Origin of the sequence: Streptococcus suis (genome assembly GCF_019794555.1) — a bacterium.
GTDB lineage: Bacteria > Bacillota > Bacilli > Lactobacillales > Streptococcaceae > Streptococcus > Streptococcus suis_AB.
On record NZ_JAIMEP010000002.1, the window covers coordinates 57,672 to 115,342 of the forward strand.

56 protein-coding genes, 4 pseudogenes and 1 riboswitch (2 of these 61 cut by a window edge) are annotated in these 57,671 nt (G+C 40.0%); of the genes and pseudogenes, 17 read left to right on the forward strand and 43 right to left on the reverse strand.

The features are described from left to right. From K6V48_RS01070 to K6V48_RS01095, 6 genes are all read right to left on the reverse strand, one after another. A protein-coding gene (locus tag K6V48_RS01070; protein WP_261311012.1) for an anti sigma factor C-terminal domain-containing protein crosses the window boundary here: on the reverse strand, window positions 1-780 show its 5' portion. 192 nt of this gene lie to the left of the window's left edge; the window shows 780 of its 972 coding nt (coding positions 1-780); the start codon lies at window positions 778-780; its stop codon lies beyond the left edge, outside the window. Then, on the reverse strand, window positions 761-1,264 hold the full coding sequence (locus K6V48_RS01075) for an RNA polymerase sigma factor (RefSeq protein ID WP_172016095.1): 504 nt from the start codon (window positions 1,262-1,264) through the stop codon (window positions 761-763). Before K6V48_RS01075 ends, K6V48_RS01070 begins: the two co-directional genes overlap by 20 nt. A gap of 122 nt (window positions 1,265-1,386) precedes the next feature. Next, the gene (ppc, locus tag K6V48_RS01080) at window positions 1,387-4,083 is read right to left on the reverse strand and encodes a phosphoenolpyruvate carboxylase (protein WP_222367354.1); all 2,697 of its coding nucleotides are present in this window, start codon (window positions 4,081-4,083) and stop codon (window positions 1,387-1,389) included. Between the two features lie 25 nt (window positions 4,084-4,108). Continuing rightward, complete coding sequence (gene ftsW / locus K6V48_RS01085; protein WP_105127485.1) at window positions 4,109-5,323, reverse strand: cell division peptidoglycan polymerase FtsW; 1,215 nt, start codon at window positions 5,321-5,323, stop codon at window positions 4,109-4,111. Between the two features lie 138 nt (window positions 5,324-5,461). Next, window positions 5,462-5,827, reverse strand: coding sequence for a DUF4430 domain-containing protein (locus K6V48_RS01090; RefSeq protein WP_105127486.1), 366 nt, complete (start codon window positions 5,825-5,827; stop codon window positions 5,462-5,464). After that, a complete protein-coding gene (locus K6V48_RS01095) occupies window positions 5,824-6,315 on the reverse strand; it encodes a hypothetical protein (RefSeq protein ID WP_238596943.1) in 492 nt (163 codons plus the stop codon). Before K6V48_RS01095 ends, K6V48_RS01090 begins: the two co-directional genes overlap by 4 nt. 138 nt (window positions 6,316-6,453) lie before the next feature. Here K6V48_RS01095 and K6V48_RS01100 point away from each other — a divergent pair, with 138 nt between their 5' ends. The 6 genes from K6V48_RS01100 to lysS all read left to right on the forward strand — a co-directional run bounded on the left by K6V48_RS01100 (window position 6,454) and on the right by lysS (window position 11,669). Further along, entirely contained in the window at window positions 6,454-7,299 is an 846-nt protein-coding gene (locus tag K6V48_RS01100) for a glycoside hydrolase family 25 protein (RefSeq protein ID WP_222367355.1), read from the forward strand. Between the two features lie 23 nt (window positions 7,300-7,322). Further along, a riboswitch (TPP riboswitch) is annotated at window positions 7,323-7,418 on the forward strand. Window positions 7,419-7,476: 58 nt separating this feature from the next. Next, on the forward strand, window positions 7,477-8,025 hold the full coding sequence (gene thiT, locus K6V48_RS01105) for an energy-coupled thiamine transporter ThiT (protein WP_172016091.1): 549 nt from the start codon (window positions 7,477-7,479) through the stop codon (window positions 8,023-8,025). Window positions 8,026-8,126: 101 nt separating this feature from the next. Next, window positions 8,127-8,969: a DUF368 domain-containing protein gene (locus K6V48_RS01110; RefSeq protein ID WP_172089422.1), complete on the forward strand. Its 843-nt coding sequence runs from the start codon at window positions 8,127-8,129 to the stop codon at window positions 8,967-8,969. After that, window positions 8,969-9,454 (forward strand): aminoacyl-tRNA deacylase, encoded by a 486-nt coding sequence (locus K6V48_RS01115; RefSeq protein WP_105127490.1) that lies wholly within the window; start codon window positions 8,969-8,971, stop codon window positions 9,452-9,454. The genes K6V48_RS01110 and K6V48_RS01115 overlap by 1 nt, the downstream gene beginning before the upstream one ends. Next, window positions 9,451-10,077 (forward strand): histidine phosphatase family protein, encoded by a 627-nt coding sequence (locus K6V48_RS01120; protein ID WP_222367358.1) that lies wholly within the window; start codon window positions 9,451-9,453, stop codon window positions 10,075-10,077. The genes K6V48_RS01115 and K6V48_RS01120 overlap by 4 nt, the downstream gene beginning before the upstream one ends. 101 nt (window positions 10,078-10,178) lie before the next feature. Beyond that, entirely contained in the window at window positions 10,179-11,669 is a 1,491-nt protein-coding gene (gene lysS / locus K6V48_RS01125; RefSeq protein ID WP_222367359.1) for a lysine--tRNA ligase, read from the forward strand. A 210-nt stretch (window positions 11,670-11,879) separates the two neighbouring features. Here the strand turns inward: lysS and K6V48_RS01130 are convergent. The 18 genes and pseudogenes from K6V48_RS01130 to K6V48_RS01215 form a co-directional block, all read right to left on the reverse strand. Further along, a pseudogene (locus K6V48_RS01130) lies at window positions 11,880-12,683 on the reverse strand (ISL3 family transposase); the annotation flags it as partial. Continuing rightward, complete coding sequence (locus tag K6V48_RS01135) at window positions 12,674-14,530, reverse strand: recombinase family protein (protein WP_001820670.1); 1,857 nt, start codon at window positions 14,528-14,530, stop codon at window positions 12,674-12,676. The gene K6V48_RS01135 and the pseudogene K6V48_RS01130, both read right to left, overlap by 10 nt. A gap of 54 nt (window positions 14,531-14,584) precedes the next feature. Continuing rightward, a complete protein-coding gene (locus tag K6V48_RS01140) occupies window positions 14,585-14,848 on the reverse strand; it encodes a hypothetical protein (RefSeq protein WP_000253176.1) in 264 nt (87 codons plus the stop codon). Continuing rightward, window positions 14,848-15,078, reverse strand: a complete 231-nt coding sequence (locus tag K6V48_RS01145) for a YdbC family protein (RefSeq protein ID WP_001206986.1) — start codon at window positions 15,076-15,078, stop codon at window positions 14,848-14,850. Before K6V48_RS01145 ends, K6V48_RS01140 begins: the two co-directional genes overlap by 1 nt. Before the next feature lie 45 nt (window positions 15,079-15,123). Beyond that, window positions 15,124-15,978, reverse strand: coding sequence for a ParB/RepB/Spo0J family partition protein (locus K6V48_RS01150; protein WP_118045773.1), 855 nt, complete (start codon window positions 15,976-15,978; stop codon window positions 15,124-15,126). A gap of 8 nt (window positions 15,979-15,986) precedes the next feature. Further along, entirely contained in the window at window positions 15,987-16,952 is a 966-nt protein-coding gene (gene mobV, locus K6V48_RS01155; RefSeq protein ID WP_001820668.1) for a MobV family relaxase, read from the reverse strand. Window positions 16,953-17,476: 524 nt separating this feature from the next. Continuing rightward, on the reverse strand, window positions 17,477-18,502 hold the full coding sequence (locus tag K6V48_RS01160; RefSeq protein WP_001170964.1) for an AAA family ATPase: 1,026 nt from the start codon (window positions 18,500-18,502) through the stop codon (window positions 17,477-17,479). Between the two features lie 154 nt (window positions 18,503-18,656). Further along, a pseudogene (locus K6V48_RS11990) lies at window positions 18,657-19,131 on the reverse strand (RNA polymerase sigma factor). A gap of 83 nt (window positions 19,132-19,214) precedes the next feature. Further along, window positions 19,215-19,640, reverse strand: coding sequence for an RNA polymerase sigma factor (locus K6V48_RS01170; protein ID WP_000323895.1), 426 nt, complete (start codon window positions 19,638-19,640; stop codon window positions 19,215-19,217). Between the two features lie 94 nt (window positions 19,641-19,734). Continuing rightward, window positions 19,735-20,247, reverse strand: coding sequence for a sigma-70 family RNA polymerase sigma factor (locus K6V48_RS01175; RefSeq protein ID WP_000241709.1), 513 nt, complete (start codon window positions 20,245-20,247; stop codon window positions 19,735-19,737). A 487-nt stretch (window positions 20,248-20,734) separates the two neighbouring features. Then, complete coding sequence (locus tag K6V48_RS01180; RefSeq protein ID WP_002779755.1) at window positions 20,735-20,908, reverse strand: cysteine-rich KTR domain-containing protein; 174 nt, start codon at window positions 20,906-20,908, stop codon at window positions 20,735-20,737. Between the two features lie 51 nt (window positions 20,909-20,959). After that, on the reverse strand, window positions 20,960-22,879 hold the full coding sequence (gene tet(O), locus K6V48_RS01185; RefSeq protein WP_014636291.1) for a tetracycline resistance ribosomal protection protein Tet(O): 1,920 nt from the start codon (window positions 22,877-22,879) through the stop codon (window positions 20,960-20,962). A gap of 366 nt (window positions 22,880-23,245) precedes the next feature. Then, a complete protein-coding gene (locus K6V48_RS01190; protein ID WP_001129922.1) occupies window positions 23,246-23,620 on the reverse strand; it encodes a TnpV protein in 375 nt (124 codons plus the stop codon). Window positions 23,621-23,677: 57 nt separating this feature from the next. Next, window positions 23,678-24,139: pseudogene (locus tag K6V48_RS01195) on the reverse strand (transposase family protein); the annotation flags it as partial. Window positions 24,140-24,682: 543 nt separating this feature from the next. Next, on the reverse strand, window positions 24,683-25,747 hold the full coding sequence (locus K6V48_RS01200) for an LLM class flavin-dependent oxidoreductase (protein ID WP_222367362.1): 1,065 nt from the start codon (window positions 25,745-25,747) through the stop codon (window positions 24,683-24,685). A gap of 127 nt (window positions 25,748-25,874) precedes the next feature. Next, the gene (locus K6V48_RS01205; protein WP_222367365.1) at window positions 25,875-27,125 is read right to left on the reverse strand and encodes an ABC transporter permease; all 1,251 of its coding nucleotides are present in this window, start codon (window positions 27,123-27,125) and stop codon (window positions 25,875-25,877) included. Next, window positions 27,126-27,821: an ABC transporter ATP-binding protein gene (locus K6V48_RS01210; RefSeq protein ID WP_024396781.1), complete on the reverse strand. Its 696-nt coding sequence runs from the start codon at window positions 27,819-27,821 to the stop codon at window positions 27,126-27,128. Continuing rightward, complete coding sequence (locus K6V48_RS01215; protein ID WP_105126157.1) at window positions 27,802-28,965, reverse strand: efflux RND transporter periplasmic adaptor subunit; 1,164 nt, start codon at window positions 28,963-28,965, stop codon at window positions 27,802-27,804. The genes K6V48_RS01210 and K6V48_RS01215 overlap by 20 nt, the downstream gene beginning before the upstream one ends. A gap of 219 nt (window positions 28,966-29,184) precedes the next feature. Here K6V48_RS01215 and gorA point away from each other — a divergent pair, with 219 nt between their 5' ends. Continuing rightward, window positions 29,185-30,534: a glutathione-disulfide reductase gene (gene gorA, locus K6V48_RS01220; protein WP_222367367.1), complete on the forward strand. Its 1,350-nt coding sequence runs from the start codon at window positions 29,185-29,187 to the stop codon at window positions 30,532-30,534. A gap of 48 nt (window positions 30,535-30,582) precedes the next feature. On the opposite strand, the gene K6V48_RS01225 is transcribed toward gorA, so the two are convergent. Next, on the reverse strand, window positions 30,583-31,320 hold the full coding sequence (locus tag K6V48_RS01225; protein ID WP_172071016.1) for a cyclase family protein: 738 nt from the start codon (window positions 31,318-31,320) through the stop codon (window positions 30,583-30,585). A 203-nt stretch (window positions 31,321-31,523) separates the two neighbouring features. On the opposite strand from K6V48_RS01225, the gene K6V48_RS01230 reads away from it, so the two are divergent. Next, a complete protein-coding gene (locus K6V48_RS01230; protein WP_172071017.1) occupies window positions 31,524-32,063 on the forward strand; it encodes a biotin transporter BioY in 540 nt (179 codons plus the stop codon). 76 nt (window positions 32,064-32,139) lie between these two features. On the opposite strand, the gene K6V48_RS01235 is transcribed toward K6V48_RS01230, so the two are convergent. From K6V48_RS01235 to K6V48_RS01250, 4 genes are read right to left on the reverse strand one after another with little or no spacing between them, the layout of a single operon-like run. Beyond that, window positions 32,140-32,967, reverse strand: a complete 828-nt coding sequence (locus tag K6V48_RS01235) for a sugar ABC transporter permease (RefSeq protein WP_172071018.1) — start codon at window positions 32,965-32,967, stop codon at window positions 32,140-32,142. Beyond that, window positions 32,964-34,274, reverse strand: a complete 1,311-nt coding sequence (locus K6V48_RS01240) for a carbohydrate ABC transporter permease (RefSeq protein ID WP_172039420.1) — start codon at window positions 34,272-34,274, stop codon at window positions 32,964-32,966. Before K6V48_RS01240 ends, K6V48_RS01235 begins: the two co-directional genes overlap by 4 nt. An 8-nt stretch (window positions 34,275-34,282) precedes the next feature. Further along, complete coding sequence (locus K6V48_RS01245; protein WP_172039421.1) at window positions 34,283-35,737, reverse strand: sugar ABC transporter substrate-binding protein; 1,455 nt, start codon at window positions 35,735-35,737, stop codon at window positions 34,283-34,285. 9 nt (window positions 35,738-35,746) lie between these two features. Further along, complete coding sequence (locus tag K6V48_RS01250) at window positions 35,747-37,447, reverse strand: glycoside hydrolase family 13 protein (protein ID WP_172071020.1); 1,701 nt, start codon at window positions 37,445-37,447, stop codon at window positions 35,747-35,749. 63 nt (window positions 37,448-37,510) lie between these two features. Between K6V48_RS01250 and K6V48_RS01255 the strand changes: the two genes are divergently transcribed. Next, on the forward strand, window positions 37,511-38,305 hold the full coding sequence (locus K6V48_RS01255) for a LacI family DNA-binding transcriptional regulator (RefSeq protein WP_172006553.1): 795 nt from the start codon (window positions 37,511-37,513) through the stop codon (window positions 38,303-38,305). 257 nt (window positions 38,306-38,562) lie between these two features. Here K6V48_RS01255 and K6V48_RS01260 read toward each other — a convergent pair whose 3' ends face one another. Continuing rightward, window positions 38,563-39,339 (reverse strand): InlB B-repeat-containing protein, encoded by a 777-nt coding sequence (locus K6V48_RS01260; RefSeq protein WP_172016078.1) that lies wholly within the window; start codon window positions 39,337-39,339, stop codon window positions 38,563-38,565. Window positions 39,340-39,599: 260 nt separating this feature from the next. Then, window positions 39,600-39,815, reverse strand: coding sequence for a YdbC family protein (locus K6V48_RS01265; protein WP_024391204.1), 216 nt, complete (start codon window positions 39,813-39,815; stop codon window positions 39,600-39,602). Between the two features lie 92 nt (window positions 39,816-39,907). Here K6V48_RS01265 and K6V48_RS01270 point away from each other — a divergent pair, with 92 nt between their 5' ends. After that, entirely contained in the window at window positions 39,908-40,264 is a 357-nt protein-coding gene (locus tag K6V48_RS01270; protein WP_172006555.1) for a hypothetical protein, read from the forward strand. Window positions 40,265-40,467: 203 nt separating this feature from the next. On the opposite strand, the gene K6V48_RS01275 is transcribed toward K6V48_RS01270, so the two are convergent. Both K6V48_RS01275 and K6V48_RS01280 read right to left on the reverse strand, forming a co-directional pair. Further along, window positions 40,468-41,754, reverse strand: coding sequence for a peptidase U32 family protein (locus K6V48_RS01275; protein ID WP_222367369.1), 1,287 nt, complete (start codon window positions 41,752-41,754; stop codon window positions 40,468-40,470). A gap of 111 nt (window positions 41,755-41,865) precedes the next feature. After that, window positions 41,866-42,795 (reverse strand): peptidase U32 family protein, encoded by a 930-nt coding sequence (locus K6V48_RS01280; RefSeq protein ID WP_222367371.1) that lies wholly within the window; start codon window positions 42,793-42,795, stop codon window positions 41,866-41,868. A 159-nt stretch (window positions 42,796-42,954) separates the two neighbouring features. On the opposite strand from K6V48_RS01280, the gene K6V48_RS01285 reads away from it, so the two are divergent. Then, window positions 42,955-43,272, forward strand: a complete 318-nt coding sequence (locus tag K6V48_RS01285; protein WP_172040910.1) for a DUF3270 domain-containing protein — start codon at window positions 42,955-42,957, stop codon at window positions 43,270-43,272. Between the two features lie 12 nt (window positions 43,273-43,284). Here the strand turns inward: K6V48_RS01285 and nmlR are convergent, their stop codons facing one another. The 3 genes and pseudogenes from nmlR to K6V48_RS01300 form a co-directional block, all read right to left on the reverse strand. After that, the gene (gene nmlR / locus K6V48_RS01290; RefSeq protein ID WP_222367373.1) at window positions 43,285-43,695 is read right to left on the reverse strand and encodes a stress response transcriptional regulator NmlR; all 411 of its coding nucleotides are present in this window, start codon (window positions 43,693-43,695) and stop codon (window positions 43,285-43,287) included. Window positions 43,696-43,783: 88 nt separating this feature from the next. After that, a pseudogene (locus K6V48_RS01295) lies at window positions 43,784-44,272 on the reverse strand (phage tail protein). A gap of 43 nt (window positions 44,273-44,315) precedes the next feature. Further along, a complete protein-coding gene (locus tag K6V48_RS01300) occupies window positions 44,316-45,251 on the reverse strand; it encodes a manganese-dependent inorganic pyrophosphatase (protein WP_222367375.1) in 936 nt (311 codons plus the stop codon). A 136-nt stretch (window positions 45,252-45,387) separates the two neighbouring features. On the opposite strand from K6V48_RS01300, the gene K6V48_RS01305 reads away from it, so the two are divergent. Further along, window positions 45,388-47,085, forward strand: coding sequence for a M3 family oligoendopeptidase (locus K6V48_RS01305; protein WP_222367376.1), 1,698 nt, complete (start codon window positions 45,388-45,390; stop codon window positions 47,083-47,085). A gap of 29 nt (window positions 47,086-47,114) precedes the next feature. On the opposite strand, the gene K6V48_RS01310 is transcribed toward K6V48_RS01305, so the two are convergent. Then, a complete protein-coding gene (locus tag K6V48_RS01310) occupies window positions 47,115-47,462 on the reverse strand; it encodes a winged helix-turn-helix transcriptional regulator (protein WP_024396792.1) in 348 nt (115 codons plus the stop codon). Window positions 47,463-47,617: 155 nt separating this feature from the next. Between K6V48_RS01310 and K6V48_RS01315 the strand changes: the two genes are divergently transcribed. The 4 genes from K6V48_RS01315 to K6V48_RS01330 all read left to right on the forward strand — a co-directional run bounded on the left by K6V48_RS01315 (window position 47,618) and on the right by K6V48_RS01330 (window position 50,304). Then, on the forward strand, window positions 47,618-48,157 hold the full coding sequence (locus K6V48_RS01315) for an NADPH-dependent FMN reductase (protein WP_222367377.1): 540 nt from the start codon (window positions 47,618-47,620) through the stop codon (window positions 48,155-48,157). Window positions 48,158-48,323: 166 nt separating this feature from the next. Then, a complete protein-coding gene (locus tag K6V48_RS01320) occupies window positions 48,324-48,944 on the forward strand; it encodes a thioredoxin domain-containing protein (RefSeq protein WP_222367379.1) in 621 nt (206 codons plus the stop codon). A 14-nt stretch (window positions 48,945-48,958) separates the two neighbouring features. Next, complete coding sequence (locus K6V48_RS01325) at window positions 48,959-49,360, forward strand: nuclear transport factor 2 family protein (RefSeq protein WP_015647222.1); 402 nt, start codon at window positions 48,959-48,961, stop codon at window positions 49,358-49,360. Between the two features lie 101 nt (window positions 49,361-49,461). Further along, a complete protein-coding gene (locus K6V48_RS01330; RefSeq protein WP_222367381.1) occupies window positions 49,462-50,304 on the forward strand; it encodes a VOC family protein in 843 nt (280 codons plus the stop codon). A gap of 38 nt (window positions 50,305-50,342) precedes the next feature. On the opposite strand, the gene K6V48_RS01335 is transcribed toward K6V48_RS01330, so the two are convergent. From K6V48_RS01335 to K6V48_RS01345, 3 genes are all read right to left on the reverse strand, one after another. Continuing rightward, window positions 50,343-51,485 (reverse strand): glycoside hydrolase family 3 protein, encoded by a 1,143-nt coding sequence (locus K6V48_RS01335; RefSeq protein ID WP_172088863.1) that lies wholly within the window; start codon window positions 51,483-51,485, stop codon window positions 50,343-50,345. Window positions 51,486-51,505: 20 nt separating this feature from the next. Then, a complete protein-coding gene (gene pflA, locus K6V48_RS01340; RefSeq protein ID WP_222367451.1) occupies window positions 51,506-52,297 on the reverse strand; it encodes a pyruvate formate-lyase-activating protein in 792 nt (263 codons plus the stop codon). 285 nt (window positions 52,298-52,582) lie between these two features. Then, a complete protein-coding gene (locus K6V48_RS01345; protein WP_024391192.1) occupies window positions 52,583-53,920 on the reverse strand; it encodes a hemolysin family protein in 1,338 nt (445 codons plus the stop codon). Window positions 53,921-54,054: 134 nt separating this feature from the next. Here K6V48_RS01345 and K6V48_RS01350 point away from each other — a divergent pair, with 134 nt between their 5' ends. Further along, the gene (locus K6V48_RS01350; RefSeq protein ID WP_105126781.1) at window positions 54,055-54,837 is read left to right on the forward strand and encodes an ABC transporter ATP-binding protein; all 783 of its coding nucleotides are present in this window, start codon (window positions 54,055-54,057) and stop codon (window positions 54,835-54,837) included. A gap of 129 nt (window positions 54,838-54,966) precedes the next feature. On the opposite strand, the gene K6V48_RS01355 is transcribed toward K6V48_RS01350, so the two are convergent. The 3 genes in view from K6V48_RS01355 to K6V48_RS01365 are tightly spaced (at most 12 nt apart) and all read right to left on the reverse strand, a layout consistent with a single transcriptional unit that may run on beyond the window. Then, complete coding sequence (locus K6V48_RS01355; protein WP_222367452.1) at window positions 54,967-56,988, reverse strand: cation:proton antiporter; 2,022 nt, start codon at window positions 56,986-56,988, stop codon at window positions 54,967-54,969. 12 nt (window positions 56,989-57,000) lie between these two features. Next, window positions 57,001-57,549, reverse strand: a complete 549-nt coding sequence (mnmM, locus tag K6V48_RS01360) for a tRNA 5-(aminomethyl)-2-thiouridylate-methyltransferase MnmM (RefSeq protein ID WP_171988885.1) — start codon at window positions 57,547-57,549, stop codon at window positions 57,001-57,003. Between the two features lie 9 nt (window positions 57,550-57,558). Further along, window positions 57,559-57,671: the 3' portion of a TetR/AcrR family transcriptional regulator gene (locus K6V48_RS01365; RefSeq protein WP_105126784.1), read on the reverse strand. Its footprint extends 406 nt past the window's final position; the window shows 113 of its 519 coding nt (coding positions 407-519); its start codon lies off the right edge, out of view; the stop codon is at window positions 57,559-57,561.

Here is a 57,671-nt window from a genome sequence, read left to right on the forward strand (position 1 = left end):
TAAGATTCCTCTTGCTGAAGGAGACAGGCTATAGTCACCATTATATTCCAGCAAAGTTTGCATAGCATCAATTGGACTTTTATATGGAAATTGCATATCTGAATATTCCTCTTGCGTTACTGCAACTACATCATCAGAGTCCATTCCAAATACGCTGACCAAAGGTAGGTCTTCCACTCTTGTTTGACTGCTATTTGTTCCTATCCAATACCAATTTTTTTTGAGATTGCTAGGAATCATATCTTTTATTTCCCTAAAAGTGTATTTCCTATCAAATGTAATAGCTATCTCGACCAATTGGCCCTGCATGTCTTTAACAAATGTTAATTCATTTCCTGCACGATTGTCAAGGCTTTCGGTATTATAGAAAACTGGAATTTTGGAATTACTATCTTGATGATACTGATAGTCACCAGATGTTAGCGGAAAGTATTGTCCAAAATTTGAAAAGATTCCATAAATACTATACTCTACCTCCAAATGCCCAAATGCAATTGGGACACCTGCAAGATTTTTCAATAATGAATAATCAATGTAGCCTGAGACAATACCTGTCTGGTTCACGAAGGTCATGTTTGGTTCTACATTGGGATAAGCCACTTGAAAAGTTGCATCAAATAATTCCTCTGCTTGCTTACTACGATAATCAGAAAAAATTCGTAATGCAAAAATTCCACTTACCAATAAAGTAAATACTAAGCAACTAGCGAGGAGAACTGTTTTCCACAGTTGTTTTCGTTTATTTTTCTTCGTTGCTATTTCAAAAGATATCATCTTCATACCCTCTCTCTTTTAATAATTTCGCCACTTGTTTTCTAGCTCTAAACAGATGAATTTTTACCCAACTCTGACTGTAACCTAAAATATGCCCAATCTCCTTGACACTCATATTTTGAAAATAGTAAAGGTCAATCACAACCTTGTCTTGACTAGGCAACTCATTCACTGCTTGATAGAGCTCCTCATAGTTTTCTTGATCATATAGAACAAGCATCTCTTGTCTGAAAAAATCTCTCTGAAGAATTTCATGATAGCGTTTGTCACGTCTGTACTTGTCAATATATGCACGGACTGCTGAACGATACAGCCAAGCTCGCATCTTTTCAAAAGGAAGGACAATATCTGATTCTAGAATTTTTACAAGCACATCTTGGGCAATATCCTGGCTGTCCGCACGTGTTGCCCCTGATTTTTGCAGATAAAAGGAAATCTCCTCTGCAATGGCAACAACTTCTTTTTCATATTCATCTAGTTTGATGATCATCTCCTCCTTTCACTTATATAACGAATATCATCCGAAATGGTTACACACTTCCATATTTTATTATACATTTTTAGATCAGTAAAAAACAACCTCCGAAGAAGTTGTTTTTCAATCAGTTAATATTAACCTGAATTACGAAGTCCTGTTGCGACACCGTTAATCGTAATATGGATGAGACTCTCTTGCTCCTTACTAAGTTCTCCACGACGGAGACGGTGAATCAATTCAATCTGAATATAATTCAACACATTGAAGTATGGCATACGATAGTCAAGACTGGCTTTAAGGAAAGGCAACTCTGCCAATAGTTCCTCATTTTGTTCAATAGATAGAATCATATTCTTGGTCAATTGCCATTCATCTAAAATAGTGTGGAAAATACTTCGCACTTCATCGCTTTCACACATTTTGGCATATTCAAAAGCAATATTCATATTAGATTTTGACAGTACCATATCAACATTCGATAAGAGCGAACGGAAGAAAGGCCATGTTTCATACATTTTTTGTAATTTTGCCAAATTATTTGGGTCTTTATCCACAAAGCGTTTGAAACTAGAACCAACACCATACCATCCTGGCAACATTACACGGTTTTGAGACCATGAGAATACCCAAGGAATCGCACGGAGACCACCTATTTCAGTAATTGTCTTACGCGCCGCTGGACGAGAACCAATATTTAAACTAGAGACTTCTCGAATCGGACTGGCCGCAAAGAAATAATCATAAAAATGCGGATTATTGAAAACAAGGTCACGATAGATTGTGTAACTTTCAGAAATAATTTCATCCATTGTTTCACGATAGTTACCAATCTCATTTGGATCAGTAATCATTTGTGTTACCATACGATCCAAGGTTGCTGATACCAACATTTCTAGGTTATAGTAAGCTGCATCCTTATTTCCGTACTTATTACCAATGACTTCCCCTTGTTCAGTCACACGAATCCGGTCTTTAATGGAACCGAATGGTTGAGAAGTAATCGCATCATATGATGGACCACCACCACGTCCAACTGTACCACCACGTCCATGGAAGAACGTAATCTTGATTCCATTTTCTTGACCAATTTTCGTCAGTTCATTTTGAGCCCTGTATAAGGTCCAACCAGAAGAAAGGTAACCTCCATCCTTATTTGAATCAGAATAACCCAACATAATTTCTTGATAGTGTTTATTGCCTGCAATCCAGCGTTTCGCCAAGTCCAATTGCAAGTACTGACGCATGGTATCTGACGCATTGTCTAAGTCTTCAATTGTTTCAAAAAGTGGAACAATCTGAACACGCGCCTTGTCTGAATCAACCAACCCAACTTCTTTCAATAAGACAGCTAATTCCAATAAATCAGACACGCTTTCTGAGTGTGAAATAATATGTTGTTTGATAACTTCTTCACCCAGCTTATCCTTTAACTCCCTAGCTGTAGAGAAAATAGCCAATTCTTTCTCTAATTGCTCGGATTTTGGAACATAGGTTGCCGAGAGAATACGTGGATCTGTTTCTAGTTGTTTTAATAGAACATGACATTTTGCCTCTTCAGATAAACTAGAATAATCTTCAACGATGCGAGCAGATGCAAGTAATTCAGCAACACAAGCTTCATGGATAGAAGAATCTTGGCGCATATCAATGGTAGCTAAATAGAATCCAAACGCCTCTATCGCCTCCAATAACTCAGCCAAGTCACCTTTTATTAATGCAGCAGACTTGTTGTCAATTAATGATTGTTTAATCGCTAGAACATCTGCTTTAAACTCTCCAACATTTGCGTAGCGCACATCTGAAGCCTTATTGTAAACTAAGTAATCTTTTGTATTTGCCAGTTTCATCTGAATGTAGTGGAAGGCCCGACGATAAGGTTCATTTTCCCGATAGACCGAAACATCCTCAGACAAATCAGCAAGATATTGCACAGCAGGACTAACCTTAGTGATGGTTGTAGAAAGTGAAAAATTACGATACAACTTTTCCAATTGCTGGTCATAGTAATTCATGATCACTTCGCACTGTGTTAAGGCTGATAGTCTCAAGGTTTCAGCCGTAACAAATGGATTTCCATCACGGTCACCACCAATCCACATTCCCATTGTAATGGGGCGAGGATTCATCAATTGAATTCCTTTTTCAGCGGCCAGACGTTTATATTCTCGTTGTAGTTTTGTAACTGCTTTGATGAATGAGGAATTGTAATACTCCATGACATTGGTAATTTCATTGGTTACCTTTAGTTTTTTCTCACGCGTCATTTCTGTCTGCATGATAATTTCAACATAGCATCGCAATTCATCTTCCCATTTTGTACGATTCAATAGTCCCATCTTAACATCGCGGTAGCGACGCAAGAGTTCATGAATGTGTTTAGTTAAATCTAACATAGACTGGCGTTGAACTTGTGTCGGATGGGCAGTTAATACAGGAACAACATTTAGTTTTTCTAAAATCTCCGCAGCATCTTCATGTTGAGATACCATATCAATGGTAGTCGAAATTTTTCCTAGGTAATCTTGTCCAAGATTGTTTTGGTGATTGATTTCAAAAGCTAAATCGACATCTTCTGAAATATTGATTAATAATGGTAGAACAGCAAAATACCTTGAAATATCTGTCAACTCATCATTTGTCAATTGTCCAATAATTTGAATCAACTTAGAGTAATCATCTTTGACAGATAATTCTTCTAGCTGGCAAATAGCTGCAAATGTATCCTCAGACATCATTTCACGAGCCACATCTTGTAAGATAGTCGTCAAAATCGTCACTTCTTCACGGATAGCTTCTTTATTGTTATAATTTTCTAGCTTTTGGATAGACATCTTTTCACCTCATATTTTTCATAAATTAGACTAAGGTTCTTTCAACTTCTTCTTCAATCAAACGACGTTTTTCTGTCGCATCAATATTTAAAACGAACCCAATTCCGATGGAAATAATCAAGAGACTAGAACCACCCTGCGACAAGAATGGGAAAGTTACACCAGTAGCGGGAATCAATCCAGAAATTCCTCCTATGTTGATAAATGTCTGAATTAAAAGCATCCCTGCTATACCAAGCGCCATCATCGAATTAAATGGACTTCGTGCACGAACACCAACAACAATGATTCTGACAATCAAAAAGAATAGTATAGCCAAAATGAGACTTGCTCCTACAAAACCAAGTTCTTCTATGACAATAGAAAACGCAAAGTCGGTATGGGCCTCAGGTAAGTAGCCTTTTTTTTCAATCGAATTTCCCAAGCCAAGACCAAGCCAACCACCATTACTCATTGCATAATAGGAATGTGTTAGTTGTAAGCCTGAATTGGTCGCATTCCCAAATGGATCAAAATAAGCTACAAAACGACGGGCAATATAACCAAATAGTGGGATTTTTTCAACTGTTTCGACACCTAGAATCTTTATAGTTCCAAGGACAATTGCTGAAACAGCAACAATTCCTATTAAAGCAGTAGAAAACCATCTATATGCGATACCACTCACACTAATCATGACTATAATTATCAAGGTAATTATGGTCGCATTCCCCAAATCTGGCAAAGTAGCAACCAATCCGAGAAGAAGAAGGCTAATAACACGCCAATCTGTAAACTCTCTCGGAATCCAGCTTCCTGTAATGAGTGACTGATAATCATATGTTCGAATATCCGCTTGCTTCTTTGAAAATTCATGCGCTAAATACCAAATAATGATTAATTTCAAATATTCAGCAGGTTGTAAGGTTCCTACAAATGGTAATGGAATCCAGCCATGAGCCCCATTTACAGGTGTAAACAATCGTGAGATAGCAAGAAGGACTATTTCAATAAAGATAACGGAATAAATGACAGCTTTCTTCCGTAAAAAACTAAGTTTCATACGATAAATCGTATAAATCGCAATAAGGCTCACTACCCAAAAGGCAGCTTGGTTAATCACAATTCTAAATGGATTTCCTCCATTAATAATCTGTGTGGCACTAGTTGTTGAATAGACCATAACCAACCCTATTATCGATAAAATAAAGTAGGGAATGAGTATGGAATAATTCAGCAAGTGCCGCTTATCAATTTTCATTTATATTCCAACCTTTTCTGGAGTATGCTTATTATTATAGCATACTTTGTATAAAAATACTTATCACTTTCTATAAGATAAACAGTAAACATTCGGAACCAGACTATTGAATAATAAAATGGCCGAAGCCATTATGAATTATTCAAACGTTTCAAGATAAAACTCAATCTCATCTCCGTCAGACACCTGTAGGTCATTTGCACCTTTTTCAGCTAACTTTCCGTTGACCCGATACATCCAATAGGTATTGGTACTAGTATCTTGACTCATACCATTAATTTTGGTGATTAAACCATTGTCTTCTTCGATGTCATGGTGAGCTTTTAAAATATCCATCACACTATCACCTTCATTTGCCGTAACTTCTTGACGATTCACCTGATCATTATTTGTAATTTGTAATGTGATATCAATTGTAGACCCGGATGTCTGAGACGATGTATTTGCACAAGCCCCCAACAAAAAGGTCAAGAAAAGAGTGAGTAAAATACTAATTTTTTTCATTTGTAAAATCTCCTAAAAATTTGATAGATGACGGGATAAAATAATACGGTAGATATCATGTGTAAAGTATCGAATGTCAGTCCATTCATCCAAAAGATAAATGGGTGAATACCAAACTGTGCAGCTGTGAGAAAACTAATGATGAGCCCATAGATATAGACCAGAAAGCCAGCTAGGAGACCCTGAAGCCCTAATGGTATTCTTTCGTTTAGAATAAATGGACGTATCATAACCCACCAAATCATCTGAACGAGACCAAAACTTAGAACCTGCCATAGAACGATGACACCGAAACCAAACAATAAACCACTACCAATCATTGTAAGGGCCATCAAAATCCAACCTTCAAATAATGACAGATAAGAAAGACTCACTAAAAAAATCGCTGTTATGGGTTTAATATTAGGAAATGCTCCAAATACTATTCTCAAAACAATTGCTACCGCTGATAAAACGACCAATCGGGTTAATTTGTTTGTCGAGTACACCTCTTCCACCTATCTCATTTTGTTCTAAATACTAGCCTATCGTTTTCCCGTCTATAAGTCAAGGAAATCCCATGAATTCTACTATTCCTCAAACTTATTTTTTTGATTTTTTATCTGTTTTGAGGTAAAATTGATGAGATGAGAAAGAAATTAAATCCAATTGTTGTCATTGGTTTTTTCCTGTCATTTTTTACCATCATATTCATAACCGGTTTGTATGGTAACAAAAAGGCTACAAGCGAAGAAGCTAAGGTTGCACAATCAATCAGCAGCACAACCACTAATGAGACAAATCCTAGTTCAAGCTACTATATTACCAACGCTCTTGAGATGAAACCTATTATTGATGTCTCGGCTTGGCAGAGACCGTCTGAAATTGACTACGATACCCTTAGCAAAAATATTTCGGGAGCAATCGTTCGAATTCAAAGTGGCTCACACACTAAAAACGAAAATACAGCGACTGATAAAAATGGGTTAGATAAAGCATTTGATACCCATATTAAAGAATTCCAAGCAAGAAATATTCCTGTTGCTGTTTATGCCTATGTAACTGGGAATAGCATCAATAGTATGAAAGAAGAAGCTCGTAGTTTTTACGAAGCAGCCAATAAATACAATCCAACCTTTTATTGGTTAGATGTTGAGGAATATACTATGGATGATATGAATGGTGGTGTCGAGGCCTTCAGACAAGAATTAGAGTCTCTCGGTGCTAAAAACATTGGTATTTATGTCGGCACCTATTTTATGGAAGATCACAGTATCAATGTTGATAAATTTGATGCTGTATGGATTCCCACTTATGGCGATGATTCTGGTTACTACAATGCTGCACCAAATACAGACTTGGACTACGACCTTCACCAATATACATCCCGTGGTTTTGTAAATGGATTTGATCACCACTTAGATTTAAATCTCATCACTACATTAAAAGATCCTAATGAAGTTTATCAGAAACTATTTACAACACCAGAATAAAATGGTACAATTTCACTAATTACATATACACAAAGGAGTGCTTCGGCTGAGATCGCAACTGCGAAATCCTCGAACCTGATCTAGTTAACACTAGCGTAGGAATTGTGTGATTTATAGAACGATATTCTACTTCGCTATAAATACTCCTTTGTTCACTGTCTACAAAGGAGTCTTTTTATGTCCAAATCCAAATTATCTATTTTAGCTGAAGTTGCTATCTTTTCTGCCATTGCCCTCGTCTTTGACAAAATCCCGCTCTTTACAATGCCCCAAGGTGGATCTGTATCTTTAGTCATGCTTCCAATCTTACTGCTTGCTCTGCGCCACGGACTAGGGGTGGGGGTTCTTACTGGTGGTATTGTAGGAACTATTCAACTTTTCTACGGTGGCTACTTCCTAAACGTTTTTCAAGTTTTTCTTGACTACGCACTTTCTTACGCCGGAATTGGTTTAGCAGGTTTAGTGGCTCCCGCCCTATCCAAACAAAAAGACCTTAAAAATACCACTCTCATCATTACTCTGGCTAGTTTTCTAGGAGGAAGCATCCGATTGTTAGCCACCTTCTTATCAGGAATTATTTTCTACGCAGACTACACTCCAGATGGTATGCCTGTCTGGTTCTATTCCTTTACCTACAATGTCAGCTATATTCTTCCTTCAACAGCAATTGCTTGTATTTTATTGATTCTACTTTATAAAGCAAGACCAAATGTCTTTCGTGGTTAATAGATAATGCCTGTTAGATTCCTCTATCAGGCATTATTTTAAATGATTTTCACTAATTTTATGCTATAATGGGAACATTATTAGACAATTTGGAGGACACAATGACTTCTTGGATTTCAAGAATAATTAAAGGTATGATTATTGCCCTTGGCTTTATCTTACCAGGTGTTTCTGGAGGCGTACTAGCTGCGATTCTCGGGATTTACGAACGATTAATAGGCTTTTTAGCAAATATTCGAAAAGATTTCAAAGAAAACTTTCTCTACTTTGTTCCTGTAGGGATCGGTGGAATCTTGGGAATTGCCCTCTTCTCTTTCCCTGTTGAATACCTCTTACAACATTTCCAAGTACCTGTTTTATGGGCATTTGCAGGTGCAATTGTTGGTACGATTCCTAGCTTACTAAAAGAATCCACTCAGAAAAGCAAACGGGATCATATTGATTTGGCTTGGTTGATTGGTACCTTCATCATTTCTGGACTCTTACTCTACAACTTGAGTGATCTTGTCGGAACACTTCCAGCAACCTTCGCAAGTTTTGTATTGGCAGGCGCCTTGATTGCATTAGGCGTACTTGTTCCTGGACTCAGTCCTTCAAACTTGCTATTGATTTTAGGAATTTATACACCAATGCTCAACGGTTTCAAATCACTTGATCTATTTGGAACTTTCCTACCTATCGCAATTGGTGGAGTCCTTGCAATGGTTGCCTTCTCAAAAGCAATGGATCATGCCCTTAAAGTCTACCACTCACGAGTTTATCACTTTATAATTGGAATCGTCTCATCATCTACTCTCTTAATTTTGATTCCACAGGCTAGCAACAAAGAATCCATCTCCTATGATGGAGCTAACTTTGTTACATGGATTGCAGCCCTTGTTCTATTTGTCCTAGGAGTATGGTTGGGACTTTGGATGAGCAAATTAGAGGAAAAATATAAATAATGGCAAAAAAGGTCAAAATAAAGAAAACCTTGGTTGACCAAATTTTAGACAAGGCTAAGATCGATCATGATAGCCTTGTTTTAAATGCTCTTGAAGGTCAACTTCCACAAGGTATTGAAGAAAACGATATTTATAAAACCCTGGCACTGACTGGAGATAAAACAGGACCGGTTATTGGAATTGTCCCAATCACTGAGCACCTATCTGAAAAGAAACTGGCTAAAATTTCTGGCAATAAAAAAGTCAGTATGATCCCTCAAAAAGATTTGGAAAAAACAACAGGCTACATACATGGCGCCAACAACCCCGTGGGCATTCGTCAAAAACACAATTTTCCAATCTATATCGATCAATCCGCACTTGAAAAAGGCAAGATGATTGTTTCAGCTGGTGAAATTGGTCGGTCGATTCGAATTGACAGTCAGGTATTAGCTGATTTCGTGAAAGCTAATTTTGCAGATATTATTGAAGGGAAGAACGAGTGAAAATCTATTTTGTCCGTCACGGTAAAACCGAGTGGAATCTTGAGGGACGCTTTCAAGGCTACTCTGGAGATTCCAAACTCTTGGAGGAATCTTTCCTTGATTTAGAATCACTTGGGGAATATTTAGCTACCGTTCCTTTTGACAAGATTTACTCCAGCGATTTACAAAGAGCCCATATCACAGCCGAGCGAATTGCTGACCTGAACCATTACTGTAAATCAGTAGAAACAAAAGCAGGTTTTCGAGAATGGAATTTCGGTCGATTGGAAGGAACAAAAATTGGACTTTTCCGCGATATCTATCCCAAGCAGTACCATGCATTTAAACAGAATGTGGCCATCTTCCGAGCAGATATGTTCGAAGGGGAGACTGTTTCACAAGCTACTTCACGCTTCATCACTACTTTGAAAGAATCTATTCACGAGACAGATCAAACGATACTTGTCGTAAGCCACGGAGCTATTCTAACAGCTTCAATCCGAACCCTGTTAGGCTATCCACCAGCGCTCTTACGCCATCGAGGAGGTTTAGACAATGCATCTGTAACTATTTTAGAGACAGATGATTTTGAAAACTTTGCCGAACTGACTTGGAATGACACTAGTTATCAAGAAAAACAGTAGATTTTTCTGCTGTTTTTCCCATTCTACTCGTAATTTATGCTGATTTTTTACCTCTTCTATGATAAAATAGAAGGAACAGACTTTGGAGGAATGAATTTTTTATGTCAACTGAACATTTTGAAGAACTAAATGACCAACAGATTGTACGTCGTGAAAAAATGACGGCATTGGCTGAACAGGGTATTGACCCATTCGGTAAACGTTTTGATCGTTCTACTAACTCTGCTGAATTGAAAGCACAATATGAAGATAAAGAAAAAGAGGAGTTGGAAGAATTGGCTCAAACGGCAACCATTGCAGGTCGTATTATGACCAAACGCGGTAAGGGTAAAGCAGGTTTTGCTCATATCCAAGACCGCGAAGGACAAATTCAAATTTACGTTCGTAAGGATGACGTTGGCGAAGAAAACTATGAAATCTTCAAAAAAGCAGACCTTGGGGACTTTGTTGGTGTCGAAGGTGATGTCATGAAGACCAATGTTGGTGAATTGACCATTCATGCTCGTAAATTAACTCACTTGTCTAAAGCGCTCCGCCCGTTGCCAGAAAAATTCCATGGTTTGACTGACGTTGAAACTCGCTATCGAAAACGGTATTTAGACTTAATTACCAATCGCGAAAGTTTTGAACGCTTTGTAACACGTTCAAAAATCATTTCAGAAATCCGTCGTTACCTTGATGGACTTGGTTTCTTGGAAGTTGAAACACCTGTCCTTCATAATGAAGCTGGTGGTGCCGCTGCTCGTCCATTCATCACCCACCACAATGCCCAAAACATTGATATGGTACTTCGTATCGCAACGGAACTTCACCTCAAGCGCTTGATTGTCGGTGGTATGGAACGTGTTTATGAAATTGGCCGTATCTTCCGTAATGAGGGAATGGATGCTACCCACAACCCTGAATTCACTTCTATCGAAGTTTACCAAGCCTACGCTGACTACCAAGACATTATGGACTTGACCGAGGGCATTATCCAACATACTGCAAAGGCAGTTGTCGGTGACGGCCCTGTAACCTATCAAGGAACTGAAATTGCTATCCACGAGCCATTCAAGCGTATCCACATGGTTGATGCTATTAAGGAACAAACTGGTGTGGACTTCTGGCAGGAAATGAGCTTAGAAGAAGCTATCGCCTTGGCAAATGAACACATGGTTCCTGTAGAAAAACACCACACAGAGGTAGGACAAATTATCAACAGCTTCTTTGAAGAATTCGTAGAAGAAACATTAATCCAACCAACCTTTGTCTACGGCCATCCAGTAGCTGTTTCCCCATTGGCTAAGAAAAACGATGAAGATCCACGCTTTACGGATCGCTTCGAGCTCTTCATCATGACCAAAGAATACGGAAACGCCTTTACCGAATTGAACGACCCAATTGACCAATTGGAACGCTTTGAAACCCAAGCTAAGGCTAAGGAACTCGGTGATGACGAAGCGACAGGCGTTGACTACGACTACATCGAAGCCCTAGAGTACGGTATGCCACCAACAGGTGGACTCGGAATCGGCATCGACCGCCTCTGCATGCTCTTGACAGATACTACTACTATTCGAGATGTGTTGTTGTTCCCTACAATGAAGTAAGCAAGAGTAGATAGCTAGTATTGTTTTCACTAGAATGTACCAATCGCTCTCCAGTTTCTTAGCGATTGGCTGAAAAGGTCTACTAGACCTTTTCACTCTCGACCATGAAATAAAAATTACAAACTGTTTAACACAGTTAAGTAAAACACTCTTGGCAATTCCGAGAGTGTTTTTGCGGCTCTTTGTCAACTGTAGTGGGTAGATGAAAAGCTAACACCTAGAGAGGACGAACTTCGTTCTCTCTTTCTTTATGTTCAAAGCAATCAAAATGCGTTTTTTAAAGTTCTCAAAGTTCCTGAAACCAAAGGCATTTCTCTTAATGACTTTGATGAGATTATTAGTAGCTTCCAGTTTGGCGTTGGAATAAGGTAATTCTAGGGCATTCAAAACCTTGTCTTTATCCTTTAGCAATGTCTTAAATACCGTCTGGAAAATAGGATTAACAGTGGCTATTTCCTGTTCGACGAGGTCAAAGAAATGGTCTGAGTTCTTCTCTTGGAAATGGAATAAGAGCAATTGATAGAGTTCATAGTGCTGTCGTAGTTCCTCGGAGAAAGACAAGAGTTTTTCCAGTATTTCCTTGTTAGTCAAATGCATTCGAAACATAGGGCGATAAAATCGTTTATCATTGATTTTACGGCTATCTTGTTGTATCAATTTCCAGTAGCGTTTCAAAGCACGGTATTCCTGCGATTTTCTGTCGAATTGATTCATGATTTGAATACGGACACGGTTCATAGCACGGCTAAGGTGTTGCACAATATGAAAGCGGTCGAGTACGATTTTTGCATTCGGAAAAAGCTGTTTAGCAAGTTGATAATAGGGACTAAACATATCCATGGTAATCACTTTGACCTGATTTCTAACCTTTCTAGGATAGCGTAGAAAGTGGTTTCGGATGGTTGCTTGAGTTCTTCCGTCGAGAATGGCGATGACGTTTAGGGAGTCGAAATCTTGAGCGATGAAGCTCATTTTCCCCTTCTTGAAGGCATACTCGTCCCAACTCAGTCGGTCATTTTTTGCGGACAGTTCATACATGCTATCCTTTTCTGTTCTCTGCTCCTGCGTTTGCTCTCGTTTGATTTCTCCCTCCGTATCTTCTTGGCACAAGCAGGACAATACCTTGATGCACCAGAGCCCGGGACATATTCAACGCCGCACACCGTACAATTTTTAGCGGGCATTGCTGCCCACCGTTTTGTAGGTATGATATGTAATTCATCGACAAAGCCGATGAATTTATAGTAAATCTTGATTTCCTGCTTCACTGTTCCGTCTGCCATCTTCTCACGCTCCGAAACAAGTATCTTGTCTATGAGTGCGTTTATAACTGTTGCATCCAGTTCTTTTAAGCCTTGATAATTTCGGATAAGGGCGAGGAAGTCACGGATTCCCCGTGATTTCTCGTAGCTTTCATTAAGAGTTTCCGTCACCTCTTTCAGCCTTGCTTCAATTTCAAGCTGCTCTTTCTGGTATTTCCCCGACATCATCTCAAAATTCCGCTCGGTAATACGCTCCATGACCTTATCCTCGTAGAGAGAGGAAAACAGCCTGTCCAGTTCCGCAAGGCGTTTGTTCAGCTTCTTACGTTCTTTCTCTAATGCTTTCGCCCTGCTCTGGTCTGTTTCCGTGAGCCGCTTTTCTATGGCCCTGACCGCCTTTTCATCATTCACTGCCATATCCGCAAAACAGTTGATGTCGGCAAGAACGGCATTGAATAAATCCCTTGCTTCTATATTGTGGGCACTACACTCGCTTCTTCCGTTTCTTGCATAATTATTACATGAATACTGTACACAGTCGATAATCTCTGGGCGTTTCCTCCTGTGTACGTTCATTGCCCGCAGAGCACATCCGCAGTCCACACACTTGATAACGCCTGCAAAAATATTTACAAATCCTCCCTTGTTCTGTGGAAGCCTACGACTTGTAATAAGCTGTTGGACAATATCAAATTCCTCCTGCGTGACTATTCCCTCATGGGTATTGGGTATCACTTCCCATTCTTCGGGCAGCTTAGAGGGGCGTTTCTTGCTTTTCATATTGGCGGCAATCCGTTTGTAGCCTACAAGATTTCCCGCATATATCGGGCTTCTTAAAATGCTCCTCACGCTGTTCCCACTCCAAATATAGCGTTTGTCCTCGTTCCCCTCAAAATGACGTTCAAAGCCTGTTTCGCCACGCTCCGCCGCATAAGCGGCAGGGCGTAGGATATGCTGTTTATTAAGATGTCTGCAAATTTTGGCAACTCCATTCCCTTTTAATGCAAGGTCGAATATCTCTTTTACAACATGTGCCACTTTATCATCTATCAGCAGATGGTTGTGGTCGGCAGGGTCTTTGATATAGCCATAAGGGGCGGTAGTTCCCATGAATTTCCCCTGTTGAAACCTCGCCCGATATGCCGATTTTATCTTAACAGATATGTCAGCGGCATACATTTCGTTTAAAATGTTGCGGAAAGGCGTGATGTCCATAGCAGATTTATTCAAGGTATCTACGCCGTCATTGACCGCTATATACCTCACGTTATGCTCTGGGAAGAAAACTTCCAGATATAACCCACAATCAAGATAGTTTCTCCCCAGACGGGATAAATCTTTCGTAATCACGCAGTTTATCAGACCGCTTTCAATGTCTTTTATCATATTCTGGAAACTTGGTCTTTGGAAATTTGTACCAGAATAACCATCGTCCACATACGTTTTTGCTATGTGCCATCCCTGCTTTTTCACATAATCCGTGAGGATGGATTTCTGTGTCGCAATGCTCGCACTCTCGTTATCCGTACCATCGTCTTTAGATAAGCGGCAATAAATGCCGACTAAATAGATTTTCTTTTCTTCTTTGATTCCTGCCATACTGTAAAACCTCCGTATCTGTCCTATCTGTTTTCATGTCCCATTGCGTACATTCTAAGCGGACAGCCCCTCATTGTCGAAGGTGTCGCCCTCGGCAATCTTCTTCCGAATATCCTCGGAGATAATCGGGACAAACGCTTCTGTAACGGTCTGTGTGCCGACATATTCACGGCTGATTATCATCTGCACTGGTGCTTTTGGCACGATACGCTTTCTCTTTTTATCTGCTTTCTTATCCTCGCCCATACTTAAATCTTCCTTTCCAGACAGGGCAGGGAAGAGTTTGGAAATGTCCCCGCCCTGCCAATCAGATACCATTAATCCTCGCTGTTTAATTCTTTCTGTAATGCTTTAAGGAGTGCCGCCGCTTCATCAGCGTTCAGCGTGATTCCCTTGCCGCACTTTTCACGGTTCGGGGAAAAGCTGCGGATGTCATACTTCGGCTCTTTCCCATTCCATGAAATGAGATTGATTTCCTTTGTGTAGCCACTGTCGCCCGTAGACAATACTGCGATTTCCTTTACGATTTCATACTGGATTTCTCTCATTCTCCATACCTCAACTCTCTGTATTTACTTCCCGAAAAAAGAAGATTAGCGGCTGTCACGGTTGCGTTTCCTCTGCAACTCACGCTCCAAAAGTTTGATGATGGTTTCCTCCATCTGCTTCGGCGTTGTGTTCTTCGGAAAGTATTTTTTCAGCTTGCTTGTGTTGATTTTCAAGGTTTCTTTCTGGTTGCCCTTTTCCTCCGTCATAATCGCAAATATCGTATCCATGTCAAGCCGCCCGCTCTGGCTTAACTGTTTCATCTGCTGTGCCTGTGAGAGTGAGGGCGTTGCTTCTTCGCTCTCCATCGTGGCAAAGAGGTTTTCCTGCTCGTCTTTCTTCAAGAAGGACAGTTCCACCGCAGGCGTGAGGGCGATTTTCCCCTCGTCCACCATCTGCAAAATCGGCGGTATCAGTTCCGTCAGGCGGATAAAACGCTGCACGGTCATCCTGCCCACGCCGAAGCCCTGTGCCACCTTGTCGTCCGTCCGCAACTTCGTCACAACTTGTGACGAGGTTAAGTCTGTGCGGAAACCCTGCCGCTTCATGGCTTCGGATTTCATCTTGTAAGCAAACGCCCGCTCCGATGGCAGGATATTCTCACGCTGCAAATTGCTGTCTACAAGGGTGATGATGGCTCGGTCACGGTCTAAGGGCAGGACAAACGCAGGCACGGTATTTATCCCTGCAAGTTCAGAAGCACGGACACGCCGCTGTCCTGCAATCACTTCATAACCGTCCCCGTCCTCTTTCGGGCGTGTGATTATCGGCGTGACAATGCCAAATTCCTTGATGCTTTCCGCTAACTCTGACAGTGTTTCATCTTCTGCCACATGAAACGGATTGTCGGGGAACGGGTACAAGTCTTTGGTCTTTAACACCTTAAAATCCTGTTTCTTCATTCACATATCTACCTTTCTTTCGCTCTGCTTCTATGATTTTTCTGCAATTCTTCCAACACTTCGGGCGGTATTTTTGACAGCAGCCGCCCCATCTGCTCGTTGGTTCTCTGCAATTCAAATATCTTCTGATTCGCTTTCTGCACCTTTAGTTCCTGCTCGTACTTTTCATCACGCATACGCCCCGCATAGTCTGATTCCTGCCCAATTCTCTCTTTCAAACTGTCGATATACGCCTGCTGTTTCCCGATTTCCTTAGAGAATTTCTCCACGTCTGGCAGCCATGCAGAGAGTAAATCTAACGCTTTATCCCTTTTCTTCCCTGCGTTAAAGGCGTTGATGTCGGATAGGGCAGACACGATTTCTTCATACTGTTTATCAAGCCTGCCGCCTAATTTATAGAGCCATGTGGGGACGTGTTTCCGCTTGGTTTCCATTGAGGACTGCCCCCGTTCAAGCTGATTCCACCGTGAGGACATCCGCTCATGGTAGGCGGTCTGCCACTCGGATAATGATTTCTGGTTGCCTAAGATAGCTTTCGCTGACAGCTTATTGTCTGGCGTAATCGGCACAAAGCAGAGGTGCATATGGGGCGTTCTCTCGTCCATATGGACGACAGCGGAGAGGATATTCTGCTTTCCAACACGCTCCGAAATGAAGTCAAGAGCCGTCTGGAAATACGCTTTTTGTTCTTCGGGCGGTAACTGGTTCATAAATTCTGGTGAAGCTGTGATGAGCGTTTCCACCATCATCACGCTGTCTTTCCTTGTCCTGCACCCCGCTTCGGCTACCATGCGGTTAATCTCTTTCTTGTAGGTGTACTTTGGTGGTGCTATGAGATGGTAATTGTTTTTAGAGCGTTCCATATCTATATCTGGGTTGCTTTTGTAGGCTTCTTTCTTCCGCTCGTTGTGGCGTTCACAAGCCGCAACGCCGCCCGCTTTTCGTTTCTGGAAACGCAGGATTGCATAAGGCATAGGCGGATTCCTCCTTTCTTTCGGCGGGTGACCGTCCTTTGGGGTGACAGCGGTGACGGTGGTGACAGCAGTTTTGGGATACCCCCTGCCGACTGCCGCAACTGTCACCCTCACCCCCTGCATGACGGTCATGTCGATGATGACGGTGTTTTTGGGATACCCCCCTCGCAAGAGCCGTCACCGTCATGCCGCCATTCTTTTATCCGAAGCCGTAAGGCGTAGGATAGCAGGGCACAGCCCTGCCTTAAGGGAGTCCAGAGGGAACGTCTGGCACACGACTTTGCAGGGCAAAGTGTAGTGTGTTACACCCTGTAAACGCAGTCGGAAAAATCGGAATGATTTTTCTGACCGCAGGGGTGGTTTTACACGACCGAAAAGGGCGAGTAAATCTCACGCCTGCATTTTGCGTTTACGGGGTGTTCTCCCGTAGGGATGACAGCGGCAGGGTATCCTAAAATCACTGTCACCACCGTCACTGCTGTCACCCGCAGGGCAGAGCCGCCAGCTTTACATGGCTTTAAGCGTCAATGACAGTAACAGGGGGGTATCCTAATATCGCTGTCACCACCATCACCGCTGTCACCCGCCCTCCTTGCAAGGGCAATCCGCCTGCCGTCTTTCCTGCGGCTGTACTGGTAGCAGATACGGTTCTCGCTTAAAAATGTGGTGCGGTATTCATTCAGCCATTTCGTAATCACCGTGGGTATGGTTTCCGTTTCCCCCATAGCGGCTAACAGTTCCGTTGCCGTGCCTATCCATTCTTCCTTATCCCTCATAAAATCCACCAACCGAAAAAGGACATCTGGTATCGTTTCTTTCGCAAGCTGCTCCTGCGTTTTCCGCTCCACAAGCTCCCAACGGCAATCACGGAAACGCAGCGTGTATTCCTGATAAGGCGTGTCCCTGCCCGTCACATACAGCTTGGCGGTGTCAGACGCACGTTTCTCCTTTTCCAGAACAAAGGTAGCGTCCGCACTCCCCGTTAATCCTGTCGTCCCAGACACCTTGTTGAACACGTCGCTGTCATTCTGCTTTCGGATGTGGTGTACGACAATGACCGCCAGAGAGTGCCTGTCGGCAAAGTCTTTGATGAGGGAGATGTCCCCATAGTCGCTTGCATAGGCATTGTCTTTTGAAGCTGTACGGACTTTCTGCAAGGTATCAATGACAATGAGCCTGCTGTCTGGGTAATCTTTCAGATAATCTTCAAGCTGCACGATAAGACCGTCTGACAGCTTGCAGCTTGCCACGGCAAAGTGGAGCCGCCCGCTTGCTTCGTCCGTCAAACGAAATAACCTGTCCTGTATGCGGCAGAACGTGTCCTCAAGGCAGAGGTAAAGCACATCGCCCTCCATTGTCGGCATATCCCATAAAGGGATTCCCTGCGACACGCATAAGCATAGCTTCAGCATGAGCCAGCTTTTGCCTATCTTCTGTGAGCCGCAGAACAGCGATAAGCCTGTCGGGATAAGGCTGTCCACCACAAAGGATGGTTTCTCAAGCGGTTCATAAAGGAGCGTTTCGGCGTTGACTGTCTGTAACTTCTGCATGGCTTTCCTCCTTTCGGGCGGTGTCTTTGTTTTCGTTGCACATAGGCGTTGACCTCCTTAAAAATAGATTTACTCCCACGGAAAAAAGTGAGAGTATGTAATGCCGCCAATCCCACACAAATAAAAAACAGATTTCTTTTTCGGGCGGTGTCGGTCACGGTTGGAGATATTTCTTCAATTTCCGCCTTTACTTTCTCCTTTGCAATCGCAACAGATTTCTGTATTGCCGAAGCGGTGCAATGCTCCATAGCGGCGATTTGGTAAAAATTGAACTCATACTCGTAGTAGAGCAGGAAACGCCGCCTTTGTATCTCTGGAAGGCTCCCAACCGCCTTATAGAGCGTTTCATTCCGTTCTTCCTCAACCATGCGTTCATCAAGGCTCTTAGGCACACGCAACGCCCGTCTGTAAAGGGTTTCGTCCCATACCTCGTTAAACTCCCTGTGCCGCTCGTCCCATTAGAAAAGATTCCTGTTCCTGCGCTCCATCTGCCGAAACTCCATAAAGAACTGTTCCGACACTTCCAACTCGTGGGATTTGCCCTGCCCGTCCTTAAAGCTGATAAAATACCTTGTGCCGCTTTCCGTGGATTCCTCCCGAAGCGTGTATGCCTTAACCCTGTATGCCATCCTGTTGTCCTCCTGCAAAAAATGAGTGAGGGGATTTCCATCCCTCACCCAGTAGCCCGCAGGATGGCAGGCTGTTTTAGAAGCTATAAAATTTTCCGCAGCTTCTTCCGCAGATGGTCTAACCTCGCATAGATGGCACCAGTCGTCAAATGCACAAGCGGGGCAATCTCCTTTGTGGAATACCCCTGCATTTTCAGCAGGACGATTTTCAAGGTACGCCCGTCCACCGTGACTAATACTTGATAGAGATTTTCGCTCTCAATCTCTTCCAGTAACTCCGCAACCGTACCCACTTCCGCCTGCCGCTCCCTGCCTGCCATGTCCTCAAGATATTCCGCAACGTCATTCGTCCATCGGTAAAACCGCCTGTTGGAATTGAAGTCTGCCCTGTCCGCCATGCGTATCTGCTCAATGGTCGCTTCATCAACGCCGCACTCACGCAGCAGCTTTTCCTCCGCTTCTTTCCAGATACGCCATTTCCTGTCCTCCCGTCCGTGGTTGTATGCCATTCTTACTTCCTCCAATCAGAATTGATTGAGAGGGCAGAGAAAAGCCCCCTCATCTTCCCAAAGGAAAAAACAAGGGGGCTGAACGCCTTAAATTTTAATTTTCTATTATCTTTCTTAGTTTTATTAGGATTCTGGCTTTGCGTTTGTTTACTACGCTCTGGGTTATGCCCAACCTCGCCCCGACTTCACGCTCGGAAAGTCCGTCAAAAAAGATTGCCTGTATCAGCTCCTGTTCACTATCCGACAGCAAAGGCAGGGCGGCTTTCAGCCTGTCCACCATGACCGCATTGACAACGGTTTCTGCAATGTCCACCGCTTCATCAGTGATAAAGTCCAGAGGATTCCCCTCGCTGTCCGTAAATCCGTCGAGAGATAGCAGTCTATTCTTTGTATCTAATTTTTGCAGATAACGCCACCGTTCCTTGTCACGGTAGAAGTCTGTGTATTGCTCCCTCACGACTTCAAGCAGACAGCCTTGAATGGGGATAAACAGCTTGTCCATATAGGTCTGGTCGGATTCCCTGCAACGGCAGAACTCCGTGTAGGATAATTCCACATAGCCGCCACTTTCTCTGATATATACCTTTCTTGGTGCATATTTCACCATAAATACCTCCCATCTGAATTTTTGAAATGTAAAAAATCCAGATGGAGAGGCGGAGAACGACACCGCATATCAGAAACAGCCCTACGGCACTTTCCAACAAAAATCGACAAAAGAAAAACCGCAAAGGCTCTGTGACCTTTACGGTTATAGGAAATAGTAATTCTATTGTATGGAGATTGTACTTCTACTTTCAAGGTGAGAAGTACCGTTGCACTGGCAGAAATTTTTTTAACTGGTTTCCTGCCGTTCTCTGATATGCTATGTATTGATAAATTTTGCTTCGTATGAGCAGATAGATAACTGCCCGAAAAAAGGACATAAAAAAATCCCTCCAAATTTAAAAACAAATTCAGAGGGTAATTTAGGGTATAACAAAATAACCCACCCGAATATCGTTTTTTTTATTTGGTGAGTTTGTTCTTTCAAATACGAAACAAAAAGAGCCGATGATTCGTGAATTGTTCCACAATTTCATCGGCTCTGCGTCTTAAGCGTCTGGCTCTTTGATGACAGTTATCTTCAAGTTGTCAACTTTAATCAATCTTTCTTGTCTGCATTTTGGACAATAAAGGGGATAATTCTCCAAAACAGTGTCCTTCCTAATTTTATTACGGGTTTTGCTCCCACAAACAGGACACAATATCCATTCGCATTTCATCATAATTAGTCTCTAATCCTTTCAAATCTCATTTTATATGACTTTTGCAAGCTGTTAAGCTAACTTGTGGAACATATGCCGAACCTTATCTATACGGCTATTCGGGCGGCGGGGTTGGCAAATAAATTTACCAATAGCTGGCTGGTATCCTTTTAACTCTGTCAAGCAGACTCCCTGCCCATTTGTGAAATAAGTTAAATCGTTCCTGTATTCTTGAATACATCTAGCAGGGATTTCTCCTTTCAGAATGACCTCGTCATTCTTTATCTGAGTACTTACAATATCTGCACAATACCTTGGAGCATCATGATACGCCCGTGAGAGATATTCCTGCGGTGCATAAATTTCAAAGTGGAGATATGGCTCTAATAGTTCTGTCCCTGCTTTTTTTAAAGCCTGCTCCAATACGATAGGGGAAAGCAGCCGAAAGTCTGCGGGGGTACTTACAGGACTATAATACAATCCATATTCAAAACAGATTTTACAGTCTGTCACTTTCCATCCATACAGCCCCTGCTCGCAGCCATAAAGAACCCCCTCCATAACCGCATTTTGGAACGATTGATTTAAATATCCAAGTGAAACTCTGCTTTCATACTGCACTCCGCTTCCAATAGGGAGCGGCTCTATGGACAACCCGACAGAAGCCCAGAAAGGATTTGGCGGGACTTCTATGTGGATGGTATATTCTGCTTTTCTAAGCGGTCTTTCCATATATATAACAGTAGGCTCTTTTATTTCTGCCTCCACATGATATTTTTCCTCAAGGATGGCACAAATGACTTCCATCTGCACATTCCCCAAAAAAGAAAGTATAATCTCATGCGTTGTAGTATCCACATAATATTTTAAAAGAGGGTCGCCATCTGAAATTTCTGTAAGTGCCCCAAGCAATATTTCCCGCTGTTCAGATTTCTTTACTGCAATCGTTGTTTGGAGCATAGGGAGAGGATTTTCAATAAATTTTCTCTGCGGCAACAGCATTTCGTTCCCCAAAATACTGTTTAGCTGCAAAACATCATTTGGTAAAATTACAATATCACCAGAGCAGGCTGTATCGGATGAATATAATTCACCGTTTGTCGGAACACACATCTCTGTGATTTTTATTTTCTCTTTTTCAGATATTTTAATAACATCCCTCAAATGCAATGTTCCGCTATATATACGCACATAAACAAAACGCCGCCTTTTCTCTGAATATTCAATCTTAAAAACCTGCCCGCATAGTTCAGATTGACCTTCAGGCGTTGATGAATAAAACTTACTGGCAATCACTTCTATAAGCTGCCGAATCCCCAGATTGTTTTTAGCACTTCCGTGATAAACGGGAAATAACGTTCCGTTTTGGAATCTCCTGTTTTCTTCCTGTTCCAGTTCTGACATTTTAAACGGTTTCCCTGACATATATTTCTCTAATAGTTCATCGTTTCCCATAATTACCGCATCCCACTGTTCCATATCGTCATTGTCCGTTACATTTATATGGGGATGCTGCCCAACCTTTTGCTTCACTATAATTTCCGAAGAAAGCTTTGCTTTCATTTCTTGATATACCATTGGCAAATCAATCCCCTCTTGGTCAATTTTATTGATGAAAAAAATTGTCGGAATCTTCATTGTCTGTAGTGCATGAAACAGTATACGGGTCTGTGCCTGTATGCCATCCTTTGCAGAAACTAATAATACTGCTCCGTCTAATACGGATAAAGAACGGTATACTTCCGCCAAAAAATCCATATGGCCTGGCGTATCTATAATGTTGACTTTTACATCCTCCCACTGAAAAGATGTCACTGCTGTCTGGATAGTGATTCCCCTTTGACGCTCCAAATTCATTGTATCTGTCCTTGTTGTGCCTTTATCTACGCTCCCTGGTTCTGCAATTGCACCACTGGTATACAATAAACTCTCCGTTAATGTTGTCTTTCCTGCGTCAACGTGAGCCAGAATGCCTAAGTTAATTATTTTCATGTGATTTTCCTCCTATCAACACCCAAAAAAGGGCATAAAAATACCCAGTGATAAATACTCCTATCACTGGGTAAATAACTCCAATAGCCCCAAAACACTTATATGTTTTCGGGCATATAAAATTACATGATAAAAGTATTATTAAACTGGGTACAAAAAACTAAGCCCCATATTAAAAGTGAAACGGGACTGCTACTTTTTGTTCCCACTATCAAATTGACAGTTTATTTAAGAATACCTTGCCGCATATTTATTAACTCCTTGTATAATACTGAATCTAATTATATTCCTTAACCCTTTATTTGTCAAGCTGACAAACTAAAGCAGAAAAAGCGGCAGGATTTCCCCCTGCCACTAATCATCTGTTTATGCAAAAATAATTTCCTTTTCCACAATCTCCCTCGCACAAGCCCTTATGTTATTGAGGCATCCTGTCCATTCTAAGGCGTTTTCTGCCTTTAGCTGTTCCGTTATGCCCTGTGCCTGTTTCATACCCTCTATGAGCCTTTCAAAGCGTTCCTGTGCCTGTCTGTTGATGTCGGCAAGGTAGGCGTTTAGCCTGCCGCTTGTAAGAAGATTGGTGTATGTAACTTTACGGTACTGTTTTAGATAATCTAAATGCCGTTGCCCCCAGATGCCTATTGCCTGTTCTTCTTCGGCGGGTACAGTTAAGCACGGTATCAAATAATCCCCTTGCCTTTCGTATTTGCCGCCCAGTTCCTCAAATAATGATTTTGCCATTGTCTGTTACCTCCACATTCTTTTTTATTTTGAATGTCCGCAAAATCCGTCCTACATCATCACCTCAGGTAGGGTATTCCAATCCGTTTCAAACTTGAACTCATTAAGCTTTCTCATAACTGATGATGTTGAGATAGATAGCCTGTGTGCAATATGTGTCATTGCTTGATTTTCGATGAGTAATTGTGCGATTTTCTGGTTAACAGCGACAGATATTTGATGGTTTTTCTTAACAAGAGGAGTTTCAGCGACCGCCAATTTCCCACATTCTTTACACTTGAAACGACGCTTTTTAAGGCGGATAAGGAGTGGATAACCAGCAGTTTCTAGGTAGGGAATTTTTGATGCTTTCTGGTAGTCGTACTTAGCCATTTGTCCCTTGCATTCTGGACATTTAGGAGCCATGTAATCCAAGTAACCGTGGAGTTCTAAGTGAGTTCCCATATCATATTCATCAGTGATAGTGATATTTTTGTCTTTAATTCTGAGAAAATTTGTGATAAGATTTAGTTGTTCCATATGAGTCTTTCTAAAATGATAGTTTGAGCACTTTTCATTATAGGTCATATGGGACTTTTTTTCTATACTCAAAAAGGCTCCATAATCTCCACGGTGGTTTTACCCACTACAGAAATTATAGAGCCGTTTTTGCATGCAAAAAAAGCCCGGCCAACTGACCAAGCTTTTCAGGAGATTATGAAAAATATTTAGGATTGGGAGTGGGACAGAACTCAAATAATCATAGAGAGTTCGTCAACAAGTTCATATTTCCAGTTGTTGAGCTGAAACAGTATGGGGATAGACTGTTTCACTCCCACCCCCGCACAGCTCAAACTGTCTGGGAGACAGTTTGAGGTTGGAGATGAAGCGAACTCTGTTCGCATCAGTCGTAGAGGTCAGATGTGGAGTGTAAAACACGAATTGCTGAGATTTGCTTCGCAAATCTTATCTCCAACCTTTAACAGTCCACTGGACTGTTAAACACAATCAACCACTGCGCTGAGATGTTGACTCCACTTTAGAGAAGTGAGGCTATTATAACGTCCCCTCCTTTTTATCTCATCAGTCTTGGGACTGATTCTCTTCTTTTTTTGCAAAATAATCTCGGACAATTGGCGCGACTTCTTTTCCGTAGAGTTCGATAGCACGGAGGACATCTTCATGTGGCATAGATCCGATTGGGAGATGGAGGAAGAAACGGTCCAAGTCAAGTGTTTCAATAGTCTTGATAATTTTTTCAGCGACTCGTTTTGGATCTCCGACGATGGTTGCACCTTCGTCTGTCAGAGAGTAGAGATATTGCGCCTTTGTCATTTCGCTCCAATGTGGACGGTCTTTTGCAATATTATTGGTCACAACTTTAGTAGGATGGAAATAATCTTCTACTGCTTTGTCATGGTCGTCTGCAATCCAACCCCAAGAATGGGCTGCAACTTTCGTTTTCTTTGGATCATGACCTGAGTTGCGGGCTACCTTACGATAGGCATCCGCCAAAGGTTTAAAGCGATGGGCACCTGCACCAATGACTGCATACACAATAGGCAGGCCTTTCTTAGCAATCTTGATGGTGGATTCTACATTGCCCCCAGTTGCCACCCAAATGGGAAAATCTTCCTGAACAGGACGTGGATAGACTGGCTTGTTATCGACTGACTGTGTAAAATGCCCATCCCACTTGAGATTGGTTTCCTTGTCGATTTCCAGAAGCATATCCAGCTTTTCATCGAAGAGTTCTTCATAGTCGTGGAGATCATAGCCAAACAAGGGGAATGACTCCGTAAAGGAACCTCGACCCGCCATGATTTCCGCTCTGCCATTTGACAAAGCATCAATGGTGGTATACTGCTGATAGAGCCTTACAGGGTCCATGGAGGAAAGGATTGAAACTGCTGATGTTAGTTTGATATGCTTGGTATTGACGGCACCAGCTGCCAGCACAATCTCAGGTGCAGAAACCGCAAAATCTTCGCGGTGATGCTCTCCAATTCCATAAACATCAAGCCCCACCGCATCGGCTAGCTCTATTTCTTTGACTAGTTGGCGAATCCGCTCGTCGTGGCTGTAAGTTTCCCCAGTTTTTTCTAGTGGAGTTGTTTCGCCAAATGTTGAAATGCCTAATTCTACCATGATGTGTTCTCCTTTGAAATCACTATTTCTTAATTGATGCGTTTATTTTATCTCTAATTAGTGATAAAGTCAATTGATTTGCTCAAAAAAGAAAAACGACTAGGGTAACCTAATCGTTCCTGTTGTATTACTCATAACGCAGAGCTTCAATCGGATCAAGTTTCGAAGCTTTATTGGCTGGTAATACCCCGAATACTATACCAACAATTGCAGAAAAGGCCAGGCTACCAAGTACAACTGGTATGGAGATTTCTGCCGTCATATTTTCCCCCATCACCTTTGTAGCGTTGAGAATAAACACGATAGTTTGGGCAATAGCTAAACCGATCGCTCCCCCCAGAGTAGTCAGCACCATCGCTTCAATCAAGAATTGCAAGAGAATATTTCCTCGGGTTGCTCCCAGTGCTTTTCGGAGACCAATTTCACGAGTTCGCTCAGTGACAGAAACCAACATAATATTCATGACACCAATACCACCAACAAGCAAAGAGATCCCTGCAACTGCTCCTATAAACATTGTGACACCAGCCATCTCACTTCTAAAGGAATCCAGCATAGCTGACATATCATAAATGTCATATCTTGCTTCTTTCAAGCCAGTAACTTTCGTTAAATAATCTGCTGCTGCTTGACCAACTTCCCCTGCACGACTAACATCATCTACGTGAACATAGAGACCGCTATTCTCATTTACTCCCATTTCCGTAGCCAATTGAGTGTTGGTCATAATGGCATTCCCACCAGAGTTCATTCCGTAAAGGGCTGAGCCAGCTTGTGGATCTTTATAGACACCAACGACAAGGTAAACGTTTTGATTCACACTAACTGTTTGGTTAAGGGCCGCATCCATACTACCAAAAAGTTTTTCAGCTAAATTGACATCTAACATCATAATGCGCGAATATCGAGAATAATCATTTGGCATAAACTTTCTACCAGCCAATATCTCTAACTCTTTCACATCAAAATAGGATTGACTAACACCATTTATAAAGACATTATCAGCTTTCTTACTCCCTACAGATACTTCAGCAGTATTTGAAAAACTAATATAGTAATTACTAATCCCATCAATTTCTAATAAGCCCTGAAGTATCGCATCTGTCAAATCAGGTTCTTCTTCCATTGACATTTCACCACCAGTTGTATAGAAAAAGCCACCACTATTGACTTCCTCTTCTCCAAAAATTGGGGAAAAGTAGACCTGTACATTGTTTTGGTCTCCAGCAAGAGCTTTTTCAATACTCTTACTCATACCAGATCCCAAGGCAACGATGATAACCACGGCCGCCACACCAATAATAATCCCCAACATGGTCAGTAAAGAACGCATTTTATGTGCGAGGATTGATTTTAAGGCAAATTTCCAATTTTCCATTTAAATCTCCTCTCTACGTCTATCTTCAGTAATGACACCGTCTCGTAAAACAATCGTCCGTTTCGCATATGCAGCGATTTCAGGTTCATGAGTTACCATAATGATTGTCTTACCTTCATTATTGAGTTCTATTAATAATTCCATAATCTGCTGACCGGTCTTCGTATCCAAAGCACCTGTTGGTTCATCAGCAAGAATAATCGCAGGAGTATTTACTAAGGCACGCGCAATAGCTACCCGCTGTTTTTGACCACCTGATAATTCAGACGGTAAATGGGTCATACGCTCTGCCAATTCGACCTTCTCTAGGTATTGCTTGGCCAATTTTTTTCGTTTTGCTGAAGGAACACCCGCATATATCAACGGCAATTCAACATTTTGTAATGCATTTAATTTAGACAACAAGAAGAATTGTTGAAAGACAAAGCCGATTTGATCATTTCGAACTGAAGCTAATTTTTTCTCAGATAACTGACTAACTTCCTCCCCCTCCAACCAATAATTGCCTGAACTAGAGCGATCTAATAAACCTATTATGTTCATTAAAGTGGATTTACCAGAGCCGGATGGCCCCATAATCGCTAGAAATTCACCTTCTTCTACTTCTAAGTCAATATCTTTAAGGACTCGAAGTTCTTGATCACCATTTCTATAGGACTTATTGATATTGGTCAGCTTAATTAGCTGGTTCTTCATAGGCTTCTACCTCTTTTCCATCTTCTAAGTCCAATGTTGGGTATGAAATGACATGATCTCCAACTGCCAATCCTGTTTGCACTTCCTGATTTATCGCGTCAGCATTTCCTAAAGTAACTTCTACTTTTTTAGCCTTCCCATCTACAATTGTCCAAACAAATGTCTTATCTTCCTCATAAACAACCGCTGTCACAGGAACCAATATATTTTTGCTTGTATTCACTACTTCAATATTCACAGTGAACCCTTGTTTCAAATCCCCAACTTCACTAGTTAGAGCAACCTTGAAAGGATATTTTGCACCACTTCCGCTTGTTGCACCGGGAACTGCACTAGCTTCTTGGTCTGTCGCAGGATAATTTGAAATATAGGAAATTTTCCCATCCCAAGTTTGGTCTGGATATACTTTTGTAGTCAATTTGACTGCTTGATCAGTAGCGATATTTGCCAAATCATACTCAGTTAAGTTGCCTTTTACTTGTAGACTTGCTTGATTCACGATGTGAATGACTGTTTGACTACCTGTTGCATTTTTAGAAACAGACTTATTCACTTCCACAACGGTTCCTGAAACTGTACTGGTTACTGTCGCCTCTAAAACTGCTGTGTAAGCTTTATCCACAGCCGCCTGTGCATCGGCATAGGCATCGTTAAGATCAGCTAGCTGTGAATCATATGATTGTTGGGAAGTTGACTGAGTGTCTTCGCCTGTTGTAGCATCAGCTGGAACGGTGACAGTCTGATAATTCAGTTGCAACTCATCAATTTGACGCCCAACCTTATCTCGTGCACGAACAGCTGAATCAAGAGCAGATTGTAGTTCTGTACTGTCGTAACGAAGTAGAGCTGTTCCTGCTTCAACTTGGCTACCTGGCTCAACTAGAATCTCACTAATGTCGCCCTTAGAAGGGTCGTAATAAACATATTGTTCCTCAGCAGCTGAAACCACACCAGTCAATAGGGTAGATGAAGCAATTGAACCCTCTTGAACGACTTGATAACTCAAACTTGTAGGCATCGTTTCATCACTAACAGTCGACCCACCCATGACACCTGAGTACAATAATGCTCCTCCAACGAGTGCAACAGCTGCAACACCCAATCCAGAAAACAAAGCAATTTTAGCCTTTTTTGACTTTAACATAGATCTCTCCTTTTAGTTTGTGAAAAACATACTTATTTTGTGTTAAATATATAATACACCAATACATCGATTTATGCAAGTGTTTTCCTAATTATTTTACAAAAAAAATGAGGATAAGCCCACTTACACTTTTGTAAGAAATCCGTAGCGGATTTTTGATTGACACTCACAAAAACGTTACAATGAATGTAGTAAAACTATTGAGTTGGGAGGATATTCATGAAAGAATTCGATATTATTTCTATTGGTGGAGGTAGCGGAGGTATTGCAACAATGAACCGTGCTGCAATGTATGGTGCCAAGGCTGCAGTCATTGAGGCTGGTTACCTAGGAGGTACCTGTGTCAATCTTGGCTGTGTCCCTAAAAAGATTATGTGGTACGGATCTCAAATAGCAGAGGCCATTCAAGACTATGGCCCAGAATATGGCTTTACTAGTCAAGAAGTCACCTTTGATTTTTCTACCTTACGAAAAAATCGTGAGGCCTATATTGAACGTTCACGCGCTTCCTATAGAAACACCTTTAACAATAACGGAGTCGAAGTCATCCAAGGCTTTGCCCATTTCATTGACCATCAAACCGTAGAAGTAAACGGTGAACTAATTCGTGCCAAACACATTGTCATTGCTACTGGTGCTAAACCTGCAGTGCCATCTATCCCTGGTAGTGAGCTAGGAATCGTATCCGATGATGTCTTTGCTTGGGAAGAATTACCATCTTCAGTAGCGGTATTAGGAGCTGGTTACATTGCGGTTGAAATGGCTGGACTCCTTCATGGACTAGGTGTTCAAACAGAACTCTTTGTTCGAGGAAACCGTCCGCTTCGGAGTTTTGATACCTATATTGTCGAGGCATTGATGGAAGAAATGAATCGGACCAATCTCCCCCTCCATACAGGAAAAACACCGATTAGCCTTGAAAAAACACAGGATGGTCACATCCAAATTCATTTTGAAGACGGTAGTAGCCATGTTGCTCAGCAAGTTCTATGGGCTATCGGTCGTAAACCAAATGTAGATAAGCTCAATCTTGAAGCAACCGGTGTTCAACTCACTCCATCTGGGCATATTGCAGTCAATGATTTTCAGGAGACTGGTATTTCCGGCATCTATGCCCTCGGTGATGTAACTGGTGAAAAAGAATTGACACCTGTAGCCATCAAGGCCGGTCGCCTTCTGGCAGAACGTCTGTTTAATAATAAACCAACTGCTAAGATGGATTACAATACTATTCCAACCGTTGTCTTTTCTCATCCAGCAATCGGAACTGTCGGTCTAACTGAAGACGAAGCCATTTCCAAATACGGAAAAGATAATGTAAAAGTTTATACATCAGCCTTTACCTCTATGTACACTGCCCTAGAAAATCATCGTCAAATGGCGAAATTCAAATTAGTAACCGCTGGAGAAAACGAGCAGGTTGTTGGTTTACATGGTATCGGATATGGTGTTGATGAAATGATTCAAGGGTTTGCAGTGGCTATCAAAATGGGGGCTACAAAAGAAGATTTCGATGCTGTTGTTGCAATTCACCCGACAGGATCAGAAGAATTTGTTACCATGCGTTAATGCAAAAAATCCAGACATGGAAGATTTGATCCGCGTCTGGATTTTTTCTTAAGGTAAAATAGCTACAGCACGCACTGGTGAACCAGATGCTTTCTCCCAATGCGGAAAGGCAATTGAAATCAAGGCACCTGAGGCCGGCACCTGATCAAGGTTAGTCAGTACTTCCAATTGGTAAATATCTTTGGACAAGAGGTAGTATTCCTCCACTAGATTTCCATTATTTTTAGCAGCTAAAGCACCTGAGTCCGTATCTAAGGTTTCATGCCCCACTGCTTTCACATGACGCTCCTCAATCAGATATTCCAAAGCTTCATGACTCCAACCTGGTGTGTGTTGAATACCCTGTTCATCCAAGTTTCGAATTGCATCTTGGCTAGGCCAACGTTTTGACCAGTCAGAACGAAAAGCAACAAATGAATCTGGTGCAATAGCGCCATGGACAGCCTCAAAGTCTAAAATATCTTGTTTCGTAATCTCATAATCATGATTAACTGCCACCGCATCCGACTTATCAATGACATAAAGAGGGAGTAGCAAATCTTTCAAATCAATTTCATCAAGATAACGGGCACCTTCAACAAAATGAACTGGAGCATCAATGTGCGTTCCATATTGTCCGACTACTGTAAATTGCTGAACAAAGAATCCATCTTTATGTGAAAAAATTGGTCTTTTTTCTAAAGCTGGTAGAGCTGGAAAATGTGGACTTGCTTCATCAATCTGATGAGTAAGATCAACCCACTTTTTTGACTTTAGGGTACGATAAATATCAAGTAATTCGGTCATAAGGAATCTCGCTTTCTTTTTTAGAATTGTAACACAACAAAAAGTAAAATAGTATCAATAAATATGTTTTTACTTATATTAATTTTGTATACTTAGATATAAAAAAAAACTATATTGCTGTTACAGCCGATGAAATTCCATTGACTTTCTTTTAGATTCTCACTATAATTTTGTTAACCATAAAAAATAAAAGGGATAACAAAATGACCAAAACATCAACGAAATCACTTGTTTATATCGCTATCGGAACAGCTTTGATTGCTGCACTTTCGCAAATCAGTTTATCTATTGGACCAGTTCCATTTACTCTCCAAACATTAGCTGTTGGCTTGGTTGCTTGTCTTTACAAACCTAAAGATGCCCTTGCTAGCGTTGGATTATATCTAGCACTCGGCGCTATAGGTTTGCCTGTTTTTGCTGGTTTTTCTGGTGGATTTGCTGCACTGGTGGGTCCAACAGCTGGTTTCCTCTGGGGCTTCCTACTTTATGCAGGATTAACCTCAATGGCTACCAAGGCAAATTCATCCTCTGTAAATGTATTCCTAGCTTGTTTACTTGGTTCTCTAGCATGCTTTTTACCTGGAGTACTTATTTTTAAAATAGTATCTGGTGCTACTTGGTCTGACACCATTGCTTGGACTGTTCTTCCATTTATTCTTCCTGATTTAGCAAAAATTGCACTGGTAACCATCTGCCACCGCTTATTACAACCGATCACAAAAAATGAAGCCTTCTTTGCGTAGGCTTCATTCATTTATTTATTGATGAAACACACAATAATCAATCTATTATTTTTAAAATTTCTTCATTATTCACCTCTTATTTTACTGCTCCAGCGGTCAAACCATTGACCATATTTTTTATTAGCAAGAAATACAACACTACAATTGGAACCGCAATAAATATACTTCCTGCTGCAAAACGTGCAAACTCTGTCTCATCTAAATTCATCAAGCCAACAGCAACGGTATAAAGATTTTTTTCCTTCAATAATAATTTTGGTAATATGAAGTCACTCCATGGCCATGCAAAATTGGTTAACGCTGTATATGTAATAATCGGCCTAGACAACGGCAAGTGGATATGCCAAAAAATTTGAAAACTCGTAGCTCCATCCATTCGGGCTGCTTCATCAATGCTATAAGAAATGGTATCAAAAAAACCTTTTTGGGTTAAATAACCCATTGGAGCTGCTGCACTATATATTAATACCAATCCCCACAATTGATTAATTAGGTTAAATTGAGTCATCAGCAAATAAACAGCAATCATCCCCATAAATGACGGAAACATACCTAGTACCATTGTTGTCTTCATTAATGCATTCTTTCCATTAAAATAAAAACGAGACATTGCGTATGCTGTTAATATGACTAAAAATGTTCCCAGTATACAGCTCATACTTGCAATAAACAACGTATTTAAGAACCATCTCGGGTAGTTATATAGATCTGTATCAGTAAACAAAGTTATAAAACTTTTTAAACTATAAGATGTTGGAAAAAAGCCATCAAATGAATAAATAGTGCCTGATTGAGAAAATGAGGCTAATACCAACCAAATACAGGGAAAGAGAAAGATAAAACTTACCAAAATAAGTATGCAATATATCCCTGTGCTTTGTAAAAAGTGAGGCCATTTTCTCATAAAAATCTTCCTCCTTCCTTATAAGAAGATGTTCGAACGTAGACAGAAAGTGAAATAACAGAAGTTAATAAGAAGATTATTAGACTAATAGTAGCCCCTATACTATAATAATTATTATCAATTGAAAGATTGTATAACCAATTAATTAGTAAATCTGTATCACTTGCTAGAAAATAATCATCTAAATATAACCCACCTCTTAGGAAATAAAAGATCCCAAAGTTATTGAAATTACCGACAAACTGACCGATAAGGACTGGCGTTGTCGCTGTCAATATATAGGGAAAAGTAATTTTTGTAAATTGTGCCCACTTACTTGCACCATCAATTTCTGCTGCTTCATAAAGTGATGCGTCCCGATTGGATAACAAACCAGTTGCTAATAGCATAATTGATGGTACTCCAATCCAAGCATTTACCATAAGGCCAATGATACGAGCTGACCACTTGGCATCAACATCAAGAAACCCTATTGCTTGAAACCCCTGGTTTTGCAAAAGTTGATTAATTGGACCACCATAAGAAAACATGAATTTAAATGCCAATAAGCTAATAAAACCAGGTATAGCATAAGCCAAAATAGGAAAAGCTCTCCAAACCGCTTTCCATTTGACACGTTTATTTGAAAAAAGTAATGCTAAGGATAAACCACCAAAATAGTTTAAACCTGTAGACATAACTGCCCACAAAATATTCCAGCTTAAGATTTTAAAAAAAGTTGGAGCAAATTGAGTCAAAGAGACTATTTTTACAAAATTTTTAAGTCCAATCCAGCTTACTAATTCTGGAGGTACAATTTTTCCACCATAATTCGTAAAAGCAATTAATATCATAAAAATAATTGGAAGGACACTAAACACCATAATTCCTAAAACTGGAACAAATAAGACAAAAGCTGGAAAGTTTCTATCAATTGAAATTTTTATCTCCTCACGGAACGATGGAATCTTTTTTCCTTCACGTATTAATTGATCAACATATAATGCATCTTTGATATTTATAACATACAAATATATAGCTAGTGAAAATATTATGAAACCCAAAATTCCCATGAGTAACATGATAATCGAATTGTCACCTTCTATTCCAAACCAGGTGTCTGCTTTTTGTGTTCCAAGTGTAAAGAATCCTACTATATCTCTGAAACCTCTAAAGAATAAATAACTCAAGAAAAATAATTCAATTCCAAAAAATAGTATTCCTTTAATTTTTTGACCGAGAAGAAATTGGCCAAAACCCATGCAAAATAAAGATGTTTTAGCTTCGACAGATGCTTTTCTCAAATCTATTTTTCCATGCTTAAACATATTTTCTCCTATTCTAGTGTATGAATGGCATCACTAATTTGCTGAGTCACTTTTTCAAGTCCTTGTTTAAGATCTTGATTAGTTTTAAATTTTTTCTCTGATTCTGCGCGAAAAACATCTTTAGTAATATCAGCAAAAAATGTTTGAGTAGGGGTCCAAATTTGTGATACAGCCGAATTTGATGGCATTAATACAATATTATTATTTTCGAGCTCTCCATACACTGCTTCTGAAATTCCGCCAATTTCCTTTATTACATCTGATCTGGTAGGCACAATACCCAACATTTCATATCGTTTCAAAATATTTTCATAATTTGTAGCAAAATTTACAAAGGCAAGACTTGCATTTGGACAAGGAGTATAAGCACTAATTGCATAACCATTCACTCCTCCCATTGTTTTTGTATCAATCAACTCCGAATTAACATCCATTAAATCACCACTTTTAGGTAATTGAGGTAAATTAACCATTACCAGATTCTCACTTGCTAAAGTCTCTGCCTCAATTGTAGATATCCCTTGGTGTTCATAATATTGAATCAATTCATCTAAAAAGGTTGAATAAACATCTGGTGTAGACATTGTTGCAAAAAAAGTCCCATCTGCAAGTTTACTATATGCACTTGTAGTTATGGTATCATCAATACTTTCTTCATTCATAGCAGAAGCCAATTGCTGAATAACTTTTGCACCTTTTTCCGCATCCCCTGATGCAAATCCAATATCATTTGTATCTAAATTATCATTTCCAAAAATATATGCACCATAAGAAAACAAGAAACCGCTTGAAAAATATGAATCATACAAGGATTTCATATAGCCATATTTAGAAGAATCGGTAGCATGACGTTCTTGTGAAAATCTCAGTAAACTTGACCAAGTTTCAACCATGTCTGGGATTTGATTTTTATTGTCATCCCACTTACTTTCCCAATCAACTGGTAGTAAATCTTTGCGATAATACAGCATAGGTGTCTGAACATTCACAGGGACACCTAGAGTATATGTTGTTCCATCTAGATGATATTCAAATGCTTTCCATGCCATTGAAGAAGTTGTTTCATATGCGTCCAAATCTTTTATTGGGAGGGGATAAATGTGTTTATCTTCTGCATATTTCATAATGACATCATTAGCCTGATACAGAACATCCGGTCCATAACCATAAGGACCATCATTAGCCAAATCAACATACTGATCTATATTTGCATCTACTGCTATAATATTTTTATCAGCATACATTTCATTAAACGCTGCAATAAGTTCAGCAAAATATCCCTTTGAAATTGCTGTATTGTTTTCAAGAACTTTAATAGTAGCCCCATTTTCAACTTTTCCAGTAAATATCATACTGTCATTCGTTGATTGATTCTTGTTAGGAATAATCGGTGGACTAACACTAGCTAAAAACAAGCTTGTAATTGCAGTTACAGATATAGCATAAAGTGTTTTGAGTTTCATTTTTTTCACCTAAAATTCATAAAAAATATACCCATATCGTGACAAGAATCCATCACTATCTAATCCCCTAGATACAAGAGGAGTACCTTCAAAGCAAATCTTCTGTTTTTTTTCATCCAAATTTAAGAGGAAATGCACACTCTTTTCTCGCCACTTACGCTCCACATGAACCAATTCTCCTTTATTCAGAATCGAAATGTCACCATTCTGGATTGAGGTATTTTTTCTTGTAGATATGATTGCTTTAATGTTGTTTAAAAATTCATTATCCCATTCCTCAGTGTTCCAATTAAAGGTCCTACGTGAATCGGGATCATATCCTCCTTCCAAACATATTTCTGTTCCATAATAGATACATGGAACACCAGGAAAAATAAACATTAAAGCCAAAGCAGCTAATACTTTATCTTTTGAATTTCCAACCTGTGTAAAGATTCGATGTGTATCATGGGAATCCAATAGATTTAAATTCATTTGGTTCACCTGTGTTTGATTCCTCATCAAAATATGATTCAGTCGTTCTACTAAATCTTTAGCCTTAAATCGGTCAAATGCGAAACAATCTAAACTTGCTTTTGTAAAAGCGTAGTTCATTATACTATCATATTGATCTCCCATTAAATACGGATATGCATCATGCCAATTTTCACCAATTAAAACACAATCTTGCTTCACATCTTTGATTGCCAATCTAAATTGTCTCCAAAATTGATGAGAAACCTCATCAGATACATCCAAACGCCATCCATCAATATTTGCTTCTTTAATCCAGTACAGTCCAATATCTATCAAATGTTTTCTAACTTCTGCATTCGAGGTGTTCCATTTTGGCATATAGTAGCACGAAGCAAAGCATTCATAATTAACCTTTTCAATATCAGGGAAATCACCATCAATCATAAACCAATCATAATACGGAGAATCCTTCCCTTGGTTGATTACATCAATAAATTCTTTTGAATTCATACTGCAATGATTAAAAACAGCATCCAGAACAACTCTTATCCCTCGCTGATGACACTTACTAACAAGTTCTTTTAAATCTGCAAAAGTCCCAAATTGTTCATCAATCTCATAATAATTTTCAATATCATACTTATGATTGGTGGGGGATTTAAAAATAGGAGTTAAATACAAAGCATTAATTCCCAAATCTAAAAGATAATCCAATTGATTAATAATTCCTCTCAAATCTCCACCAGCAAAACTTTTAGGTGTTGGCAGATCCCCCCAAGACATATCAATGTAGGACTGGTTTTTTAAGTTATCACCTTTAGCAAATCGATCAATAAAAATTTGATAGAAAGTACTTTCCTTCAACCAGTCAACTGTAGGAAAAATATCAATTTGATTAATGTATGGCATTTGAAAAAAATTATAAAAACCAGTCTCAAAATGATAATGCTCAGTTAACCCATCTTCACTGAAAAAATAGCTTTGTGTATTTTTTTCTAGTCTAAAGATATATGCTAATCTTGTATCCGTAACTTTTAAATTAATTTCAAAATATGCAAATGTATTATCCTCGTAACGAAGTGGAACTCTTAACTCCTTCCTGTCGAAATGATAATCATATTTTTTTCCATATACAAGATAGATATGTGTATCTCTATCCTCTTTGGCCGTTCGTATCCTAATTACAACTTCATTTTGATTTATTGCAAAACAATATCTTGAATCTGGAATATGCAAAATTCCTGCTTCATTCATCACATACATCTCCTACATTATTTTTAAGTTGACTTTTTGTTTTTTTTTTTATATAACAATCCTATGAAAAAGATTACCATGAAAGACGTTGCACGTGAGGCCGGGGTCTCCGTTGCTACTGTTTCCTACATTATCAACAATCGTGAAGACCAAAAAATTAGTCCTGAAACGCGTAATAAAGTTCTACAAATTATTAATTTATTGGACTATACTCCTAACAAAGCCGCAAAGTCACTTGTAACTCAAAAATCGCAAATTGTTGCCCTTCACTACAAGGAGGCCGAGTCCTATTTGCAAAAAGCCGAGCAACTTCATTTCATCAATAAATTAACGAACTTTCTACATAATAAAAATTACCATTTAATGTGTCTTAGTGAACATTACATTGAAAAAATAGATTTAGCTGATGTAATATTAACTCTTGACGTGGCTAAGGAAGATTTCTATAAAATCGGGAATGCCAATTTCTCGCCTCTAATTGCCCTTGATAGTTTTATTGATGATCCTGTGTTTTTTCAAATAAATTCAGATTTTCAAAAATTAAAAAAACAGGCTATACAATATTTTGGAGAGACTACTTTTACTTTTGTATCTCTGCCAATAAATGATGGAAAAAGAAAAGAATTAATCCAAAATACATTTTCTTCAATTAAATACGTTAAATCAGTGGAAGAACTAGATAACTTTGATTACAAAAATGTTTTAATTATTGATTCAATCTTGGAACAATTAATCTCGAACTATTACAACAAATTGTATATCTCAGGTTTCTCAGATGAAAAATTTGAAAAAATTTTTCAAGCTATCGAGTGGGCTTCACAGCGTATTGAAATAAATAATCATAACATTGTTGTTTAGAAAGTTAGAGTAGCTATTTCTCGAGATTACACGCTAATACTTACTCATTTTCAAGTCCCTCCTCAGACATATGAAACACCACCATTTTGTTTTTTTATTGTACTAACTCTAACTATTTATGAAACAATTTTCTCCCTTAAAAATTCCTTCACTCCTGTGTCAGCGAGTTTTTCAACAAATTTTTTATCTTGTTGAAAAAACTCGCTTTTTTTAAATTTCACAAACGGTTAGATAATCTAATTTATTTTTTAAACTTACTAGTTTTCATACGTCCAAGCAATCGTATCAAAATTATTTATATTAAAGGATTCTTTCTTTGCTTCTGTATATTCGGAATTTTCAGTGTCATAAGTATCTTCAGCAGGATGTGTAATTAAAGTAAATGTATATGTTCCTGATTTTGCAATCTTAATATTCGACCGTTTGCTTGAAGTTTCACCAAGACCCCCAGAATTTTCAAAATAAGTTACACCATCTTTCTCAATTGTCTCCAAATATCCAAACCCTCTTTGATTTTCCCAACTACTATTTATTGCAAATTGAAATTCGTCGCCTTCTTCTAAATTCATTGTAATCGAATAAATATTGCTTTCGTTACTTTCCTCTTTTACGAGTTTATGCTTATCACTTACGTTTGCCCCCCAATTTGATTCTTTAAGAATCTCACTACTTCCATTTCCTACAACAATAAAACTCCGAGTATCTTCTTTATAAGCTGAGAAACCAGCGTATAAGGATAAATCACTAGTAAGATTACTACTCTCAGTAAATTTTCGTGAAAAATCTGGTTTTACATACCATCCAACAAAGGTTTTTCCCTCCTTTGTAGGAGTGTATTTTAGTATATCTCCTGTTGATTTTACTTGCTCAGTTTTTAAAACTGTTGTGCCATCACTGTCATAGTAAGTAACTTTGTAGGTTGAAACTTCAGAAACAACTGAATTAGTCGAATTTGCTTCTTGGGAAGCTTGTGTGCAGGCAACCAAATTTAAAGAAAGTGCTGCAATAGTCAAAAAATATAGACATTTTTTCATGATACCACCTCGGATATAAATATTTTTCTAACTTAACTTAAACGTTTAAGTTAAGTTAATTTTATTGCAATCGCTTACAAATGTCAATACTTTTTTTCCTAATTTTTATAAATTTTATTGAATATCGAAAAAATATTAAATTAGTTATGTTTATCCGAATTTCAAATAAAAAAACATTATGGATACATAATTTAATCCATAATGTTCTCATCATTATTCACTTTGTAGAATTACTCCTTCTTCGCGTAGGCTTCATTCGTTTATTTATTGGCAAATGCATCTAGAAGAACCTGGAATTCTTCATTGCTTAGAGTAATCCCTTTTCCCATCTTGCTATGGTCCGGACTCCAAGTCCGAATATCGTATTTTGCAGGTGCACCATTAAAAGATACACGATTCAACTCTTTGGTCCATCCCTTCTCGTTTTCAGATAGGACCAATAATTTTTCTTCAATTTCAAAAGTAAATGTTGCCATTTGTGACCTCCTTCAATCATCTATTCGAAAAAACTTGTCATTTTTTAAAAAATTGGATAATATGATTATATCAAGTTTGAAAGGATTATGCCATGAAGAGATTTATCGAAGTCATTTTGGAACATGCCTCTATCTTTTTAGGCAATAGCAGAGCTTCAAAGGCTATTGAACCAGATAGCAAGGAAGAAATAAAAAATAATATAGAACTTGCCTTGTACAAGAATGCTTCTATCCATGTCATCTACGGGAACCGCAGTTTTACTGGAGACATCGTCAAATACGATAGGGAACGCCAACGGATTATTATGAAAAATTTCAAGCGCCAGGTGACCAGCATTATAAATCTAGAAGACATCCAGAAAATTACCCTTGTTCCAGAAAGTGTAAAAACATCCCAACAACAAGAGAAAAAAACTGAGCAACATACCGGAAATAGAAAAAACGCATAAAATCAAGCAGGAAAACGTTGATGATATGCGTTTTTTTGTTGATATATCTCATACTCAATGAATATCAAAAGTAGAGAATAGGTCATTTTGATGAACACTCCCATTCCCACTAGTCAATGATTCTGACGGGAATCCACAACGATGCTCGACGGACACATCCTAGATATCGAAACTGGAATGGTTGCGGATCTTTTTTGAATGTTTTATGCTCTAATAGTTATTGACTGTCCATCTTCTTGATAAAGATTGATCAAACCTGATTTGCAAGCACGAATCATGTCACCAGGATAGATTTCACGGTCTAGTTTAATGGTCAATAATTCCATTGGTTTATTGGCACGGTCGATTTTATCACCATTTGAATCATGCAGATCTTGAATCGTTGATTCAAAATGTCTGAAGCCAGGTCCATAAAATTCTACCTGATCACCTTCATTGATCACATTACGTTGACGAATAGTTGCAGTCATCGTATCCTTATCAAATGCAACGACTTCACCAATAAACTTATACTCTGGAATTTTACGACGAGCTCCAAAGAGTTGCTCATTTTCACTTGGTGGACTGTAGTAAAATCCAGTCGCCAATTCACGCTGTGCAACCTTCCACATCTCATCAATCAAGTCTTGTTTGATGGCTTCGAATTTCTCTGGACTTTCTAGGTAAGCATCAACGGCTGCTTTATAGCAGTTTGTAACAGTTGATACATAATGAACTGATTTCATTCGGCCTTCAATCTTCAAGCTATCGACACCATTTTCAATCATATCTGGGATATGGTCTATCATACACATATCCACCGCAGACATGGAGAACTCCTCTGGTATTTCGCCCTTAATCGAACGACGTTCCTCACCAAATGGTAAGTCGTAGAGATTGTATTTCCAACGGCATGACTGAGAACACCCACCACGGTTTGCATCTCGCTTGCTCATGTGGTTAGATAGGACACAACGTCCTGAATAAGAAATACACATGGCACCATGGACAAAGGCTTCGATTTCAACATCTGTACGTTTGCGAATTTCCGCTACTTCTTCCATTGTTACCTCGCGAGCCAAAACAACGCGGGTCAAGCCCAACTCTTTCCAGAATTCAAAGGTTTCGTAGTTGGTCGACGAAGCTTGTGTAGACAAGTGAATTTCAAGACCCGGTGCCTCTGTTGCACAGATCACGATGAGGGCGGGGTCAGATACAATGACAGCATCCAAGCCCATATCCCGCAATTCACGGAACCAAGCTCCTGCACCTGCTTCATTTCCTTCATGAGTTACCATGTTGGCAGCCACATAAACCTTGGCTCCACGAGCATGGGCATATTCAATCCCTTCCCGCATCTGTTCCATACTAAAGTTTCCAGCGCGGCTCCTCAAACCGTAAGCTTGACCGCCAACGAAAACAGCATCAGCACCATAATCAATGGCTACCTTCAATTTTTCCAAAGTCCCAGCAGGTGACAAGACCTCAGGACGTTTCAGTGTTTTTGACATAATTAACTTCTTTCTATTAACGATGGTTTATGATTGAAAACCTGTGCAGAGATTAGATCTTCGCTTATTAGATCTATCAGCTCTGTTAGGATAGGAAATCAAATCTTAAATTTATTTGACTTTATTGCGATCAAATTCATAGAAACCAGTATCCAAACCACGTTCAGCTGGATGGAGTTTACGAACTTGTTCATCCAAAAGAAAGGCCTGATCGTAAGTAAAAGTTCCTTGCTCTAGCAACTCTTTCGCTTGAACAAATAATTTCGCGATTTCAACAAAGTTTTGACCCGGGCAAAAAATACCATCTAATTTCCAATTGCAATAACCATGTGAATAAAGTTCTGCCAACTTAGTCATCATATCAATATCATTGTTAATAAAAATATGAGTACCGTGTTTGTCCTCAAAAATAGAATAATGACTCTCTGGATCAGCAGGTTCTGCTAAAAACAAACCGCGTTGACGCGATAAATCAGTCTCATCAGCCTTTGTAAAATTATAATAATTTCGTAACAGAGTTCGTTTAGAATGGTGGATGACTGACGCACCATAAACCAATACCTCCGCTGGAATTTCCAAATTTTTAGAAATATCAAAAAGCTCTTCAGATGGAATTTCACGTGCCAGAACGGCTTCTACAGCTCCGTGATCTTTCCAAAAATTAATTTGACGACTAGAGGTAACGAAAACTGATGTATCATAGATTAGTTTAAAATTGTAGCCATCGCGCTTGTTGATATAAAATAAACCCGCATCACCAACTACTAAGTAATCAACCTTTATCTCACGCATGAGCTCCATAAAAGGCTTGATATGATCCATCATATCCTGGTGCATCAATGCATTGGCGGCGACTGTTAATTCTTTACCCGCTCCATGTACAAGCTCTGCAATTTCCCTCAGTTCATCATATGAAAAATTTGTTGGAATACGAAGAGCGTTATTCTCTTCACCTACATAAATACGATCAACGCCTGCTACTAACAGTTTTTTGACCTGTTCAATACTTTCAGCTGTTGCTGTAATGGTAATTTTCTTCATAAAGATAATTATATCAAAAATGAAAATTTCTGATAACCAACTAGTTGATTTTAATATTCAGACTTTTCTAATTTGTTCCTTGTAATATTTTTGTAACATAAATGTCATAAAAACACAGTAATGTTATGGTATGCTTGATGGAGCAGTAAAGGAGACGATATGGCACAAAGACACTATCAGTCCCATGAATACCAGTACGAAGAGTATATCCCGAAAGAGAAACAAGCTACTTACCAAACTTATCAAGCAAGAAATACTAAGAATTATCGCGTTAAAGAGTTAGTATTTTTTGTCAATATTGTTTTGTTTAGCTTACTAACAGTGATTTCAAGCTATATTTACCTGTCTTTAGGTATGCCGGTTTTTGTCGCACTTACCTTAGCAAGTGTAACAGGCTTTATCGGGCTTCGTTTAATTCAGATTGGACTTAAAAAGAAATTTAGACCGAAACAGACACGTAAACAGAACAAAAAATAGTAGAGCGGAGGATTATTCCCCGCTCTTTTTGCTTGCCCTTCTTCCCTCATCAAACAATTCACTTTCTTTTCCTCTTAAAATGGTTTGATAATTTTCAATTTTATAATCCAAACGGTCTAAAGCTTCCTGAATTTCCACCAATCGTGACCGCAATTCTTCCTGCTCTTCTTTTAGTAAATCGATCCGAGCTTCCACTGTACTATCTCCAGCCTGCACCAAGCCCATGTACTCAATCAACCGCTCAATCGACATACCCGCAGTCCTAAAACAGCGAACAAATTCCAAGATGGCTATATCATTTTCCGCAAAGTCCCTCACTCCAGAAGATTTTTGTGCAATTTTGGGAACAAGCCCTATCCGCTCATAATAACGAATGGTATCAGCTGATAGACCAGTCACTTCACAAACTTCTTTAATGTTCATATTCACCCTCCCTTAGTTTTGTATATCTATTATATACCTTTAAGTCAAGTATATGAGAAAAAATCTGGGTTTCCCCAGATTTACTACCCTATAAATAATCACCCTTGACAACAAAAAAGTGCCACGAATTTCGCCTGCCAGTTTAGAGCGTTGGCGGGCAAACTTGAATTTTCCTTCAAATTCTTCTGGTATTTCAATGCCGTCTGACAATTTGAAACCGACCGCTCGTTTGCCACCTTCTTCAAGCGTATAGAGGACATTGACAGCCAGGCCATTGTCATAAATGACAATTGACCAGAGAATGCCATCCACCTCAAGCTGAGCGACATTGAGTGGAGTATAGGGGAGTTTGATAGTCAGGGGAGTGACTATCAAAGCAAAAGGAGTCTGCCAATACTTTCTCGATAAAGGGCAGGATTTCAGGCTTCTCTTCTGGTGTATAGACCACGAACTCCTGCTTGTATTTGTTCCAGAAATAGCGGGCTTCATTGGCACGCAGACCTGCCAAGACTTCTGCGACTGGACTTGCCTCTAAGCCTGTCGTCTCTACTTCTTTAAAATTTACTGTATATGACATGAGTTTCCTTTCAATAAAGAAAGCACCCGAAGGTGCTAGGTATTTACGCGTTAAACGCTTCTGTTAATTGCGGCACCACTTGTTTCTTACGTGAGACGGCACCCGCAAGGAAAGCGTGGTTGTTTTCCAACTTGAAGTTGAAGGCTGCTTCTACCTTGTCCATGTTGCTACCGAGCGCAAGGATTTCAGAGTTTGAGTTAACGATGTCTGTAATCATCAAAACAAAGTCAGAGTAGCCATTTACTGCTGATGCTGCTGTCATAGCTGCTTCGATTTCTGCTTGGCGTTCCAAGACTTCTGCAATATCAACGGTATTGACTTGGGCTACACGCACGTCATTTCCGTTCAAACCAAAGGTTTTTGCATCGATATCAATCAATTCTTCTGCTGACTTGCTAGCAAGGTTGGTACCAGCTTTCAAGAGTGCCAAGCCGTATTCTTCCAAGCTCACTCCAGCAATTTCCGCCAATTCAGCTGCTACTTGTGGATCTGTTGCATGAGTGGTTGGCGATTTAAGCAAGAGGGTATCTGAAATCAAACCTGATAGAAGAAGTCCAGCTACTTCTTTTGGAGGTGTTACTCCGTTTTCTTTAAAGGCACGGTAAACGATTGATGATGCTGAACCTACTGGCTCCAAACGCATATATAATGGATTTGCAGTTTCAAAGTTTGCGACACGGTGGTGGTCAATAACAGCTGCTACTTCCACTTCCTTGATGTCTGCGATCGATTGTTGGAATTCATTATGGTCTGTCAAGATGACTTGGTTGACACCTTCTGCCTTAGCAGACTCAACCACGCGTGGTGCAGTAACTCCAAAATACTCAAGCGCAAAAGCAGTTTCTTCATTTGGTGTTCCTAATGCTACAGCTTCCGCATCACGACCAAACACTTCACGCTCCAAATGAGCCCAACCGTATGATGATGCAATAGCATCTGTATCAGGATTTTGGTGACCAAAAACTAAAAATTTAGACATGTCTACAACCTCATTTACTAATAATCTTCTACATTTTACCATAAATAGAAAGACTTGTGAACATGGACGGGTCGGGATTTGCCAAACGTTTTCAAAAAGAGTAAGATAGAAGGTAACAATGCAAAAGGAGAACTCTATGAAATTTTCTGAATATACCTATGTCCGTCCAGATTATGAAGCTATCAAGGCTCAGTTTTCTGACTTGACAGACCAGTTGGCTCAGGCAAGTGACTTGGAAACAACTCGCACACTTGTGGCAGTTGTTACAAAATTACTCAACCTCATCAATACCCAGTACAATCTTTGGATGATCCGTCATACCATTGACATGAACGATGAGTTTTACAACGAAGAAACTAAATTTTGGAACGAGTATTATCCTTTATTTGAAGAGTTGACAACCAACTACTATCGTGTCATTGTCCAAACACCGTACAAGGTTGAATTGGCAGATATTTTACCTGAAACTTTCTTCATGCAGGCAGAGAACAAGCTCAAGACTTTCTCATCTGATGTGATTCCCTTGTTCCAAAAGGAAAACGAATTGACCGATGAATACAGCAAATTGATTGCTGGGGCAGAGATTGATTTCCAAGGTCAGACCTACAACTTGGCCCAAATGGGGCCATTCGGTCAATCAACCGACCGTGAAGTTCGCAAGGCTGCGTCTGCTGCCACAACTGCCTTCTTTGAAAGCAAGGAAGCTGATTTTGACCGTGTTTACGATGAATTGGTCAAGGTCCGCACGGAAATTGCCCACAAACTTGGCTTCAAAGACTATGTGGAATACGGCTACCTCAAGATGAACCGTTTCGACTACAATCGTGACATGGTCAAGGTGTACCGTGAAGAAATCCTCAAGCACATCGTACCGATTGTACAAAATCTGCGTCAACGCCAAGCCAATCGTTTGCAGGTGCCAAGCCTCAAACACTATGACCTCAACCTTGAGTTCTTGGATGGAAATGCTGTTCCTCAAGGTGATCCTGACTTTATCGTCAGCCAAGCCCAAGACATGTACCGCGAATTGTCCGCAGAAACAGGCGAGTTCTTCGATTTCATGATTGAGCATGAGCTCTTGGACCTGGTCGCAAAACCAGGCAAAAACAGCGGTGGCTACTGTACCTATATCCCTGACTTCAAGAGCCCATTTATCTTCTCCAACTTCAACGGAACCAGCGGTGATATTGATGTTTTGACCCACGAAGCAGGTCACGCTTTCCAAGTCTATCGTTCCCGTTGGATCCAAAGTCCAGAAGTTGTCTGGCCAACCTATGAAACCTGTGAAATCCACTCCATGTCTATGGAATTTATGACTTGGCCGTGGATGGACCGTTTCTTCAAGGAACAAGTGGATAAGTACAAATTCACCCACTTGGCAAGTGCCCTTCTCTTCTTGCCTTACGGTGTCTTGGTGGATCACTTCCAGCACGAAGTCTATGAACGCCCAGAGATGACACCAGCTGAACGTAAGGCGACTTGGAAAAAACTCCAAGACCTCTACTTGCCAGACCGTGATTATTCTGAGTCAGAAGCCCTCAACCGTGGTATCTTCTGGTACCGTCAGGGGCATATCTTTGCCAGTCCATTCTACTACATCGACTATACCTTGGCCCAAGTTTGTGCCCTCCAATTCTGGAAACGTACGCAGGTAGATCACGATGAAAATGCTTGGGAAGACTACATCCGCATCTGTGATTTGGGCGGCACCAAATCCTTCTTGCAAGTGGTTGAAGCCGCAAACCTCCAATCACCGTTCAAAGAAGGTGCCCTTGAAAGCACCGCCAAAGCTGCTGCTAGCTGGTTAGACGCTGTTAAGGATGACGAACTATAAAAGGCAAAAATCTGAATGAATCAAATGACTCATTCAGATTTTTTTGATTTGATGAAGTTGATGTATTTATCACCGAAGACTTCAATTTGTTGAAGAACCATCTTGAATTCCTGACCAATCTCGCTCAGTTCATATTCTACTTTTGGCGGAACCTGTGCATAAACCTTGCGGACAATCAGGCCGTCCTCTTCCAACTGGCGCAGCTGCTTGGTCAGGGTTGCTTGGGAAATGCCTGTCAATCGACGGTGCATTTCATTAAACCGAATGGGACCTTCTTCGATATGATGTAGTAATAAGATACTCCATTTCCCAGATAAGACGCTCTGAGTGGTCACATAAGGACACTCCGGAACCGTATGTTGTGTGAAAGTTGCCATAATTTCTCCTTTATTTTCCCTTGATACTACACATTACTTCACAAAAAGATAGTGACTATTCAAAAAAATCGTACTTGTAATATTTTTAGTACCTGTTACAATAATACCATAAACTGCGAAAGCAGAAAAGAAAAAATTTTTAGAGGTATAACATCATGAAAAACATTCTATTTATCGTCGGTTCACTACGTGAAGGTTCATTCAACCACCAAATGGCTAAACAGGCTGAAAGCATCTTAGAAGGTCAAGCAACTGTATCTTATCTTAACTATAAAGAAATCCCACTTATGAACCAAGATTTTGAAACACCAGTCTTGCCAGCTGTCCAAGCTGCACGCGATGCGGTTATGGCTGCAGATGCTATCTGGATTTTCTCACCAGTTTACAACTTTGCTATTCCAGGTACTGTGAAGAACTTGATTGACTGGCTCAGCCGTGCCCTAGACTTGTCAGAAACACGTGGCCCATCTGCACTACAAGACAAAATTGTTACTGTATCATCTGTTGCCAATGCTGGACACGAGCCAATGTTTGCTAGCTACCAGGCACTCCTACCGTTTGTTCGTATGCAAGTTGTTGGTGAGTTTACAGGGACTACCGTCAACCCAGAAGCATGGGGAACTGGACGGTTGGTATTGTCAGAGGAAGCCATCGCTGGTCTGCAAGCGCAAGCTCAAGCTTTGTTAGAAGCTTAGATTCTACAGGTCAATATACATCCTTCTATGACCTTTATCGAGTTGAAGATGATAAAATTGCAGAACTCTGGGATGTTGTTGTGCCAATCGAGGAAGATTCCAAAACTTCCAATAGCAATGGTAAATTCTAATCAAAACCAAGAAAATAAGATGAAAGAAAATTAAAATGAAACTATATTACATCATCGATGCTTATTGTGGTTGGACCTATGGCTTTAACCACATTTTCACAAAATTCATGCAAGACCATCCTGATATAGAAATAGAGGTCATTAACGGAGGCTTGTTTGTCGGCGATAACAAAAAGAAAATGGTTGATTTCCAGCAGGCACAGACTATCAACAAACAAATCGAAAGCTATTACCAAATGTCTTTTGGCGATAACTACAATCAATTGTTTAAGGATAAGGACTTTACCATGGACTCCCTTGGTCCTGCTAGAGCCTACTCAGTCTTGAAAAACTATGTTGAGACACCTAACCATGCTCAGCTAACATTAGACATTCAAGCCTTATTTTTTGAAGATGGGTTAGACCTCAGTCAAGCAGACAGTTACACTAGCCTAATCGGTACCTATCAGTTACCTACAAAGGCTATGGAAGAACTATCAGGCATCTTGAATCAACCAGAAAATCTACACCTAGACTTTATCAAGGCATATGAAATGGGGGTAACCTCTTTCCCAACCTTGTTACTCGAAAAAGACGGAAACTTCTTTAATCTTATCAATAAAGTTCGCACAGTAGACGATTTGGAAAAAAATTTCCAAGAGGCAGTTGCTCAATAGAAAAGAAAATACCTATGTCAAAAAATCAATTATATAAAAATATTTTAGAAGAGACTTATCTAGCTACTGCTCAAGGTCGAATAGAAGATTTCAAAAGCCATTTGGCTGCTGATATCTCTTGGACAGAAGCTGCAGGCTTTCCCTATGCTGGTACCTATATCGGTCCAGATGCAGTGATTGAAAACGTCCATGCAAGACTAGGTTCTGAATGGACCAATTATAGTGCCACACCTGTTGATTACGCCTTTTCAGGAAACCGTGTCATGGTTTATGGCTACTACAAGGGGACCTACAACCTTACTCAGAAATCCTTTCAAGCAGACTTTGTCCATATTTACGATTTTAATGCTGAAAATAGAATTACACACTTTATCCAAATCGTAGATAGCGCACTTGTTGAGAAAGCTATGAGATAAAAATCAATTTTCAAAAGTCTATTCGTCACACATTACTTCACCAAAAGATACTAAGTAACTCGAAAATTCCTATAAATTGTATCAGAAAGCCAGGTATTCCTATGTACAATTCCCAATTTGAACTGGGCCACGTCGCCCTCAATGTCCACAATCTGGAACTCCAAAGCCTGTTTTACCAACAAGTCTTGGGGCTCCAAGTTCTCTCCCAAAGCCCTAAACAGATTGACCTTGGTGTTGAAGAAAACACCCTTGTCCGCCTGATTCAGACAGAGCAGAAAGACGAAGTCCACAACAGCTACGGTCTCTATCACTTGGCCATTGTCCTACCTAGCCGAGAGGACCTTGGGACCATTTTCCGCCACTTTATCGACAATAAGATTCCCCTCCAAGGCGCCAGCGACCACGGTTACAGCGAAGCCATTTACCTAGCCGACACCGAAGGTAACGGCATCGAAATTTACCGCGACCTCCCGCAAGACTCTTGGGATGTCCGCCCAGATGGACGAATTGTTGGCATCACTGAGCCTATGGATGCTGAAACGATCTATGCTTTAGGGAAAAAAGCTGACGCAGCCTATCAGATGCCCCTTGGCAGTCGCATGGGCCATGTCCATCTATCTGTCCGAGAAAGCACTGCTTCTAGCCGATTTTACCAAGAGGTCCTAGCTATCGAGGATAAATTCTCCGTCCCATCTGCATCCTGGTTAGCTTCTGGCGACTACCATCACCACCTAGCTGTCAATGAATGGGGAGGAAAAAATCTGAAAACCAGACAAGAAGGCATGCCAGGTCTTGCCTACTATACTGTCATCTATTCCAATCCAGAAGTATTTGAAGCAACCTTGAATCGTGCCATTGCTGCAAACTTAAACCTTCAAAGACTAGACAATAGCGCAGCCTTTGTCGATGTGGATGGCATAAAAACTAAGCTTGTTTTAGAATAATACGAAAAAGGAAGTATCTAGCACTTCCTTTTCTTCGTTTATTTGATTAAGCCAATATCATATTTCATTCCCAAAATCCGTTTGACGGATTGGTCAATCCGCTCCTCTGTAATAGTTCCTGCCTTTACTTGTTCGATAATATAAGGAATTTGACTAGTATAACTTGAAGACAATATCATATCTGTCCCAGCTTGAATGGTCTGCAAGGCACCTGTATCTTGATCTACAAATTGGACCAAGCCCTGCATATCAAAATCATCCGTCATAATGACACCCTCAAAACCAAGCTCATTCCGAAGGATTTTATTGATTTCAGGTGAAATGGATGATGGGACATTATCAATGGCAGGTACGATATTGTGACTGACCATAATGGAATCAGCTCCTGCTTCAATACCAGCCTTAAACGGAAGAAAATCATTAGCCCGTAATTCTTCTAAACTACGATTGTCATAGACCAAATCCGTATGCGAATCTGCATTGTCCCCATAACCCGGGAAATGTTTCAAAGTCGAAGTAAACTGTTCTTGCTTTAACAATTTGACCAATTGACCAATATAGTCTGCGGTGGTTTTCGCATCCTGTCCAATGGTCCTGTCGTAGATAAAAGATGATGGATCGGTGGATAAATCCGCAACTGGGAAGAAGCCTGCATAGATTCCTTCTTCCTTTAAAAGACTGGTCTTCTGCTTGGCGTCCGACAAAATCGCCTCAATGCCGCCAGATTGGTACAATTCCAAAGGCGATGGAAAAGGTGTTTCCAGAAGTTGACTAATCCGAGTTACCATCCCACCTTCCTCATCTGAAGCCATTAATAGCGGTACTTTTGAAAGTGATTGATAAGAAGCAATCTCTTCTTTAACCTGCTCCAGTGTCTTACCTTCAAAATCACTTGCAAATAAGATATAGCCCCCAAAATGATAGGTTTCCAATGCCTCAGTTTGTCCTGTAGATGGCATTCGAGCAAAGATTATCTGTCCGACCTTTTCTTCTAAGGTCATCTGATGTAGATAATTTGCAATCACTTTGTCCCTAGCAGATATTTCTTGACTAGATGATGTCGTTACAACTTTGGTTTGCTCCTTTTGTGTTCGATTTCCCAAAAAGAACAAGCCTAGCATAAGCCCAATAAACAAGAGACAAGTGATACTTGTCCCTAACACATTAAATCTTTTTCGCAGCAATCTCAGACCTCTCACTATTATCCCTTAATTCTATTCAAGTACTCCTGATAGGTCTCTGTCTCCATCAAGGCCTTTGCATTTTCCACTCGAGCCTTCGTTGGGGGCTTGGTCCCCTCTAGTGGATAGGGTCTGCCCAACTCACGCCACTTAAATTCACCAAGATTGTGATAAGGTAGCACCTCAAAACGTTCGACATTTTTTAATGTTTTAACAAACTTACCAAGTTCAATCAAGTCCTCATCTCGATCAGTTAAATTTGGTACCAAAACGTGACGAATCCAAACAGGTTTTCCAATGTCGGATAAATAACGAGCGCATTCCAAAATGGTTTTATTACTGTGTCCAGTCACAACACGGTGTTGTTCAGGATTTATTTCCTTAATATCAAGAAGCACCAAATCTGTCACTTCCATGAGACGATTGTATTTTTCCAAATATCGCTCCGTTGAACGGAAGGTTAAGGCACAGGTATCCAATGTGGTATGGATGCCTTTTTCCTTTGCAAGTGTGAATAAGGCAATCAAAAAATCAATCTGAATGGTAGCTTCACCACCAGAAACAGTTATTCCGCCTTCCTTTCCCCAAAACATACGAAAGCGAAGTGCCTCGTTTAACACATCCTCTGCCGTACGCTCCGTCGCAGCAGGGTTGACCAAATCCCATGTATCCGGATTGTGGCAATATTGGCAACGCATATGGCAACCTTGCATAAAGACAACAAAACGTACACCAGGACCATCAACGGAACCAAAACTTTCTGTTGAATGAACCAAACCAGTTACTTTACGATAATCAACCTCTGTCATAATCTTTTCCTCACAACTTTATGCCTCTAGTATAACACAAAAATGGAAACGCTTCTATTATCGACTATCTGCTTCATTCGACAACTCTCTATCCTTTCGTATCCGATATGTCAAGCCAAGCACACCCGACTCCATTATTTGAGTGTCTACTAATTCAAGGTGCTCTTCTATCCCTTCAAAAAATCGTAGGCCATTCCTAACTCTATATTAGAGTGTAACACATTTTCAAGACAATACTCAATGATAAGGTTGATCTTAGAAAGAGAATAAAAAAAAGAAAGACCAAAACTAGTCCTTCTCTTCTTTCTCATCATCAAGTGGTGTGATGAGAATTTTCAATTTTGTTACACGGCCATTTTTCACTTTGTCATTGACCATCACAATGTGGAAACCATTGTTATCTAATTCGTAGGCTTCTTTTTCATCCTGACTTGGAATGGTTCCAAGCCCTGTCAAGTAAAATCCTGCAATGGTATCAACATCATCACTACTCAAATCCAAATCAAAATGCTCGTTAAAATCATTCAAGGTCATACTGCCTTGGACAATGAACGTATTTTCCGCAATTTCACGCACAAAGATTTCTGTTTTGTCAGTTTCATCATCAATTTCCCCGACAATTTCTTCAAGCAGGTCTTCGAGAGTAACAATCCCTGATACGCCACCATACTCATCTAGTAAGATGGCCATTTGGTTTTGAGTATTTCGCAAAGACTTCAGCAAATCATCCACAAAAATCGTCTCAGGAACGAATAGTGGTTCCTGCATAATACGGCGAATCTTTAACTGATCGAATCCATTTGTGAAACTATCAGCAAGAATTTTCTTGGTATGAATGAGGCCAATGATATTGTCTTTATCCCCTTCGTAAACAGGTATTCGAGAAAAATTTTGGCGAAGAATTTCTGGCATGATCACGTTAATATCATCTTCGATATCTACCATGAAAGCATCTGTACGCGGTACCATGACTTCACGAGCCATCATTTCATCCAAATTGAATATTCCTTGAAGCATTTCGATTTCTTCAGCATCTAAGGTCTGTTCGCTCTTGGTTAAAATATACTCAATCTCATCTCGAGTCATTTGCTCATCTGCATCATCGAAATTCATAGGCGTAATACGACTAATCAAGTTTGTCGCAGCTGATAACAACCAGACAAAAGGACTTACAATTTTCCCAAGAAAAATAATGACTGGTGCTGTGACAACTGCCAAGTTTTCTTTCATATTCATGGCAATTCGCTTCGGATACAATTCACCAAGAACAATAGATACAAATGTCAGCATCGCCAGAGCTAGCCAGTAACCAGCTGTCTGAGCTGTCGCAGAATTTCCCATCCATTTTGCAAAAACAGCCCCTAAATCATTCGCTAAACTCGCACCGGAAAGGATTGAAATAAAGGTGATTCCGACCTGAATCGTAGATAAGAAATTGTTTGGATTTTCTAACACCGTCAAAAGACGAACAAACTTCTTTTCCCCTTCTGCGGCTTTTTGTTCAACTCTCGAACGATTAAGGGAAACTAGAGCCATTTCAGATGCTGAGAAAAAGGCATTGAACAAGGTCAATAAGAATAAAATAAATAGTTGTAAATAGATGGTCTGACTACCAGGGTCTTCCATGATGTTCTCCTATAATAAAATTTATAACATTTCAATTATACCATAAAATCTGAAATATACCATATATCTTGTTAGAAATCATCTTTTGCTGACATTTTTATGATACAATAATCAAAAGAAATAGGAGATAAGCAATGATTCTTTCAATGAAACATGTCTATTATAAGAGACAGGGTAAAACAATTTTAGAAGATATAAACTGGGAATTTCATCCAGGAGAACGTTGGGCCATTTTGGGTCTCAATGGTGCTGGCAAATCAACACTCTTGCGTATTCTAATGGCAGAATTTTGGAAAACCTCTGGTGATTTGACAGTATTAGGGGTTGAATTTGGTAAAGGTGACATTCCCAGTCTTCGTACGAAAATTGGAGTGGTCGGTTCTTTTCTAGCAGAACGATTTCCCATTGACCTAACAGCAGAACAAATCGTATTGACAGGTAAGTATAAGTCCTCCATCCTATATCGTGAATATGGGCAAGCGGAGCTCAACCAAGCAAAAGATATGCTTAAGTCTATTAAGGCTAGTCACCTAATTGGTCGGACTTATGCGAGCCTTTCACAGGGTGAACGCCAACTCCTGCTCATTGCTCGAAGCCTCATGGAAGATCCAGCTATATTGATATTAGATGAAGCAACCGTTGGACTTGACCTATTGGCACGCGAACGCCTTCTTCATCATATCGATTCTATCTGTCAACTCCCAAATGCTCCTGCCATCATCTATGTCACCCACCACGCAGAAGAAATCACAAACAACTTTACTCACGTCCTCCTTCTAAGAGAAGGGAAAGTCTTGGCACAGGGACCAAAACAAGAAATTCTAACTCCTGCCCTGCTCAGTGATTTTTATGGTAATCAAGTTGAATTGATTGAACTAGGAGACGAGCGATTGTTTATCAAGCCAATTCTTAACTAGCACAATTCAAATAAATCAGAAAAGAAAAGACCTAGAATGCTGAAAATTCACTCATTGGTTCTAGGCCTTTTCTTATACTCTAATTTATCTTTTTATCACCCGCGCGTGTCTGATTCAAAATCCATGCATTTAAAAAGAATCAAACTCTGTCAGCGCATAACTTTCTAGTTGGTTAATATTGCGCCGCATTTGCTTGGCTGCCATTTGTGATAAATGACCATACTTTTCATATTCTGCAACCACTTTTCTTTCTAAATAATACCCTCGTAACAGATCATCTAAACTTTCGGGTTTCATCCGTCCGATAACATCTTCCACCTTGATTCCTGCATGAATCAATTGAGCTTGGTATAGGTAGAATTCTTTTAGCTGCTGAATGTATTCAGCAGAGAACCTCAACTGATTTTTCTCTAAAAATTGAATAATCTCTGCGGTATTGGCCAAGAATAATTCAGACAATGCTGGATCATACTCATTCTTTTGAGCAGTCGCATCCTGATTTCTTTTCCGTAAACTAGTTCCGATACTAATCCATTCATGATACCACTTATTTATGACCCTTCGACTGATTAGCCATAAGTATTTGAAGGTTGGAACCAGGTCACGATTAATATCCTGTTCCAATGTTCTTAAGTAGTTTTGATAGTGACGGTAGGAAGACAAACTGAGGTGTTCTTTCGCAAATGCAGTCTCTAACCCCTTCTGTTCAATTTCTACCAATTTCAACCTTAAACTGGCCACCTCTTTCCGCATGTCTACAGACATCAGCTGGCGATGAAGATGTTCTATCCGCCTATAATATTGACCAATAACAATGTAAATACCATTTGGATTTGTGGCATCCTCAATATCTAGTTCCAATTCGTTTACCACCACTTGCAGAATAGAGATTCGGACAGAACCTTCTAAAATCGGAGATTCGGACTTCTGTTTTGCAAACCTTGGCAAAACGAATAAGCCCACCAAAAAACTCAACAGGGTCACCATTCCGACAGTAAATAGAATCAGACTGTAAATTAAGCTATCAAATTCTGGTAACAACAAAATCGTAGCAATCGAGACCGACCCTTTCATCCCTGAAAATGTTAGAATCCCCAGCTCATGCACACTATAAACACTCTTAGAAGATTTTGCTTTTCGATAAGCATTCAAGCAGAGTAAGCCAATAAAGCGTATCAGAAACAGACTAATGGTTAAGAGAATAACTATCCCTAACAAGTGACCATTACTAATCAATGGATTCCTCAAAGCAGGCTGAATGATTCGAGTAAATTCATACCCAAAAACAAGAAAAACCAACCCATTCAATGAGAAATTTAGAGTATCCCAAACAATTTGGTTCACACGATTCACACGCGCATCAAACAAAGTCATTTTTTTCAACTGCTTCGATTGAAACAGACCTGCAATGACTACTGCAATAATTCCAGAACCACCAATAGAGGTAGCCACAAAATAAGCCAGTAATGGTAATGAAAGTTCAAGCAACAGGACTCCAGGAATATCTGCCGCATCCAGTTTTTCAAGTAATGAAACCAACCCACGATGACCAAAAGCAAGAAAAAGTCCAGCGAGCATTCCACCGACAAGTGCCCAAACAAATTGACCACTTGCGTTAATGAGTGAAAAGTTCCCTGTCGTCAAAGCAAGCACAGCAAACTCAAACGCAACAAGTCCACTCGCATCATTCAGCAAGCCTTCTAGGGTCAAAATGGTTTCTAATCGTTTTGGAAAAGCAAAGCGATTTGATAACACTAAAAAGGCTACAGCATCAGTCGGCGCAAGTGCAGCCCCAAGAGCAAAACTTGCAGAGAGAGGAACCTCTACTGGTAATAAGTAGCCAGCCAAAGATCCGATTCCCAAGGCTGTTAAAAAGACCAACGGAAAAATTAGGAAGGCAATAACTTTCCAATTTTCCATCAAGTCATCGACATTACTTTGCTGACCCTCTCTAAAGTTTAAGGGAGCAATAACTAAAGCAAGGAACAATGAAGGATCTAGGGTGAGATTCCCGACTCCAAATAGTAGACCTGCACCAACTCCCAATAAAACTTGAATAAATGGAAGTGGAAATTTGGGATTTAATCGATAAATGGTATTGGAAATAACTAATAGGATTAAAAATATAATGATTTGAACAAAACTTGTAATACAATCACCTCCTTAATTGTTGTTGATACGTTCTATCATCACCAAAAACGGTGGAGTATTGACTTGGTTCAGCGGTTTATAAAGTATGGCAGTAAAGACGGTCTGGTCCAGCTGGCTGACAAAGTCTAAGACCGCATCCTTTTCTACTGCTCCGCCCTCGTGGCCATAATAAATCATAATAGCAAGACGACCACCAACAACCAGTCGATCTAGGACTTTTTTGATGGCTTGAAGGGTGGTTTCAGGCAAGGTAATGACTGACTTATCCGCTGAAGGTAGGTAGCCAAGATTAAAAATAGCTGCCTTACATTGATCCACAAACTGATCTAGGCTTTCGTGTCCTGTCAAAACCAATTGGGCATTGGTCAAGCCAGCTTTTTCTAGTTTTTCAGCCGTTGTGTTCAAGGCTTGTTCCTGAATATCAAATGCCACGACCTTTCCTGCTCGCTGAGCTAAAAATAAGGTGTCATGTCCATTTCCCATAGTCCCATCGACAGCAAGGTCTTGGTCTGTTAAAATCTCATCTAAAAAGGCATGTGCCATATGTAATGGTCTAAGCATATTTTCTCCTTAGGCTAATAATTTCAAAAAGTAAGTTGTCAAGGTCACTTCATCTACCTTTTTACGTTGTTTTAGCCACCAGCTGACGGTTTCCACAAAAGTAGTGACAACAAAATGCAGCA

Bases quoted from the DNA above. Each gene is read 5' to 3' on its own strand.
- K6V48_RS01075 (WP_172016095.1), bottom strand. From the start codon at position 1,264: ATGATCATCAAACTAGATGAATATGAAAAAGAAGTTGTTGCCATTGCA.
- ppc (WP_222367354.1), bottom strand. From the start codon at position 4,083: ATGTCTATCCAAAAGCTAGAAAATTATAACAATAAAGAAGCTATCCGT.
- ftsW (WP_105127485.1), bottom strand. From the start codon at position 5,323: ATGAAAATTGATAAGCGGCACTTGCTGAATTATTCCATACTCATTCCC.
- K6V48_RS01090 (WP_105127486.1), bottom strand. From the start codon at position 5,827: ATGAAAAAAATTAGTATTTTACTCACTCTTTTCTTGACCTTTTTGTTG.
- K6V48_RS01100 (WP_222367355.1), top strand. From the start codon at position 6,454: ATGAGAAAGAAATTAAATCCAATTGTTGTCATTGGTTTTTTCCTGTCA.
- thiT (WP_172016091.1), top strand. From the start codon at position 7,477: ATGTCCAAATCCAAATTATCTATTTTAGCTGAAGTTGCTATCTTTTCT.
- K6V48_RS01110 (WP_172089422.1), top strand. From the start codon at position 8,127: ATGACTTCTTGGATTTCAAGAATAATTAAAGGTATGATTATTGCCCTT.
- K6V48_RS01115 (WP_105127490.1), top strand. From the start codon at position 8,969: ATGGCAAAAAAGGTCAAAATAAAGAAAACCTTGGTTGACCAAATTTTA.
- lysS (WP_222367359.1), top strand. From the start codon at position 10,179: ATGTCAACTGAACATTTTGAAGAACTAAATGACCAACAGATTGTACGT.
- K6V48_RS01135 (WP_001820670.1), bottom strand. From the start codon at position 14,530: ATGGCAGGAATCAAAGAAGAAAAGAAAATCTATTTAGTCGGCATTTAT.
- K6V48_RS01140 (WP_000253176.1), bottom strand. From the start codon at position 14,848: ATGGTATCTGATTGGCAGGGCGGGGACATTTCCAAACTCTTCCCTGCC.
- K6V48_RS01145 (WP_001206986.1), bottom strand. From the start codon at position 15,078: ATGAGAGAAATCCAGTATGAAATCGTAAAGGAAATCGCAGTATTGTCT.
- K6V48_RS01150 (WP_118045773.1), bottom strand. From the start codon at position 15,978: ATGAAGAAACAGGATTTTAAGGTGTTAAAGACCAAAGACTTGTACCCG.
- mobV (WP_001820668.1), bottom strand. From the start codon at position 16,952: ATGCCTTATGCAATCCTGCGTTTCCAGAAACGAAAAGCGGGCGGCGTT.
- K6V48_RS01160 (WP_001170964.1), bottom strand. From the start codon at position 18,502: ATGCAGAAGTTACAGACAGTCAACGCCGAAACGCTCCTTTATGAACCG.
- K6V48_RS01170 (WP_000323895.1), bottom strand. From the start codon at position 19,640: ATGGCATACAACCACGGACGGGAGGACAGGAAATGGCGTATCTGGAAA.
- K6V48_RS01175 (WP_000241709.1), bottom strand. From the start codon at position 20,247: ATGGTGAAATATGCACCAAGAAAGGTATATATCAGAGAAAGTGGCGGC.
- K6V48_RS01180 (WP_002779755.1), bottom strand. From the start codon at position 20,908: ATGATGAAATGCGAATGGATATTGTGTCCTGTTTGTGGGAGCAAAACC.
- K6V48_RS01190 (WP_001129922.1), bottom strand. From the start codon at position 23,620: ATGGCAAAATCATTATTTGAGGAACTGGGCGGCAAATACGAAAGGCAA.
- K6V48_RS01200 (WP_222367362.1), bottom strand. From the start codon at position 25,747: ATGGTAGAATTAGGCATTTCAACATTTGGCGAAACAACTCCACTAGAA.
- K6V48_RS01205 (WP_222367365.1), bottom strand. From the start codon at position 27,125: ATGGAAAATTGGAAATTTGCCTTAAAATCAATCCTCGCACATAAAATG.
- K6V48_RS01210 (WP_024396781.1), bottom strand. From the start codon at position 27,821: ATGAAGAACCAGCTAATTAAGCTGACCAATATCAATAAGTCCTATAGA.
- K6V48_RS01215 (WP_105126157.1), bottom strand. From the start codon at position 28,965: ATGTTAAAGTCAAAAAAGGCTAAAATTGCTTTGTTTTCTGGATTGGGT.
- gorA (WP_222367367.1), top strand. From the start codon at position 29,185: ATGAAAGAATTCGATATTATTTCTATTGGTGGAGGTAGCGGAGGTATT.
- K6V48_RS01225 (WP_172071016.1), bottom strand. From the start codon at position 31,320: ATGACCGAATTACTTGATATTTATCGTACCCTAAAGTCAAAAAAGTGG.
- K6V48_RS01230 (WP_172071017.1), top strand. From the start codon at position 31,524: ATGACCAAAACATCAACGAAATCACTTGTTTATATCGCTATCGGAACA.
- K6V48_RS01235 (WP_172071018.1), bottom strand. From the start codon at position 32,967: ATGAGAAAATGGCCTCACTTTTTACAAAGCACAGGGATATATTGCATA.
- K6V48_RS01240 (WP_172039420.1), bottom strand. From the start codon at position 34,274: ATGTTTAAGCATGGAAAAATAGATTTGAGAAAAGCATCTGTCGAAGCT.
- K6V48_RS01245 (WP_172039421.1), bottom strand. From the start codon at position 35,737: ATGAAACTCAAAACACTTTATGCTATATCTGTAACTGCAATTACAAGC.
- K6V48_RS01250 (WP_172071020.1), bottom strand. From the start codon at position 37,447: ATGAATGAAGCAGGAATTTTGCATATTCCAGATTCAAGATATTGTTTT.
- K6V48_RS01255 (WP_172006553.1), top strand. From the start codon at position 37,511: ATGAAAAAGATTACCATGAAAGACGTTGCACGTGAGGCCGGGGTCTCC.
- K6V48_RS01260 (WP_172016078.1), bottom strand. From the start codon at position 39,339: ATGAAAAAATGTCTATATTTTTTGACTATTGCAGCACTTTCTTTAAAT.
- K6V48_RS01265 (WP_024391204.1), bottom strand. From the start codon at position 39,815: ATGGCAACATTTACTTTTGAAATTGAAGAAAAATTATTGGTCCTATCT.
- K6V48_RS01270 (WP_172006555.1), top strand. From the start codon at position 39,908: ATGAAGAGATTTATCGAAGTCATTTTGGAACATGCCTCTATCTTTTTA.
- K6V48_RS01275 (WP_222367369.1), bottom strand. From the start codon at position 41,754: ATGTCAAAAACACTGAAACGTCCTGAGGTCTTGTCACCTGCTGGGACT.
- K6V48_RS01280 (WP_222367371.1), bottom strand. From the start codon at position 42,795: ATGAAGAAAATTACCATTACAGCAACAGCTGAAAGTATTGAACAGGTC.
- K6V48_RS01285 (WP_172040910.1), top strand. From the start codon at position 42,955: ATGGCACAAAGACACTATCAGTCCCATGAATACCAGTACGAAGAGTAT.
- nmlR (WP_222367373.1), bottom strand. From the start codon at position 43,695: ATGAACATTAAAGAAGTTTGTGAAGTGACTGGTCTATCAGCTGATACC.
- K6V48_RS01300 (WP_222367375.1), bottom strand. From the start codon at position 45,251: ATGTCTAAATTTTTAGTTTTTGGTCACCAAAATCCTGATACAGATGCT.
- K6V48_RS01305 (WP_222367376.1), top strand. From the start codon at position 45,388: ATGAAATTTTCTGAATATACCTATGTCCGTCCAGATTATGAAGCTATC.
- K6V48_RS01310 (WP_024396792.1), bottom strand. From the start codon at position 47,462: ATGGCAACTTTCACACAACATACGGTTCCGGAGTGTCCTTATGTGACC.
- K6V48_RS01315 (WP_222367377.1), top strand. From the start codon at position 47,618: ATGAAAAACATTCTATTTATCGTCGGTTCACTACGTGAAGGTTCATTC.
- K6V48_RS01320 (WP_222367379.1), top strand. From the start codon at position 48,324: ATGAAACTATATTACATCATCGATGCTTATTGTGGTTGGACCTATGGC.
- K6V48_RS01325 (WP_015647222.1), top strand. From the start codon at position 48,959: ATGTCAAAAAATCAATTATATAAAAATATTTTAGAAGAGACTTATCTA.
- K6V48_RS01330 (WP_222367381.1), top strand. From the start codon at position 49,462: ATGTACAATTCCCAATTTGAACTGGGCCACGTCGCCCTCAATGTCCAC.
- K6V48_RS01345 (WP_024391192.1), bottom strand. From the start codon at position 53,920: ATGGAAGACCCTGGTAGTCAGACCATCTATTTACAACTATTTATTTTA.
- K6V48_RS01350 (WP_105126781.1), top strand. From the start codon at position 54,055: ATGATTCTTTCAATGAAACATGTCTATTATAAGAGACAGGGTAAAACA.
- mnmM (WP_171988885.1), bottom strand. From the start codon at position 57,549: ATGCTTAGACCATTACATATGGCACATGCCTTTTTAGATGAGATTTTA.